Genomic DNA, 57,671 nt, shown 5'->3' with positions numbered 1-57,671 from the left:
CAAACCCGACGAGGAGGGCGGCGAGGCAGCCCGGGCCATTGAGGCGTTTGAGGAAGATGCCCATGAAGAAGACGGCGAAGATGGGCGGGGCGAGGTAGCCCTGCATGGCCTGGAGATAGAAGTAGAGGCCCTGGGAGCCCTTGATGACGGGGATCCAGAGGAGACCGACGGCGACCATGGCACCGACGGCGATGCGGCCCATGCGGACGAGTTCGTGCTGGGAGGCGGCGGGCCGGAATTTCTGGTAGAGATCGACGGTGAAGAGGGTGGAACTGGCGTTGAAGACGCCGGCGAGGGAACTCATGAGCGCGGCGAGAAGGCCGGCGACGACGATGCCCCGGAGGCCGACTGGCAGGACATGGGAGACCATGAGGGGGTAGGCGCCCTGGGCGGCACTGCGATTGGCGACGGTCTGGCCGCCTTCGACGGTGAGGAGGGAGTTGAGTTCGGGCACCTTGCCGGAGAGGGCGAGGGCGAAGCAGATCATGCCGGGGATGATGAAGATGAAGACCGGCAGGAGTTTGAGGTAGGCGGCGAAGATGGTGCCGCGGCGGGCGTCGCGTTCGCTTTTTGCGCCGAGGGCGCGCTGGACGATGTACTGGTCGGTGCACCAGTACCACATGCCGATGACGGGGGCGCAGACGAGCATGCCGAGCCAGGGGAAATTGCCGTTGAAGTACCAGGCCTGGCGGACGACCTCGCCGGCGGCGTTGGTTTCGAGGACGGGGGCCCAGGTGCCCTCGACGCCGGCGGGGACGAGGGGTTTCCAGAGGTTGAACATCTCGGAGGGCAGAACGGCGCGGAGTTCGCTCCAGCCACCGAGTTTGGCGAGGCCGAAGAGGGTCACAAAGATGGAGCCCAGGACGAGGACGACCGTTTGGAGGGCCTCGGTGTAGGCCACGGCGCGCATGCCGCCGAGGACCGTGTAGAGGCCGGTGGCGAAGAGGACGGCGATGGAACCGACCCAGAAGCTGTCGAGCCGGATGAAGCCGAGGTTGAGGGAGACCTCGGGGAGGAGGGCGCTGAACACGACGCCACCGGCGTAGATGCCGACGGCGACTTTGGTGAGGATGTAGGCGAGGAGGGAGATGATGGAGAGCACCCAGCGGGAGGCGGGGGAGAAGCGGCGTTCGAGGAACTCGGGCATCGTGTACACCCGGGAGCGCATATAGAACGGGACCAGGAGCCAGCCGAGGACGAGGAGGCACCAGGCATGGAGTTCGTAGTGGGCCATGGCGACACCGTCGGTGGCTCCCGAACCGGCGAGGCCGACGAGGTGTTCCGAGCCGATGTTGGAGGCGAAGATGGAGGCTCCGACGATCCACCAGCCGAGGTGACGTCCGGCGAGGAAGTAATCCTCGGCGGTGTCGCGCTTCCGGGAGACGGCCCAGGCGGTGATGCCGAGGAGGAGGCCGAAGTAGAGGAGGATGGTGAGCCAGTCGAAGGTTCCCAGACCGGCGCCGGCGGACTGGGCGAGGAGGGGGTGGGGGATCATGCGGGAGTTATTGGGTGGAGAACCGGTATTCGAGGGAGTGGAGATAGGTCTGGCCGGGGCGGAGGACCACGGAGGGGAACCCGGGGCGGTTGGGCGAGTCGGGGAAGTGCTGCGGTTCCATGCAGAACCCGTGGCGATGGCCGTACACCTGTCCGTCTTTGCCGACGATGGTGCCGTCGAGGAAGTTGCCGCCGTAGAACTGAAGGCCGGGCGCGGTGGACCAGACGTCGAGGATGCGGCCGGAGGCGGGTTCGGTCACCCGTGCCATGCGGGTCCACTGGCCGGGGCGTTTGTCGAAGACCCAGTTATGGTCGTAGCCGCCGCCGAAGCGGAGTTGTTCGTCGTCGAGGTGGACACGGGCGGCGATGGTGGTGGGGGTGCGGAAATCGAAGGGGGTTCCGGCCACGGGACGGAGTTCCCCGGTGGGGATGAGGGTGGAATCCACCGGGGTGAAGCGGGAGGCCGGCATGTGGACGACGTGACCGAGGACATCGCCGCGTCCGGCGAGGTTGAAGTAGGAATGCTGGGTGAGGTTGACGATGGTCGGGCGGTCGGTGCGGGCGATGAAGTCGAGGCGCAGGCCATTCTGGCGGGTGAGGGTGTACACCGCCTCGACGGTGAGGGTGCCCGGATAGCCCTCCTCGCCGTCGGGACTGACGTAGGTGAGGGAGAGGCGCGGGCCTTCGAGGGTGGCGCGGGCGCGGGCTTTCCAGACGCGCTTGTCGAAGCCGCGATCGCCGCCGTGGAGATGGTTGGGGCCGTTGTTGACGGCGAGGGTGTAGGGGACGCCGTCGAGGGTGAACCTTCCGGCGGCGATGCGGTTGCCGTAGCGCCCGATGAGACAGCCGAAGTAGGGCGAGGCGCGGAGGTAACCGTCGAGGGAGTCGTGGCCGAGGACGACATCGCCGAGGCGCCCGGCGCGGTCGGGGACGATGAGGGAGGTGACGATGCCGCCGTAGTTGCTGATGCGCGCCTCGACGCCGCCGGCCTGTCGGAGGATGTAGAGGTCCACCGGGGTGCCGTCGGGGAGGGTGCCCCATGATTGCCGTTCGATGGACGGGGTGCCGGACGGCGTGGCGCAGCCCGCCACGAGCAGGAGGGCGGCGGCGGTGCAGCCGCAGCCCAGGATTCGCCATGTTGCGCGTTTCATAGGTTTCCTTCCGAAGGGGAGGGGGCCTTCGCCCTGGGCCTGGCGGGGGAGGGGTTCGCGCCGTTCTGGCCATAGGAGGCGCCGGGGCCGTGTTTTCTGAGGAAATGGCGGTCGAGGAGGACCTTCGGGATGGCCGGCAGGCGGGGTTGAAGGCGGAGCGCTTCTCCGGCAAGGCGGGCCACGAACTCAAGCACGGCGGCGCCCGCCACAGCGTCCTCGACGGAACGGCCCCAGGTGAAGGGTCCGTGACTGGCGACGAGGGCGGCCGGGCATTCGAGGGGGTCGAGGCGGCGGAACGCCTCGGCGATGACGCGTCCGGTATTGGCCTCGTAATCGCCGCGGATTTCGGCGGGACGGAGGGGTCGGGTGCAGGGCACGGGACCGCGCCAGGCGTCGGCGTGGGTGGTGCCGAGGGGGGGGATGGAGCGGCGCGCCTGGGCCCAGGCGGTGGCATGGAGGGAGTGGGTGTGGGCCACGCCGCCGATGGCGGGGAAGGCCTGGTACAGCACGCGATGGGTGGCGGTGTCGGAACTGGGCTTCCAGCGTCCCTCGACGACCGCTCCGGTGGCGAGATCCACCACCACCATGTCGCGGGGTTGCATGGCCGCGTAGTCCACACCGGACGGCTTGATCACCACCAGGCCGCGCGGGCGATCGAGGGCGCTGGCGTTGCCCCAGGTCTCGAGGACGAGTCCGCGCCGGACCAGGTCCAGGTTGGCTTCGCACACGCGGCGTTTGAGGGCGTCGAGCATGGGGTCAGGCCGGGGCCGCTTCAGGGCCGGGCGGCGTCACGGATCGCCAGCAGGCGTTTCATGAGGTCGTGGAGATTGCCGTTCCACTCGCGGGTGCCGAAGGCGTCGTGGAGGGTGCGATAGAGGGCGAAGAGGTCGCGGTACACCGCATGGGCCTCGGGGTTTGGGGCGAACACCCGTGACTTGAGTCCGGTGATGGCCCGCTGGGCCGAGGGGTAGTCGGGATGGGCACCGGCGACGACGGCTCCGGCGATGGCGGCGCCGAGGGCGCAGGTCTGGGAGGAGCGGCTGATCCGCATGGGGCGCCCGAGGACATCGGCATAGATCTGCATGACCAGGGGATTGCGGTCGGCGATGCCGCCGCAGTTGACGACCTGGTCGATGCGGATGCCGTAGGCCTCGAAGCGCTCGACGATGGTGAGGGCGCCGAAGGCGGTGGCCTCGATGAGGGCGCGGTACACTTCTGCGGGGCGCGTGTAGAGGGTCTGGCCGACGAGCAGGCCGGTGAGGCGTTGATCGACGAGGACGGTGCGGTTGCCGTGGTTCCAGTCGAGGGCCAGGAGCCCGGATTCGCCTGGGCGGAGACGGGATGCGGCCCGGGAGAGGGCCTCGTGGGAACCGGCCTTGGGGCCGCCGGGTTGGAGGTAGTGGACGAACCAGTTGAAGATGTCGCCGACGGCCGACTGTCCCGCCTCGAGACCATGGCAGCCGGGGAGGACCGATCCTGGGACGATGCCGCAGAGGCCGGGGATGTCGGGGAGGGCGTTGGCCAGCGGGACCACGGCGATATCGCAGGTGCTGGTGCCGATGATCTTGACCAGCGTGCCGGGTTCGATTCCGGAACCGACGGCGCCGAGGTGGGCATCAAAGGCTCCGACCGCCACGGGGATGCCTGGGCGCAGGCCGGTTCGGCGCGCCCAATCGGCGGTGAGGCCGCCGGCGGCGCGGTCGATCGAGGCGGCTTCCGACGGGAGCCGGCTGCGCAGGGCGCCCAGTTCGGGGGCCAGTTCCGCGAGGAACTCCGCATCGGGGTAGCCGCCCCAGTCGGGGTGGAACATGGCTTTGTGACCGGCGGCACAGATACCGCGGGTGAGGCGGTCGGGCGCCTCGGTGCCGGTGAGCATGGCGGGGATCCAGTCGGCGCATTCGACCCAGGAATGGGCGGCCTCGAACACGTCGGGGGCGGAGCGGAGGCAGCGGAGGATTTTGCTGAAGAACCATTCGCTGGAGTAGGTGCCGCCGCATTTGGCGAGGTACTGGGGCCGGATGCGGCGGGCCAGGGCGGTGATTTCGCCGGCCTCCGCGACCGCGGTGTGGTCCTTCCAGAGCCAGGCCATGGCGTCGGGGTTGCGGCGGAAGCGACGGTCCAGGGCGAGCGGCCGGCCGTTGGCGTCCACGGGCAGGGGGGTGCTTCCGGTGGTGTCCACGCCGATCCCGACCACCTGGTCCGGGCGAAACGCGGGCCGGGACTTGCGGGCGTTGGCGAGTGCGGCGCGGATGGCGTGTTCGGCGCCCTCGACGTATTCGGAGGGATGTTGTCGGGCGAGGTTGGGGTCCTTGGAGAGGAAGATGCCCTGGGTTCCCAGCCGGTAGTTCCAGACCGCCGTGCCAACCTCGCGTCCCCGGGCGGTGTCCACGATCAGGGCGCGGACGGAGTTGGTGCCGTAATCGAGACCGAGCGTGTAGCGGGCGCTCATGGGGTTGCCGTGGGGGAGGTTGTCAATTTCGGGGTGAGTGCAAAAGCCAGAAGTGAGCGGGAAGGTTGGATGGCGGGACTGCGGTTTGGGGCTCGATGGGCATGGGGCGGATCGGTAGGGTATGGCCGGCGGGGCCAACCCCCTCCCTGCCGCTGCCGACCCAACCCGCCGAGACCATGGATCGAACTGACCTGAAGACCCGCATTGGACTGGGAGCGAATCCGCCGTTTCGTCCCGACGAACAGACCATCCAGTACATCAATTTCCGGCTGGCATCGCTGGGGCTGCCCACGGTGCCGATGCCGGCGTCGGCTGGCGACGACTGGAACGAGATGGTGAATGTGCTTTTGGCGCACCAGCGCGAGACCGACCGGTTGTTGGCGAATTACCTGCCGCCGGCCGACTGGCGGATCCAGAACTGGCTGGACGAGTATCTTTATGACGCGGCGATTCCGGTGCGGTTGCCCAACAACACCTTCGTGCTCTACCGCCATGGGATTGGCCGGGCGTTGTCGCTGCCGCCGCAGGCGGACGAATTCCATTCGCCGATCATCCACAGCTACCGGGCGAGGAACGGCATTCTGAACAACCCGGCCAAGGACCGGCGGACGACCGAGGGGGTGTTTCACGTGACGGAGGGGGGATTGCCGATCCCTGATGACAAGCGGGCGGTTCCGTTGCGGACCTTCGCACTGCTGTTGCGGGCGGCGCTGAATCCTCCACGGGAACTGATGCGCCTGCCATTCACGGCGGACCGACCGGACCCGGCGGAGTGTTTCGTGTCGCTGCTCCTGCGGCCGGTGGTGGTCCCGGCGGTGCCCGGGGTGCGGGAGGCGCAGTCGATGGAAGTGCGGTTTTTCGCGCCGGGCAACCTGGTGTGCAATCTGGACTTCGTGGAGAGCATTTTCGGGAATGCGGGTGATCCGTTCCTGCCGGAGAACGATGCCGGGCTCGACACCGACCATTGGACCGGCCACTCGGGGTGCGTGATCCTGGCGCCTCACCTGGTGGGGCTCCGCAAGGTCGATCTCGGCCTGCCTTCCTGGGACCGGGCCACCGAACGCCAGCGTCGCGACGGCATGTGCTGGAAGGAGGAGGAGGAGCTCTACAACGGAGGTTCGGCCTTCAAGGTGACGGCGCGGGACCAGGCCGGGGTGATCGTGACGCTGATCGCCGACAACTATTTCGGGTACTGCAAGAAGGAGGTGAAGACCCAGATCGGCTATGCGGCGAACCTGCTTGGCCAGGCCGAGGAGGAGCACGCCGGCGGCGCGCTGGTGTTCGCCAGCTACGACCTGGGCGAGGAGTTCGACGGCGGTCGGCACGTGCGCCCGACCGGGCACCGGTACGAGGAGATGATGGCGCAGTTCGGGGACGTCATGGAACCGCAGGCGCAGGGATACGCGGTGGACCGGAACCATCCTGACATCCTGTACGTCCCGGAGTCGGCCCGGTTCGACCTGGCGAAGCAGCGCGTCACCTGGACGGCCGGGGGTGTGACGACCTCGATCAAGCTGCTGCCCGGCCGCAGTTATGTCCGACCCTCGGGATACAAGGTCCACATGGAGAAGCCGTCGAACCGGCTCTGGCGACTGGTGGGAACCCGGGCGGACGCGACCCTCTGCCACAAGCCGTGCACCGTCTCCGGAGGCGGAAAGTCCGAGATCTCGAAGTCGATCCTGGATGCCATCCTGACGGGGCCCGTCTTTGTGGCGGACTATGAGGAGGACTTCACGCGGGTGGAGGCCCTATTGCGGCGCGACTACTCGACGCGATTCCTCGACCCCGCCCGGCGGGACGCGCGGCCCATCCTGGACCCGGACCGGTCGCTGGGGAGCGTCATCAAGCTGCTGACCCCCTCGGAGGATTACACGCCGGAGTTCAACGCATGGCTTGGCGAGATTCCGCAGTACCTCAAGGAACTCGTCTTCGTGGTGAAGCGGTTCTACCGGCCGGAGTGGGGCGAGGGCTGGCGGGCGCACTTCAGCGTGGACGCCATCAACGGGCAGCCGGGCAAGGAGCTGAAGCTGCACGACCGGAAGATGACCTCCGCCCAGGTGCGGGTGGGGTACCTGGCCGACGGATCGTGGCGCACCTTCGGGCTCCGCAAGGACTTCATGCCGGCGATCAAGGTCCAGTTCGAGGACGACATCACCGCCTCGGTGGTCGTGCCGGCCGGGCGGTTGGGCTGCACGCCGCCGGGTTTTGCCGCGCCCTCGATGAAGTTCGTCCACAACTGTGAGTACCGGCTGTTCCAGCGGCCCGACGACGCCATCCACCGGGGGTACGACAAGCAGACCGAAAGCGACTTTGCGGCGGGCGGAAATTTCTTCTCGAACTACGAACCCCTGACGCCCGAGGTGGCGCGGGACATGGTCGAGGACTCGATCGGGTTCGACCAGTTCACGCCGCCCATGCAGCGCTGCATCGGCGAGGTGGCGGAGCAGGGGACGCCGAAATACTTCGTGTGCACGGCCTCTCCCCGCGTGGTCGAGGGCAGACCTTCGAAGAATCCGCGCTATCTCCAGACCCGGCCGGACCTTGTGAATCCGCGGGCCACCTACCTCGCGGACATCAGCATGCGGCTTCTTCGCAAGGTGGGTCCGGACGAACCGCTCCCCATCCCGGTCACCGCCGTCCTGCCCGGACGCCGCAACAACCCGCCGGAACCCGGAGTCCGCCCGCTGGCGGTGTACAATCCGATCCACTATCTCGAACTGCCCGAGTTGTTCATCGAGTTTTTCTGTTCGATGACGGGCAAGTCGCCCTCGACGACGGGGGCCGGATCGGAGGGGGCGCTGACCAAGGGGCCGTTCAATGCCCTGCTGCCGATCGTCGATGTGAACAACGCCCTCGTGGCGTTCATCCTGTGCGGGCATTCCGCGTTCATCACCGCGGCGGGCCATGTGGGCCCGAAGTACCGCGTCGATCATGACATCAGCCTGCTGGTGCCCGAGATCTGGTGCCGGCTGGGTTTCGATGAGGCCACCCCGGAGCACATGCAGGCGCAGGGCTGCCTCGAACGATGCCGCGACTTCCAGCACGGCGGCCAGACCATCCTCGCCAGCCGCCTGGGCTGGCGGATCAACGAGCGGTTCGTGAACCGCTATTTCGGCCGGGTGTTCAACCATCCCCACCTGGTCTTCACCGAGGAGATGCTGCGCCCCGAGTTGCAGGATGCGGATGTCTTTGCCGACGGCATGGACAACATCGTTTCCACGCACCGGCGGGTGGCGGAGCACTACTTCGCGGACGGGGGTGTGGAACTGGCGTGTCCTCCTCTGCGGGCGCTGCTGCACATCATGCGGGACGGACAATGGCAGGGGCGTGGCCTGGACGATCCGGAGGTGCGGCGGCTGTTCACCCGTGAGGAGATGATGGGCAGCGACTGGTACGCGGCCCGGATCGGGGCGCAGCAGGAGCAGGACGAGGCCCTTGCGGCGCGCCATGTCGATGCGCTGCAGAAATTCCTCATGCGGACCCAGTATGCGGACGAGGCGGCGCGCCTGGGCATCCCGGGGCGCCTCGAACGGGCCCGGCAGCGGCTCGCCGCCGCGCGCGATCCCGGTTATGCGGCGGGACTGCGGGGAACGCTGGGCCGACAACCCACGTTCGAGGTGACGGCCCGGGCGACGCCGCCATCGCCTGCGTGACGGAGGGCGGGGGCGGGGACCGGGGCCGACCGGGGGAAAAGCCGGAGGCCCCGGTCAAATGGGCAGAAAACCCGTGCATATGCACGAAGTTTTGGGCGATTTGGGGGGCAGGGCGGGTGATTGCCGGGGGTGGGGAGATTGGGGTCCTGGGTGGCGTGGCGGGGATTGGTCCGGGGGCGGGTGGGTCTCGACAAAGCCGGGGTCGTTCGGGAGGCTGACGGTCCGTCACCGCGCCGTGAAACTGATCCGCATTCCCACCTTGAAGACGATCGCCGATTTCCGGGCGCATGTGGGCGCCCTGGCGATTGAGTTGCCGACCGACGACGCTCCCATCCCCGGCGCGGAATCCCCGCTGGCCCGACCGGTGGAGGGCCTGCTGCTGAACGGCATCGGGCCGCGGAACCGCTGGGTCGTTCACCCGATGGAAGGCTGGGATGGAACGACCGATGGCAAGCCCACGGACGATGTGCGGCGGCGGTGGCGCCGGTTCGGGGAAAGCGGGGCCTCGGTGATCTTCGGCGGCGAGGCGATGGCGGTGCGGCCGGACGGCAGGGCGAATCCGAACCAATTGATCCTCTCGGCGGAGAACCTTGGCGCGATCGCGTCGCTGCTCGGCGAGTTGCGGGCGGCCCATGCGGCGAAGTTCGGCGCTGATGCGAGGGTGGCGGTCGGGTTCCAACTGACCCACTCCGGGCGGTTTTGCCGTCCCAACGACAAGGCGCGTTTCGAACCGCGCGTCGCCTTCCGGCACCCGCTTCTGGACGAGCGGTTCGGGGTGACCCGCGACGACCAGGTGTTCAGCGACGGGGAGCTGGACGACCTGGGGGGCGATTTCGTCCGGGCGGCACGCCTGGCGTGGGACGCCGGGGCGGACTTCATCGACATCAAGCACTGCCACGGGTATCTGCTGCATGAGCTTCTCGGGGCGCACACGCGGCCGGGGAGGTACGGGGGCAGCTTCGAGAACCGGACCCGGATGTTGCGCGAGGTGGTGCGGGGGATTCGGGCGGACGGCAACCCGATCGATCTCGCGGTGCGGCTGAGTGCCTTCGACTTTGTTCCGTTCCGGCCGGATCCGGCCCTGTCCGAGCCCGGCCGGCCCGGACCCGGGGTGCCGGTCGAATACGGCCACTGCCTGCCGTACCGATATGGGTTTGGGGTGAATGCGGAGTGTCCGGTGGAGGCGGATCTGACCGAGACGTTGCGTCTGGCGGAACTGTGTGCCGGGCTGGGGGTGAAGCTGCTGAACCTCACCGCGGGGTCGCCCTATTACAATCCGCACATTCAACGGCCCGCGGCCTATCCTCCGAGCGACGGGTATCAGCCTCCGGAGGATCCGCTGGTTGGGGTGGCGCGGCAGATGAACGAGGTGCGGCGGGTGATGCGGCATCTGGCGGGGATGGCCAACCGCCCGGTGGTGATTGGGACCGGCTATTCCTATCTGCAGGAGTACCTGCCGCACGTGGCGCAGGCGGCGGTGCGGGGGGGATGGACGGACATGATTGGGCTGGGCCGGATGGTGTTGAGCTATCCGCATCTGCCGGCGGATACCTTCGAGACCGGCGTCCTGAACGGACGGCTGATCTGCCGGACGTTCAGCGACTGCACGACGGCGCCGCGCAACGGACTGCCGAGCGGCTGCTATCCGCTGGACGATGCCTACAAGGGCCGGCCCGAGGCGCGGCGCCTGCGCGAGATCAAGCGGGGCGGCGGTTCGTGAACGGGGGGCATGGCGACGGTGGATTCCGGAGTGACGGGTCTTCGTCGGGAAACGGTTTGACTGGGGTCGCAAGGGATCGATAGGGTCGCGCCCGTGAACCGCACGGCGGCGTTCCCATCGGTAATCGTACGTGAGATCCCGGTTGTCCGGGACTGACGGGCGGTTCGCGACTGGAACTCTGTCGAACTGATCGCCCGCGCTCCGCACCGGAGGCGGGTTTTTGCTTTCGGTCGGCGCCGGAACGAAGCGGATTCCGAAGGAATGCTATGCGACACACGATCTCGGTGCTGGTGGAAAACAAGTTCGGGGTGCTGACCCGCGTGGCGGGCCTGTTCAGCGGGCGGGGGTACAACATCGACTCGCTCAATGTGGCCCCGACCCACGATGCGACCCTGTCGCGGATGACGATTGTCACCCGTGGGGACGACGCGACGGTCGATCAGATCGTCAAGCAGTTGAACAAGCTTGTCGATGTGGTGAAGGTCATCGACTACGGGCAGGGCGACTACATTGACCGGGAACTGGTGCTGGTGAAGGTCAAGGCCGAGCCGGCGAACCGGGCGGAGATCTGCCAGATGGCGGAACTGTTCCGGGCCAAGGTGGTCGATGTGCAGCCCGACAGCCTGACCATCGAGATCACGGGCGGGGAGACCAAGCTCGCCAAGTTCATCGAACTGATGACCTGTTTCGGGATCTGCGACCTCACCCGGACCGGGCAGGTGGCGCTGCCTCGATCCTGAGGCTGGACCGCGAGACCCATTCCCGGCAGGATTCCCGCCTTTCACTCAGACTCAGACCATTCCATCCATGCCAGCCAAACTCTATTCGGACAAAGACGCGGATCTCGGAGTGCTGCAGGGCAAGACCCTTGCGGTGCTTGGTTTCGGATCCCAGGGGCACGCCCACGCGCTCAATCTCAAGGACTCGGGCCTGCGGGTGATCGTGGGACTCTACGAGGGGAGCAAGTCGATCGCCGTCGCGCAGGAGATGGGATTCGAAGTGGTTCCGACCGCCGAGGCGGTGCGGCTTGGCGACGTGATCATGGTCGCGCTGCCGGACACCAAGCAGCCGTCGGTGTACGAGAGCGACATCGCGCCGAACCTGAGCAAGGGCAAGACACTGCTGTTCAGTCACGGGTTTGCGGTGCATTTCAAGACCGTGGTGCCGCCCAAGGACGTGGATGTGATCCTGGTGGCGCCGAAGGGTCCCGGGCACATCGTCCGGCGGCAGTATGTGGAGGGGAAGGGCGTGCCGAGCCTGATCGCGGTGTACCAGAATCCGGGCAAGAAGGCGAAGAAGGTCGCCCTGGCGTGGGCCAAGGGAATTGGCGGAACGCGGGCGGGGGTCATCGAGACGACGTTCAAGGAAGAGACGGAGACCGACCTGTTCGGCGAGCAGACGGTGTTGTGCGGCGGTTGCAGCGCGCTGGTGCTGGCGGGCTTCGAGACGCTGGTGGAGGCGGGGTACTCGCCCGAGATGGCGTATCTCGAGTGTCTCCATGAGCTGAAGCTCATTGTGGATCTGATGAACGAATCGGGAATCAGCGGGATGCGGTTCTCGGTGTCGGAGACGGCGAAGTGGGGGGATGTGACGGTGGGGCCGAAGATCATCGACGCCTCGGTGAAGAAGCGCATGAAGGCGGCCCTGAAGGAGATCCAGTCCGGCAAGTTCGCCCGCGACTGGGTGAAGGAATACCAGGGCGGGTACCGCCGGTACAACGCGCTGCTGAAGGAGGGACAGAAGCATCCGATCGAGAAGGTGGGCGAGCGGCTTCGCGGCCTGATGCCGTGGATGAAGAAGCGGCGGATCGGCGGGGCGCAGGCCGCCTACTGAGGGTGGCTTTCGGCGAGCGGACCGGAACGGTCGTGTCGCCAGGTTGCCGTTGAACTGGCGGGGAAGGCGCGGCCGGCCGCGGTTTCCCGCCCGGGTTTCCCGGTCGCCATCCGGCGGGCCATCCGGCCGGCCATCGGGGGCACGTTTCCGAACCAGACCGCCATGGACTACAAAGAGACACTGAATCTCCCGAGGACCGGCTTCCCGATGAAGGCGGATCTGGTCACGCGGGAGCCGGAACGGCTGAAGACCTGGGAATCGGCCCGGCTTTACGAAGAGATCCAGGCCCGGCGGGCCGGGGCACCGTCGTTCATCCTGCACGACGGTCCGCCCTTCGCCAACGGGGACGTCCATGTCGGGACGGCGCTCAACAAGATCCTCAAGGACATTGTGATCCGGTACCGGAGTCTGAGGGGGTTCCGGGCGCCGTATGTGCCGGGATGGGACTGCCACGGACTGCCGATCGAGTTCAAGGTCGGGCAGGAGCTGAGGCAGACAGGGGCCTCTGAACTCACTCCGGCCGACCTTCGCAAGGCGTGTGACGCGTATGCGCGGCGGTATGTGGAGCTTCAGCGGGAGCAGTTCCGGCGTCTGGGGGTGCTGGGGGACTGGGAGCATCCGTATCTCACGTTGAACCGCGAGTACGAGGCGGAGGAGCTGCGGCTCTTTGCGCGGCTGATCGAGAGGGGCTTCGTCTATCGGGGGAAGAAGCCGGTGTACTGGAGCATTCCGTGCAGGACGGCGCTGGCGGAGGCGGAGGTCGAGTATCTCGACCACGTGAGCCAGAGCATCTACGTGAAGTTTCCGGTGGTGGGACGGCCGGGGACGTTTCTACTGATCTGGACGACGACGCCGTGGACGCTGCCGGCGAACCTGGCGGTGGCGTACCATTCGAAGTTCTCGTATTCGCAGGTGCTGGTGGGGGAGGAGACGTATCTGCTTTCGACCCTGCTGATACCCGATGTGGCGCGCCGGGCCGGGTGGGAGGATTACCAGATTGTGAGGAGCCTCGACGGGGGGCTGATCGGGGAACTGGAGTACGAGCACCCGTTTTGTGCGCGGACCGGACGGTTGCACGCGGGGGACGATTTTGTGACCAACGACGCCGGCACCGGCCTGGTGCATGTGGCGCCGGGGCACGGGGCGGAGGATTACCGGCTGGGACTGGAGCACGGCCTGCCGATCTATTCGCCGGTGGATGACGACGGGCGGCTGGCGCGGACGGCGGATCTGCCGGTGGAACGTCAGATGCCGGATGCGCTGGTGGGGCGTTCGATTCTGGAGAAGCACGGCAAGAGCGAGGCGAACGAGGCGGTGCTGCATGAGTTGCGGGTGCGTCAGCGGCTGCTGCACCAGGAGAACTACCACCACAGTTACCCGCACTGCTGGCGGTCGAAGACCCCGATCATCTTCCGGGCGATGGACCAGTGGTTCATCCGCATCGACCATCCCCACGAACCGGTCGATGCGCCGGGGGTGACATTCCGGCAGCGTGCCGTCGAGGAGATCGACCGGGTGCGGTGGATTCCGGAGTGGGGTGTCAACCGGATCAAAGGGGCGGTGCAATCGCGGCCGGACTGGTGCATTTCGCGCCAGCGGGCGTGGGGGGTTCCGATCCCGGCATTCTACACGGCCGACGGGGAGCCGGTCCTGGATGCGCGGGTGGTGCGGAACATGGCGGACCGGGTGGAACGGCACGGATCCGACCTGTGGTTCGAGTTGTCGGCGGAGGCCTTGTGGAAGCTGGTTCGACCGGAGGACTGGGCGGGGGCGGAACCGGTGACCAAGTCGATGGACACGCTGGATGTGTGGATCGACTCGGGTTCGTCGTCGGCGGCGGTGATTGCCCGCCGGGCGGAGTTGCGGGGGGATGGAGAGCAGCCGTTCCAGTGCGATCTGTATCTCGAGGGGAGCGACCAGCACCGCGGCTGGTTTCAATCGTCGCTGTTGCTTTCGCTGGCCGGGCAGGGAGCGGCGCCGTACCGGTCGGTGCTGACCCACGGGTTCATGGTGGATGCGGACCGGGAAAAGATCTCGAAGAGCAAGCAGGGGCAGGGCGGTTACCAGAAGCCGCAGACGGCGGCGCGATACGTTCGGGATTACGGGGCCGATGTATTGCGGCTCTGGGTGGCCTCGCAGGATTTCCGCCAGGACATCATTGTCAGCGAGGAGCGCCTGCAGAAGGTGGGCGAGACGTACCGGGTGATTCGGAACGCGCTGCGATTCCAGCTTTCGAACCTGTACGACTTCGAACCGGGACGGCACCGGGTTCCGGCGGTGGACCTGGATCCGCTGGACCGGTGGATTCTGGGGGTGCTGAACGAGGTGGAGGGTGCGGTGTTGCGGGCGTACGAAGCGTGCGAGTTCCACACGGTGTACCAGCGGGTCTCCCAGTTTGCCGCGGTGGAATTGAGCGCGATGTACCACGATGTGGTGAAGGACCGGCTTTACACGGATCCAGCCGGGTCGGCGCGGCGACGTTCCACCCAGACGGCTCTTCACGGGCTGGTCACGCGGCTTTCACGGATGTTGTCCCCGATCCTGGTTTTCACGGCGGACGAGGCGTGGGAGGCGATTCCCGGTCGGGATCAAGCGTCGGTGCATCTGACCGACTGGAGGGACGAAGCGCCGGGGAGCGGGGTTGCTGAGGGCGACGGGTTCCAGCGGCTTTGGGAGGTCCGGGAACGGGTCCTGCCTGTTCTCGAGCAATTGCGTCGGGAGAAGACGATCGGGAAGTCGCTGGACGCGGAGGTGACGCTGGTTGGGGATCCCGCGGGAGGACTGATCGAGGCCGCGTCACGGAATGTCGCCGGGCTGAAGGAGATTCTGAATGTGTCGGCGGTGAAGATCGACGCGGGCGGGAAGGCGGGACAGGAACTGTCTGTCACGGCGCGGCGGGCGGGCGGCGTGAAGTGCGAGCGTTGCTGGCACTGGGAGGGGGATATCGGGAACGATGCGCGGCATCCGACTTTGTGCGGGCGATGCGCGGGAGCGGTGGAAGCGATGGGGTGAGGGGGGAGGAAGGGACGAAAGAGACGTACGGGACCCGGTGAAGTTTGGGGGATCAGGGATCCGGCGGGCGATCCGGGCGTCGCCGATAGGGGGGGGCATCGCCACCGGCATGGGGGGGGCCGCGGTGGGGCTTGGAGCGTTTGAGGAGGGCGTCGTATTGGAGTCGCTGGGACTCGTCGAGTTCGGCTTCGATGAGTTGGCGGACGCGGTGCATTTCGTCGCGGACCTGGGGTTGGCAGGATTCCCAGAACTGGCGCATGCGCTGGTGGCCGTCCTTGAGGATGGCGTCGATGCGTTCGGCCTGAAGGGGGGAGAGGTTCAGTTCCTCCTGCATCTGGCGGAGGGCATCGAAACGCGCATCGGTGGGGGGGCGCGGGAGGGTGCGGGGAGGAGGGGTGGGAGCGCTGCGGAAGGCGAACGACCCGGTGATCACGCCCGACGCGAAGATGAGGGCGGCGGCGAGGAGGACCTTCCAGTGTTTCACGGCCAGTCTCCGCCATGATCGAGTCCGGCGAGGAGCACGGCATCGATGGTTTCTTCCAGGTCGAAGGCGGGTTCCGATCGCGGGTGGGTTCCGAGGCCCACGAGGATCATCACGGCGCAGCAGGGTGCGAGGGCGCGCCACAAGAGGCGGCCCCAGGTCGTCCAGGCATCCGGGGCGGGGGCATTGCGCAGGGCATGCATGATGCGCTTTTCGAAGGCGAACGGCACGGCATCGGAGGTGGGGACGCGGCGGGCGGCGGCAACCAGTTTGTGTTGAAGGCGCTCGGCGTTCATGAGGCGGACGGGTGATTCAGACGAACTGTTTTCACGGGGGGGTTACAGATACTTTCCGGGCTTGAGGCGGAGCAGGGCCTTGCGCATGGCGGCGCGGGCGCGAAAGGCGCGCACCTTGACCAGCGAAGCGGACCAGCCGGTGAGTTCCTGGATCTCCCGGACGGAACGTTCCTCGATTTCGAGGAGCTGGATGACCAGCCGGAACTGGGGGGGCAGGGATTCCATCAGGCGCTGGACCAGGGCGCGGGCGGCGGCGGCGCGGTCGTCGGCGGATTCGGGGTCTGATCGGAAACGTTCCAGCCAGTCGGTTTCCTCGGGGCTCAGGTCGGTGAAGCTGAATTCCCGGCAGCGCTGATGGACGCGCAGGAAATCGTAGCAGGTTCGGACGGTGACCCGCATGAGCCAATGGTCGAAGGGCGCCTCGAAGCGGAAGCCGGAGAGGCGTTCGAAGCCCTTCATGAACACTTCCTGAACGATGTCGGCGACTTCGCTTTCGCGGCGGGCGTAGCGGCGGGCGGTGGCGAACACGCGGGACTGGTGGCGGCGGATCAGCTCCTCGAAGTCGCCGGTCGCGCCGGCGAGGACGGAACGGACCAGGTCCTCGTCCGACCGGGGATCGCCTTCGAGTTGGGCGATCGATGCCGGCGGGGCGGCGGGATTCTCGATCGTGCACGTGGCAGGCATCGGGGCCGTCGGGGATGGGACCGGTTTCGGGCGGCTGGGAGCTGCTCTGGGGGGGAGGGTTGACCGAGGCCCGCTAGATCTCCAGTTGTTTTTCGAACCGGGTCAGGGTTCGAGGCGAGCTGCGGGTGACCAGGACGACGTCCTCGAGGCGGACGCCACCGACCTCCGGGTAATAGAGGCCGGGTTCCACGGCGATGACGTGTCCGGCGCGGAGGACATCGCGCGAATGGGCGCTGAGGCGCGGGGGTTCATGGACGGCGAGACCGAGTCCGTGGCCGGTGGGATGGAAGAACCCCTCGACGCGGCCGGTGCGGCGGAGGGTCTTGAATCCGGCGTCGCGAAGACGGGCTGCGGTGGCGCGGTGCACGTCCGCGGAGGGCGATCCGGCGCGTGCCAATCGGATGGCTTCGGTCTGGGCATCGGCGACGGCGGCGTACATGCGGCGGACGAAGTCGGAGGCGCGCCCGCGCACGACGGTGCGGGTGATGTCGGCGTAATAGCCGGTGCGCAGGGATCTGGGGACGAGATCGATGACGATGGGTTGATTGGCCTTGAGGGGTCCATGGCCGCGACGGTGGGGATCGCCCCCCTGTTGCCCGCCGGCGACGATGGTGTGACAGGGCTGGCCGCCGGCTTCGAGGATGGAGGTATCGATGATGGCGCGGAGGCGGTCGGCGGTCAGGGGCGACTGGCCGAGCATGAGGTGACCGGCCTTGCCGGGGCGGGAGCGGCGGAGGGCATGGAGGCCTTCGGCGAGACCGACCTCGGCCATCACGAGGGCGGCCGAGATCTTGTTCACCTCGTCGGAGGATTTCCAGGCGCGATCCGGGAAGAAGGGGCCGGGCCGGAGTTTGACCTTGATGCGGCGGGAGCGGAGGGCTTTGGCGAGGCCGAGGGGGAAGGTTTCGGCGACGGTGACCTTGCGGATGCGGTGTGCCTTGAGCACGGCCACCAGCACATCGCCCAGGCCCACGGGGTCACCGCCGTGGGTGCGCTGCAATGTTCGTTCGTAACGGGAGTAGGGGAGGACGCGGCAGTGGGGGGCTTCGGTCCGGAGACGGAGAAGTTCCGGATCGCCGACCACGACGGAAGGCGATCCCTTGTGGGTGAACCAGATGAACGGGTCATGGACGAAGGTCCTCACGGCATAGAGCATGTCGGCATCACGCTCGCTGTCCGCCACCATGAGGAGGTTCTCCCGGGACACATCGGCGACGCTAGGAAGCCGCCTGCGGCGAGGCAAGCGTGCGGGCGGGGGGAGGCTTGGGCATCCGGTGCATCCCGGAGGTGTGGGGAGAGGTGCGAAGTTTGCGGAGCGTCGCCTCGGAAGGAGGGGTTTCACGAGGCTGCAGCAGTGTGGAGCGCTTGGTTGAGGACTCGCGGAGTTCGTCCCTCCGAATCGCTGCGTCCGCTCCACAACTCCGGGATCTACCGGCTTGGGCGTCCTGAAAGGGGGAATCCGCTTCAAATGAGGCGTTCCATCTGGTAGTGGCGGGAGATTCCTTCGACGGAGCACGACCATGTCCAAGAGCCTTTCCCTCGATCGGCGCCAGTTTCTGGCGCGCACCTCTGCGGCCTCGGCGGCCCTGACCCTTTACGGCGCGCTTCCGGGAGCGCGCGGGGCGCAGGCGCCTTCGCGGCGGCTGACCGTCGGGGTCATCGGTCTGGCGCGGGGTCAGGATCATATCCGGGCGTTGCAGCAGATCGAGGGGGTGGACGTGGGATGGATCTGCGATGTGGATACGCGGCGGCTGGAGCAGGCGGCGCGGCAGATGGCAGGGCGCCAGGAGCGGACGCCGCGGACGACTCAGGATTTGCGGCGGATCCTGGACGACCGGGATGTGGACGCGATCACGCTGGCGACCCCGAATTACTGGCATGCGCCGGCGACCATCATGGCGTGCGCGGCGGGGAAGCACGTGTACGTCGAGAAGCCCGGGAGCCAGACGGCGGAGGAGTCGGAGTGGATTGTGCGGGCGGCACGGCGGTACGACCGGCGGGTGCAGATGGGCACGCAGCGGCGGAGCTGGCCGGGGGTGGTCGAGGCGATCGGGCGATTGCGGGACGGGGCGATCGGGAAGGTGCTGTTTGCGCGGACGTACTACAACAACGCGAGGCCCTCGATCGGGCGGGGGCAGCCGGTGCCGGTGCCGGATTACCTGGACTACGACCTGTGGCAGGGACCGGTTCCGGAGCGGCCGTATCTGAGCAATCTGGTGCATTACGACTGGCATTGGCGCTGGCATTGGGGCGGGGGCGAACTGGCGAACAACGGGGTCCATGCGCTCGACCTGGCGCGATGGGGACTTGGCGTGGATTATCCGTTGCGGGTGACCTACACCGGGGGGAGGTACCACCATCAGGACGATCAGGAGACTCCGGACACCGCGCTGGCGACCTACGATTTCGGCCCGTGCGGGGCGTCCTTCGATCACAGCAGTTGTCATCCGCGCGCTCATGAGCGGCGACCCTGGGTGACCTTTTATGGGGAGAGCGGGGCCCTGACCCAGGAGGGGGGCGGGTATCGGGTCTTCGATCTGAAGGGAACCGAGGTGGCGTCGGGCACCGGGCCGGGAGGGGATGTCGGCCATTTCCGGAACTTCGTGGATGCCATCCGGGATGGGGTGCCGCTGACGGCGGAGATTGAGGAGGGGCAGAAGAGCGCGTTGCTCTGTCACCTTGGCAACATCGCGTACCGGCTCCGGAGAGAGATCCGATTCGATCCCGAGCGGCGGCGCATCCTTGGGGATCCGGAGGCGGACGCCCTCTGGGGCCGGACGTACCGGCCGGGGTGGGCGCCGCGGATGGAGTGAGGGTGGCGGGGCGGGGGCCGGGTTTGAGGGGCGGCGCTGACGGGATCAGGCGTGGGCGAGGAGGGGGCGGATGACGTCGCCGTGGACGTCGGTGAGGCGGCGGTCGATGCCGTTGTGGCGGAAGGTGAGGCGGGTGTGATCGATGCCGAGGAGGTGGAGGATGGTGGCGTGGATGTCGTAGCACTCGGTGGGGTGTTCGACGGCCTTGTAGCTCCACTCGTCGCTGGTGCCATGGCTGATGCCGCCGCGGATGCCGCCGCCGGCGAGCCAGTTGGTGAAGGTGAACGGATTGTGGTCGCGGCCCTCGCTGCCCTGGCTGCACGGCATGCGGCCGAACTCGGTGGTCCAGAGGACGACGGTGTCCTCGAGGAGTCCGCGGGCCTTGAGGTCGCGGAGGAGCCCGGCGACGGGTTGGTCCATGCTGCGGCCCATGTCGCCGTGGTCCCGCGCGATGTTCTCGTGGTTGTCCCAGTTGCGGCGGGGGAAGCCGTTGTCGGCGCCGCTCCAGATCTGGATGAAGCGGACATCGCGTTCGAGGAGGCGGCGGGCGACGAGGCAGCGGCGGCCCATGTCCTCGGTGACGGGATCATGGACACCGTAGAGGCGGAGGGTGGCGGGGGATTCGCCGGTGAGGTCGAGAACCTCGGGGGCGGAGAGCTGGAGGCGGGCGGCCATTTCGTAGCTGGCGATACGGGCGTCGAGGCGGGAATCGCCGGGGCGGGCGGCGGCGTGTTCGCGGTTGAGGGCGCGGAGGAGATGGGCGCCGTCGCGTTCGCTGTCGGGGGTGAGGTAGGTGGCGGATTCGGGAGGGAAGAGGTCGAAGATGGGATTGGGATGGCCGACGCGGATCATGGTGCCCTGGTGCTGGGCGGGGAGGAAGGCGGAGCCCCAGTTGGCGGGGCCGTTGGGGGCGAAGCCGCGGGTGTCGGGGAGGACGACGAAGGTGGGGAGATTCTGGTTGAGGCTGCCGAGGCCGTAGCTGATCCAGGCGCCCATGCTGGGGAAGCCGGGGAGGACGAAGCCGTTCGACTGGAGGAAGGTGGCGGGGCCGTGGACGTTGGACTTCGAGATCATGGAGTGGACGAAGGCGAGGTCATCGGCGCAGGCGCCGATGTGGGGGACGAGGTCGCTGATCCACTTGCCGCACTGGCCGTAGGGTTTCCAGTCCCAGGGACTCTTCATGAAGGCGCCGGGCTCGCTCTGGAAGAGTTCGACTTTTTCGCCGACATCGAAGGGTTTGCCGGCATCGCGGAGGAGGCGGGGTTTGTAGTCGAAGGTGTCGCACTGACTGGCGGCGCCGGACATGAAGAGCTGGACGACGCGGCGGGCACGGGCGCGATGGTGGAGTCCGCCATGGAGGTCGGGGGAACCGGCGGACGCGGCCACCGGGCCGGAGCCGGGTGCGGTGTCGGCGAGGAGTCCTTGGCGGCCGAGGAGCCAGGCGAGGGCGATGCCGCCGAGTCCGCCGCCGTGGCGCCAGAGGAATTCGCGGCGATCGAAGGCGTGGGGAGGGGCGGGGGCGAAGGGGTGTTCCGTGGAGGAACAGACGTGGCGGGGTTGGGCGGGCATGGTCAGTCGAGGAAGGTGAATTCGTTGCTGTTGAGGAGGAGGCGGCAGGCGCTGGGCAGGCCGTGCTGGTCGGCGTAGGCACCGAGCCGGTCGATCTCGGAATCGGTGGCCGGGCGGAGGAAGGCGAGTTCGACGGCGCGCCGAATGCGGTCCGGGGTGGATGGTTGTCCGGCAGCGACGCGGTCGGCGAAGCGTTCGGCCTGGCGGAGGACGAACGGGTTGTTGAGGAGAGCGAGAGCCTGGAGCGGCGTCAGGGTTTCGGTGCGGCGATCGGTGAGGATGCTGGGATCGGGGCAGTCCATGGTGTCCATGAAGGGGTCGGGGACGCTGCGGACGATGAAGCGATAGATGCTGCGGCGGGCGGCGGCGGGGCTGTCCACTTCGAAGCGTGTGTAGTCGTACACGGGGGAGTGATCGTCCTGGAAGAGGAACTGTTGGGCGCTGGGACCGCCCATGGCGGGATCGAGTTCTCCGCTGACGGCGAGGAGGGCGTCGCGGAGGGATTCGGCGTCGAGGCGGAGGCGGTTCATGCGGGCGAGAAGGCGGTTGTCGGCATCGGCGCGTTCGGCCTCGGGGTGGGGTGAGGAAGCCTGGCGCCAGGTGGCACTGGTGAGAATGAGGCGGTGGAGGTCCTTGAAGGATTCGCCGGAGTTCTGGAACCGGTGGGTGAGCCAGTCGAGGAGTTCCGGGTGGGACGGGGTGCCGCCCATCCATCCGAAGTCGCCAGGGGTATCGACGAGGCCGCGCCCGAAGTGGTAGTGCCAGACGCGATTGACGATCGAGCGTCGGAGCTGGGTGTTGCGGGGATCGGTGAGCCAGCGGGCGAGGGCGGCGCGGCGCGGGGCCTCGGAGGACTCGGCGCCGGGTTCGAGAGGGAGTTCACTGGACAGCCACGGGAAGGTGGAAAGGGCGCCCGGGGTTGCCGGTTCCATCGGGGCCCGCACGTCGCCGCGGCGCAGGAAGTGGACGGTGCGGGGGCCGTCGGGCGGCCGGAACGAGCCCATGGGCGTGAAGTCGGACGTGGCGGCGTACACCCATTCGGGCGGAGGCAGAGCGGTGAGGTCGCGTTCGATTTCGGCGAGGCGTGCGACGATCTGCCGGTAGTCGGCTTGGGCGGCGGGTGGGAGGGCGGCGACGAGGGTTTCGAGGCGTTGTAGGCGGAGGGTTTCGATGGCGTTGCGGAGATCCTGGCGGCGGGCGGCGAGGGTCGCGGATTCGGGCGGGCTGCCCAGGCGCTGGCGGCTGTCGAAGCCGTCGACCAGGCGGGCGCGGCCCCAACGACCGCTTTCGATTGAGTCGAGTGCCTGGACGGGGGCCCAGAGGGCGAGGTTGTCGGAGCCGGAGAGGACCTGGAGTTCGGCGAGGGCGAAGGCGTAGTCGGCGGTGCGTTCCCAGAGGCGGGTGGCGGTGATGCGAATCACGCGGGCGCGGAGGGCCGGGGTGGGGAACACCACAGGTTCGTCGCCAGGATTGGTGAAGTCGGTGGTCGTGTGATCGGCCACCAGGCGTGGGTCGGGGAAGGCCGGGTCGTCATCGGCCTCGACGCGGAAGCGGACTGGGAACCCGAACCCGGGGGTGTCGGGGAAATCGGTGGGGCGGGCGGGGACCAGGCGGATTTCGGTGATGGGCCGGGGTTCGGCGAGATCCACCTGGACCCATTTGAGGACGTCGGGTCGGGGTTCGACGGCGCTGTGGTAGCCGTTGGAGGGACTTTCGGCGGCATCGGACAGCGCATTCAGGGCGGCCCGGCGTTCGGCGATGGTGGCATCGAGGGCGCGGACTTCCGGGCGTTCAAGCCGGGCGAACACGGCATCGAAGGCCTGGCGCTGGCGGGTCAGGTCCTTCGTCTCCCGGGACAGCGATTGTCGTTGGCGGTGGGTTTCGGGGTCGCGGTCGTAGGGTCGGTCCGCGCGGTCCACGCCGGCGAAGACCGCCTGGAGGGCGTAGTAATCGCGCTGGGGGATGGGATCGAACTTGTGGTCGTGGCAGCGGGCGCAGTGGACGGTGAGGCTGAGGAACGTGGACATGGCAGTCATCACCATGTCGTCGCGGTCGTTGTAGCGGGCGATGAGGCCGTCGGTCTTGGATTCGGGGAGTTCGACATGGCCGACGAAGTCCCACGGACCGGCCGCGAGGAACCCGAGGGCCACCACGCCGTCGGGGTCGTCGGGAAAGAGGACATCGCCGGCAAGCTGTTCCTCGACGAAGCGGGAGTAGGGTTTGTCGATGTTGAAGGCGCGGATGACGTAGTCGCGGTAAGGCCACGCGTTGGGGCGGGGCTTGTCCTTGTCGTAGCCGTGGGATTCGCCGTAGTGGACGATGTCGAGCCAGTGACGGGCCCAGCGTTCGCCGTACTGGGGGGAGGCCAGGAGACGGTCCACGAGTCGTTCGTAGGCGTGGGGGTCGGGATCCTGGACGAAGTCACGGACCTCGTCCGGGGTAGGCGGGAGGCCGCGCACGGAGAAGCTGAGGCGGCGGATCAGGGTGCGGCGATCCGCCTCGGGGGAGGGGGAGAGGCCTTCGGTTTCGAGCCGGGCGAGGATAAACCGGTCGATAGGAGTGCGGGGCCATGAGGCGTTGCGAACCTCGGGCGGGGTGGGATGGAGAACGGGTTTGAAGGCCCAGTGATCCGACTTGTCGTGGAGTTCTGCGGCATCGATGCCGTCCGGCCAGTGGGCTCCGGCGTCGATCCAGGCGCGGAGGAGTCCGATTTCAGCGTCGTTGAGGGGATCGCCGGAAGGCGGCATCTCCATGCCTTCGACGAGCCGGGCGACATAGTGGAGGAACGGGCTTTCGTCGCCGTTGCCGGGCAGGATGGAGGGTCCAAGATCCCCACCGCCGAGGGCCGCCGCGCGAACGTCGAGGCGGAGGCCGGAACGTTGGCGGTCGGGTCCGTGGCAGGAGTAGCAGCGCGTTTCGAAGATGGGGCGGATATCGGTGACAAAATCGACCGGATGACTGGCGGCCGGCGGAAGGCGGCCGGGATCGATGGCGGCGGTGACCAGGAAGGTGGCCATGGGCAGGATGACGGGGAGTGCGATCCGCCATCGGCCGGGTCGGAGTTCACCGGTGGAAGGGGCGTGGGGCATGGGAACAGGACGTGAGCGTGCGGGAGTTGGAAGACGCTTTCAATGCGGTTCGGAGGTCCTAGGCTGGCCCCGTGAACGATGCCGAGCAGCGCGGATTGCTGGGGTTGTGCCTGATGGCGGCCTTTGCGGACGGGACGAAGAGCGACGTGGAGCGGGACCGGGTGCGGGAGATCGTGGCAGGGTTCGAGAACCCGGGTTTGAAGGCGATGGAGTTATATCGGGATGTGCTGTTGAAGAAGGTGTCGATGGAAGAACTGGCCGGGGCCCTGCAAACGCCCGAATCCAGGCTGTTGGCCTACGAGATGGCGCTCGGGGTGTGCGAGGCGGATGACCGATTGAACGACGAGGAGCGCCGGTTCCTGGATGGGTTGCAGCGGCGGTTGGGTCTTGGAGACGGACGGGTGGCCCCGCTGCGGCGGGAGGCGGACGAAATTGTGGCGGCGGCGGTTCCGCCGGTGCTGGCGTCGCCTGCGCCGGTCGCCTTGGCCGCGGTCGTCTCGGAGGAGGACCTCGACGGGATGATCCGGAATCAGGCGATTTTGGCGGGGGCCTTGGAACTCTTGCCGGGTTCGCTGGCGACCATGGCGATCATACCGTTGCAGATGCGGTTGGTGTATCGGATCGGCCAGCGGTACGGGCACAGTCTGGACCGGGGTCACATCGGTGAATTCCTCGCCGCCGCGGGCATCGGGGTGTCGGCGCAGGTGATCGAAGGGTACGCGACGAAGCTGATGAAGGGGATTCTGGGGAAAGTGGCGGGTGGATTGGGGCGGGGACTGGCTGGGGCGTTCACCGGATCGGCGATGGCGTTTGCCAGCACTTGGGCGTTGGGTCAGATGGCGCGGCGGTACTATGCGGGAGGCCGTTCTCTCAATGGGATGCAGATGCGGGAGACATTTCAGTCGCTATTGGGCGAAGCCAGGGGGATGCAGGCCCGGTACCTTCCTGAGATCCAACGCCAGAGCAGGCAACTGAATGTGACCGAGGTCATGCGAATGGCGCGAGGCGGGTGAGCGGACGACCGCCGTTGACCGATCGGACTATTACTTGCGGGAGTTGCCCTGATGGTGACGGTCCTCCCACGCGTCCGCTCCGTCCACATCGCGTCCGCGATCCAATACCCGCTGAGCTCATGATAACGAGCCAGACAATATAAAGTTGACACCGTCGTCAACAAATTCAAAGATCAAATATATAGTCAGGCAAGTAGCATTTGACCTTAGTCAATAATAACAAAATAATAAGTCCGGCACATTGCAGTTGACGTCCAAGTTAAAAAGTCAGGCACTTGAATCAGATTTCACGATAATAAATTGCCAGGCGCTTTAAGTTTTATTTTTATTGTTGACGCTGGGTCTGGGCTTTCGGCTGCTCGCGGATGCCCGGAATGGTGGGGTGGGTGCTGAACGCGCTGGTCATCGCCGGATGGCGAAGGCAGGCTCGGCACACCATGAAACGCATCCCTTCCAGTCCACGGATTTCACGTCGCCGGTTCTTGGCCGCTGCCGGAGCGGGGATTGCGCTGCCGACTTTTGTGCCGGCGACGGTGTTTGGGGCGGCCGGCCGGCCGGCGCCCTCGAACCGGATCACCATGGGGGTGGTGGGCTGGGGGATGCAGGGGCCGGGCAACACGGGGAATTTCATGAGGCAGCCGGACTGCCAGGTGGTGGCCAGCGCGAACATCGACCGCAACCATCTTCAAGCGTCGCTGCGATCCATCAACCGGCACTACGACAACCGGGACTGCCGGGCCTACGAGGACTACCGGGAAATGCTGGCCCGGAAGGATATCGACACGGTAATGCTGGCGGTTCCGGATCAGTGGCATGGGGTGATGTCGGTCGAGGCGGCCCGCAGTGGGAAGGATATCTTCGGCGAGAAGCCGCTGGCCCGGACCATTGCCGAGCAGCAGGCGATCGTGAGGGCGGTGCAATCGAACCAGCGGATCTGGCAGACGGGTTCATGGCAGCGGTCGGAGCGCAATTTCCACTACGCGGCGGAGATTGTGCGCAACGGGCTGATCGGTCGGGTGACGCGTGTCGAGGTGGGATTGCCCAGTGGACACCACGATTTTGCGGGGACGGGCAAGCCTTTGATCGAGGCGCTGAGCCGGTTGCCTGACCCGGTGACGAACTTGTCCCGTCTGATGCCGGGTACGCCGGCGTGGAAGGTGGCGATGACGGCCCCGCCGTCCGAGCTCCAGTACGACCGCTGGATTGGGCCGGCGAGAATGGAGCCTTATGTGCAGGCGCGAGTGCACATGAACTGGCGCTGGAACTACAATACCGGTGGCGGGCAATTGCTGGACTGGATCGGGCATCATGGAGACATCGCCCACTGGGGTTTGGGTAACGATGACCGGATTGGGCCAAGCGAGGTGTCGGGCACCGGCGAATTTCCCGCGGCCGAGGCGTTGTGGAACACCTGCACGCGGTACCGGATCACCTGCCGATACCCGAATGACATCGAATTGGTGATCGCCGGCGGCCACAACGACATCCGGGGCGGAACCAAATGGGTTGGGACCGACGGCTGGGTCTGGGTGAACCGCGGTAATGGATTCGAGGCGTCGAACAAGGCTTGGGAGGAGAACCGCCGGCTTCCAGAGGAACTGCGCAAGGTGAAGCTGCCCTTCGCGGAAGGTGGCCACTACCGGAACTTCCTCGACAGCGTGAAGTCGCGTCAACCGACGGTGACGCCGGTCGAGGTGGCGCACTGCTCGGCGGTGCCCGGTCACCTGGGGCTGATCGCAATGCTGACCGGACGGAAGATCCGCTGGGACGCCGAGCGGGAGCAGATCCTCAACGATCCGGGCGCGAGTGAACTGCTGTCGCGTCCGACGCGGGCGCCTTGGTCATTGGGCTAGTGGGCCGGCGGGCTGGTGGGGGGGGAGTGTCGCTTTGTTTTACACCCCTGCCAGGAACTGCTCCATGGGTTATATCCCGCTTGGGAGTAGGAGCTTGTAACAAAGCGGTTCGGTCCGTGAAAGGATAAGGCGTCGGGAGGTCTTACACCGATGGTCCATACCCCAATCGGGGTAAGGCTGGGACGAGCCAAGGGGAGCGTCTTTTTGGGGGGTGGAACGGGCCAAAAGGGAGGGTTTCTTGGGTGGTGCCCCGGGAAGTTCACGCTTTTGTCACGTGTGGAATGCATTCTGCTATTTGAAGGCTCTGCGGTTTGGGATGGATCCGGGCCCTTCGCTCGGGCCCTCCGCCCGGGCGCCCGGGCGCCCGGGCTCTCGCACGGGCCCTTCGCACGGGCCCTTCGCACGGGCGGGTTTGGCGAAGGGTTGGCGCGGGCGCGGGGGTCCGAGAGGTGGGATGGGGTCTGCGGGCGTGGAGCGTCCTGTGCCATGGGATGCGCGGCGGACACAACGGAAATCGATGCATGATGAACGTCCGATCGGCGGCTTGGTATTGTGTGAGCACGGCGCGGAGGCAGGAGTTGGTGGCCTTCACGCATCTCAGTCAGGTGAGGGGCGTGGACGTCTTCCTGCCGCGATTGCGGTCGAGGCGACCGCTGGGGGTGCGGACGGTGCGTTTGGGAGTTGAGCCGCTGTTTCCGCAGCATCTGTTTGCGCGGTTTGCGCTGGAGGCGGGTTTGGAGCGGGTGGGCCGGGTGGAAGGGGTGAAGGCCGTGGTGCGGTTTGGAGATCAATGGCCGACCATCCCGGACGCCCTGATGCAGGAGCTGATTCTTGAGTTTGGTCCATCGCAGATCATGGACCGGCCGATACCGCGGCTCGAGCCGGGGGCCAATCCCGACACTTGGGCAGGGCCGCTGAAGGGGTTTCGGGCGGTGACCCACTACGACATCCCGGCCGCGCAACGCGTCCAGATCCTGCTGGAGATATTGCGCCGTGATGCCATCCGACCGGTGTTGCGTCCCCCCTCCACGCCTGCGCCCCGGCCGTGGGGCGACGTCCGATCGGGAATCCCTCGAAGCGCTCCGTAGCCTCGCGCGTGTACGGATTCAACTTCGCGAATCGAGGCGGAAGGGGCACGCTGCGGTCCTTATGATCGGCAGGCCCTCGGACGTCCGCGTGACGGGTGCGGAGTTGTACTTGTTGCCGGTGCCCACGCGGGTTCCGTTGAAGTTCGGAACGGAGACGTTGACGCGGGTGACCTGTGCCCGGGTCCGGGTGCGGGTCATCGATCGGAAGGGCCGACGGAGCGAGGGGTGGGGGGAGACGCCTTTGAGCGTCCAGTGGGGATGGCCGTCAGCGCTGCCTTACGAAGTGCGGTTGCGGGCGATGATCGATCTGGCCGGGAGGGTGGCACGGTTGTGGTCGGAGCACGGGGCTTTCGGACATGCGCTCGAATTGGGCTGGGACTTCGTGGAAGGGAGGCTGCCTGGGTTATGGCGGGCGTTGAACGAGGAGCGGGGGGGCGAACCGATGCCCTGGCTGGCGGCCTTGATTGTGGCCTCAGCGTTCGATGTGGCGATCCACGATGCGTTCGGCAACAGCGTGGGCCTTCCCGTGTACGAGACGTATGGGCCGGAACACCTCAATCGCGACCTGGCGGTGTTTCTCGAACCGGCCGAGCCGGGGATGAGCTTTGCGGGCCGGTATCCGTCGGACTACCTGGTGCCGCGGCGCGACCGGCTTCGCGCCTGGCATCTGGTGGGGGGATTGGACCCGATCGCCGCGTCGGAGTTGCGCGGGGACGAGCCGGAGGATGGCGTGCCGGTGCTGTTGGCGGACTGGATCCGGCGGGACGGTTTGAAGTGCCTCAAGGTGAAGCTGCGCGGCAACGACGCGGCTTGGGATTATGAACGATTGGTGGCGGTGGGGAAGGTGGCGGTGGCGGGCGGAGTGGATTGGTTGACGGCCGACTTCAACTGCACCGTCCGCGAGCCCGCCTACGTGAACGTCATCCTCGACCGGCTTCGGAACTCGCATCCGCGCCTGTACGGCATGCTGTTGTACGTGGAGCAGCCTTTTCCCTACGACCTCGAGGCGAACCCGATTCCGGCGCACAGCGTCTCGGCCCGCAAGCCGCTGTTTCTCGACGAAAGCGCGCATGACTGGCGCCTGGTGCGGCATGGACGGCAGTTGGGATGGAGCGGTGTGGCGTTGAAGACGTGCAAGACCCAGAGCGGTGCGCTGCTGAGCCTCGCCTGGGCGCGGGCGCACGGGATGGAACTGATGGTGCAGGATCTGACCAATCCGATGCTGGCTCAACTGCCGCATCTCCTCCTGGCGGCCCATGCGGGCACCATCATGGGGGTGGAGACCAACGCGATGCAGTTCTACCCGGCGGTGTCGGCGCCGGAGGCGGCGGTACATCCCGGGTGTCATGCGCGCCGGAACGGGGAGGTGGATCTGTCCACCCTGCGGGGATCGGGTTTCGGATACCGGCTGGAAGCGATTCGGCGGGACCTGCCGGCGGCCGAGTGGGTGTACGGCGAGTAGTTTGGAGTCAGGGTTGAAAGAAAGAGGCCCGGGGTTGCCCCCGGGCCTGTCGTATTCGTTGCTCAATGCGGCGCTGCGCCGCGTTATTCGGTCAGGCTGACCCACTCGCGGCTGGCTTCGCGCAGTTCGGCCTGCCGGGTGGCATAGAACCGGGCCGCGCGGGCCTTTTCCTCAAGCAGCGTCGGCAGCACCAGCAGCGGAACCGAAGTGAGCCACGCGAGTGACTCTGCTTCCGCCGCAGCACGCCTCAAGCTGGCGTGCAGCACCGGATTTTCCGTTTCCGCCAGCAATCGGCGGAGGATGGTTCCGGTGAGGTGCGTTAGCGCCTGATCGTTCGGGCGCGCGTGTCCGCGACGTCCGAACGGCTGAGGGCGACTCACCCGGCGCAGCGCCGTGGATTGCGTCGTCTTCATGCGGCCTTTCGAATACCACATCGGCGCCAGGACGCAATGTCTTGAGCGGAATCGATGGGGCCTCTTTCGGGGAATGGACCCTCAGCCCTGGATCAGCGTATGCGGCTCCGGCGGTCGGCGAGGGCCTGGCGCAGGGCGGGCAGGGGACGGGTGTTGATCACGTCGTCGCGGGTCAGCCAGCCCTTGCGGGCGATGCCGGCGCCGAGCCGCAGCTGGCCGGCGTGTTCGGGGCGATGGGCATCGCAGTTGATGGCGCAGCGGACGCCGAGCCGGACGGCGTCGTGCCAGTGGCGCCAGTCGAGGTCGAAGCGGAAGGGGCTGGCGTTGAGTTCGATCCAGGTGCCGGTTTCGGCGCAGGCCTCGATGATGGCACGCAGGTTGACGGGGTATGGAGGGCGTTCGAGCAGGAGACGACCGCTGGGATGTCCGAGCATGTGGACCCACGGATTCCGTGCGGCACGGATGAGGCGCCGGGTGTTTTCGGCCTCGTCGCGGGCGGGGACGTGCAGGCTGGCCACCACGACATCCAGTTCGGACAGCACTTCGTCGGGGAAATCGAGTCCGTCCTTGAGGATGTCCACCTCGGTGCCGGTCAGCAGTCGGAAATCGCTGCCATCGTCCTCCAGGCGCCGGTTGATGTCGCGGATGGCGCGGATCTGCTCGCGAAGGCGGCGGGCGTCGAGGCCATTTGCCTGGAAGGAGGCTTTGGAATGGTCGGTCACCGCCCAGTAGGCGCAACCGAGGTCCTGGGCATGCGCGGCGATCTCCTCGAGGGACTGGCGTCCGTCGCTCCAGGTCGAGTGGTTGTGGAGGGAGCCCTTGAGCTGGGTCCACTCGATGAGTTCGGGGAGTTCCCCCCGTTCTGCGGCGAGGAATTCGCCCTGATCCTCGCGCAGTTCCGGGGGGATGTAGGACAGGCCCAGGGCGCGGTAGATTTCCTCCTCGGTGCGGCACGGATCCGGCGCAGTGGCGCGGCCGGCAGGGGCATCGTCGGATGGGGACAGGCCGTATTCGTTCAGGCGCAGACCGCGGGCGATGGCGCGCTGGCGCATGACGATATTGTGTTCCTTGCTGCCGGTGAAGTAGGCGAGGGCGAAGGGGAACTCGGCATCGCGCACCACGCGGAGATCAGCCTGCAAGCCGTTGTCGAGCACGACGCTGGCCTTGGTTTCGCCCTGGGCGGTGGCCTTGAGGACGCCGGGCTGATGGAGGAAGGATTCGATCACCGCCGCCGGCCGCGATGACGAGACCACGAAATCGAGGTCGCCAATGACCTCTTTCCAGCGGCGCAGGCTTCCGGCGGCCGAACAGCGGATGACATCGGGATGGGAGCGGAGCCGTTCGAGAATCGGTTCCGCCGTGGCGAGGGCGTCGCCGAGCCGGTGCTGGGAGGCGAACTGGCGGCGCAGGGCGATCCCTTCGAGGATGCGTTGCTGGGACAAGTCGCCAAATCCATCGAGGGCGGCGACGCGACCGTCCTTGCAGGCGGCTTCGAGGTCCTCGACCGAGGCGATCTGGAGGGCGTCGTGGAGTTTGCGGGCCTTTTTGGGGCCGACGCCGGGGAGGTTGAGGAGGTCGAGCAACCCTGGGGGGAAGGACGCCTTGAGTTCGTCGTAGTAGGGAAGGCACCCGGTGGTGACGAGGGTGGCGACCTTGGTCTGGAGGGCTTCGCCGAACCCTTTGAGTTCACCCAGCCGGTTCTCGGCGACGAGACGTTCCAGGGGTTCGGTGAGGGCTTCGAGGGTGCGGGCGGCGTTGTGGTAGGCGCGGGTCTTGAACGGGTTTTCCCCCTTCAGTTCCAGCAGGACCCCGATCTCTTCGAGGATTGCCGCCACGTTGTCCTTGGTCATGAGTCGGAGGCTATCCGAGGCGTTGCGGGGGGAGAAGCACGGCCCGGGAGGATTTGGAACGAGCGGGCTTTCCCGGGCGGGAACCATCCGGCACCGTGCGGGCATCCACACGATGAGAGTGATTCTGGGTTGTCTCGGGGTGTTGGTCCTTGCTGGCCTGCCCGGAGGGGCGGCGGACTCCGGGCCGGGAGCGGTGCGGCCGAATGTCCTGTTCGTCGCCATTGACGATTTGCGGAACGATCTCGGGGTGTTCGGAGTGGCCCACGCACGGACGCCGCATCTGGACAGGCTTGCTGCGACGGGCCGGTTGTTTCGGAGGCATTACGTGCAGGTTCCCACCTGCGGGGCGTCGCGGGGCGTACTGTGGCGGGGGCGGTATCCGACGGAGCCGGCGCATTTGGGCAACCACGCCATACGTGACACACACGGTGCGTGGGCCGGGGATTCGCTTCCGGCGCGGTTTCGGGGGGCGGGGTATCGGACCCTGGCCTTGGGGAAGCTGACGCATTTTCCTGGGGGACGGACTGGTGCGGATTGGGCGGTCGGGCCCGAAGAACTGCCGGGGGCGTGGGACCGGGCGTGGGTGCCCGAGGGGCCATGGCAGACGCCCCTGGCCATGATGCACGGGTATGCCAACGGGGCGGCGCGGCGAGCGGGCGTGTCGCCGGCCTGGGAGGCGCACGAGGGTCCCGATGAGGCCTATCCGGACGCCTGGGTGGCGACGGAAGCGGTGGCGACGCTGGAGCGGCTGGCAGCGGAGAAGGGGCCCTGGTTTTTCGCCGTGGGATTCTTCAAGCCGCATCTGCCGTTCGCCGTTCCGAAGGCATGGCACGATCTGCACGCGGGTGGGGTGGCAGAGCTTTCACCCGAGGCGGCGGCCCGGCCCGCATGGCCGTCGGGGTGGCATCGGAGCGGGGAGTTTCGGGGGAACTATGGGCACCCGCCGGGAAGGGATCCGGAGACGGATGGGGACTATGCCCGGGCGACGCGGCGGGCCTATGCGGCGAGCGTGAGTTATGTGGATGCGCAGGTGGGGCGGGTGCTGGAAGCCCTGCGACGACTGGATCTCGAGGCGTCCACGGTGGTGGTGGTCTGGAGCGACCATGGGTTCCTGCTCGGAGAACACGCCATTTGGGGAAAGCACTGCCTGTACGAACACGCCTTGCGCGCCCCTCTGATCCTTCGCACTCCGGGACTATCCCGGCCGGGCCTGCCCAGCGACGCGATCGTCGAGACCGTGGATCTGTATCCGACGCTCGCCGGGTTGTGCGGAATTCCGGTGCCGGACGGACTCGATGGGCACAGTCTGGTGGCTCAGTTGAACGATCCCGAGGCGCCATCGGCGAAGCCCGCGCGTGGGTATTGGACCGGCGGCCAGCGAACGATACGGACGGACCGCTGGCGGCTCATTGCGCATGGGGCCGATGGGGGGCGGGCCCGTCATTACGAGCTGTTCGACTATCAGGACGATCCGGAGGAGACCCGAAACCATGTGGAAGAGCGGCCGGACGTGGTGCGGTCCCTGGCAGCGCGGTTGGGCTTGCGATCGGACGAGGAGGCGGCAGCGGCATCGGGGTCGGATCTTTGATTCTGACAATGACACCTTTGCCCGGGGGCGTGGTTGATGGGTCAAATTCAAAGATCCGACCCTTGGCCGTAGCCACGGCCTAGAGAGGAGGCTGGGTTCCACCCGATGCCACGGGCGTCGTGAAAGGTTTTCCGGGGAGACCGGTTTCCATGGGGGTATGAACCTGATTCGGAACTGGCCCTGGACGTTCTTCATGGTGCTCGGGGTGCTCGCCATTCAGGGCGGGTGGACTGCCTCGGCGGCCGATTCCATGGCCCCGGGACTTTCAACCCCCGTGAAATCCCCCCCGGAGATCCTCGTGGAGGGCATCGTCGTGCTGTCGGAGGCGCCAATGGCCGACGGACGGATCCGCATGGAGGCCCGGGCCGGGGTTCGGATTGTCGGGGAATCCACCTGGGAGAACGTGACGGTATCGGTCCGCGACGAGATCGCCGGGGTGCGGGTCGAGGTCCTGACCCAGGAACTCCGATTCAACGGGATGCTGGGTCCGGGCGCCTCGGCCAGCCCGGCTGATTCCGATCCCGTTGTCATCGCCGTGCCGTCGGAGCAGGCGGGCGCCGTCCGGGCCGCCATGCTTGCAGGCGAGGCCTTCCGCACGACCGGCAGCGAGATGTGGATCTATGTGCATCCACCCAGGGGCATCGATGCCGACACGGAACGAGCCTGGCGATACCCCGCGGAATGGGCCGACGCGGAACGGACGGAGATCAGGCTCGTGTTCACCAACACCACGCCCTTCCTGCTTTCCCTGCAACCGGGCGACCTTCTGGTGGAGAACCTGTCGGTCCATCCCCTCGCCCGGACCAACATCGTTTCGGGGACAGCCCCCGACGACACCCTGACCACCCTGGCCGACTATGTGCCGTTCCGGGTCGGAAGCGTGACCGTGGAGGACGACCAGATCCGGGTCGTGGGCCGGCGGATGCTGCTCCTGGAGGTGATCCGCAGCGCGACCCTGGTGGGCACGCCCCTGGATGCGTACGTCCACCCGTTGCGCGATCCGTACAAGCCGGACCCCGAAAAGACCCACACCCGCAGGGAACAATCCGAGCGCCATGCAGAAGCGAGGCTCATCGCCACCGAGGAGAACCCGCGCGACGGACGGCTTGCCGACCTGAACGGGATGTTCGCCCGTCCGTGGCATTTCAACGAGGTGCCCATCGGCGGGCGCGTCACGCTGAGCGGCGAATGGCTCTTTCGCCAGTCGGGGCTTCGCCTTGAGCTCAAGATCCGGGACTTTCGCGTCGAGCGCGTGCTGGCTCAGGTCGATGCCGGCGTGGTTTTTAACCTGCTCATCGAGTGTGGCGAACCCGGGGACGACTCGGAGGAAGCCTCCGACGGCTCCTCGATAACGCTGTTCGAGATCGATGACATCCCGGCCGTGACCTTCAACCTCGGGGGCGTGCCGGTGTCGGTGAAACCCGTGCTCCGCCTGACCGCCGGGGTCGAGGCAAACGTCCCGTCCCGCCTCGTCCTCCCGTTGCAGAGCGCCTTCACGGTCGGCATGGAAATGGGCTACGACCGCAGTCTCGTCACCGACACGACAGAGGGTTTCTTCTACCGCCCGATCACGGAGTTCGTTCCGGTCCGTGTGTCCGACCCGACCGTGTTCGACGAACTGGCGGCCACGGTGGGTTTCTGGACGCAGCTCGATGTGGGTCTCGAGATCGCCGCCGGGTCGGGCATCGCCATTCAGGCGGGGCCGTCCCTCGGCATCCGGCTTGAAAATGACTACCGCCTGGCGCCGATCGAGGACCCATGGTGGGCCGTGGACCTCGGGCTGGAACTGGTCGGGAACTTCGCCATCGATCTGGAACTGCTCGAGTTCGCCGAAATCCGGTTGGTGGATTCGACCGCCTCGATCCATCGGTTCGACCTGTTTCACCGCGACGCAGGCGGCCCCTTGACGGGTGGGGCGCGCCTCGCCGCCCCGGTTTCGACCCGCCCCTTCGGACCCCGGACCGGCGAGGGTGTCCGGTGGGGACGATTGTTCCAGTCGCGCCCGAACTTCCAGGGGTTCCGCAACGCCTTCGTGTTCGCCGTGCCGGACGGCGGCGGGGACATCATCGCCGGCGGCTACAATGCCTACTCGATGCTGGCCCGTTTCTCGCCCACGGGCGACTTGCGTTGGATCCTCGACACCCACCCGGTCCCCACCATCCACAAGGCCACCCCGCTCCCCGATGGCTCGTTCTTCACCGCCGGGACGGAGGGATTGAACATCGTGTTCGCCCGCTACGACGGCCACGGCAACCGGCTCTGGGCCACCGCCTACAGCCAGGTTCCCCGCTTCACCATCGAAGCCGTGACGGTGGGAGCCGACGACTCCGGTCAACCGGAGTACTACGTGGCCGGCAGCGTGACCCATACGACCGTCACCACGAGTGACCCCGCGTTGATCAAACTCGACGCCGAAGGCCAGCCGGTCTGGGCTCGTTACTACTCCAACCCGCACGACGACGAAGCGCTCGGCATGACCCTGGCCGCGGATGGGCACATCCTGCTGTGCGGCTTCGGCAGGGGCGATGTCCCGCCGCCCACCACCGGCTCCCCGGAACCCGGCAATATCCTGAAGCTGGCGCTCGCCGGGGGGATGGTCATGAAGGTGGATTCGCAAACCGGCGCGGTTCGATGGGCCACTGTCTGCCCGGCCCGCTGGGGCATGCGGTTCAACGCCATCGTCGAAGCCCCTGACGGAACGATCTACGCCGCCGGAGCCTCTTCCCGCCCCGTCACTCTGGATCGCCCTTCCAACGTCTTCGCCCGATTCTCCCCCCAGGGTGCCCTGCTCGACCATGTGAGCGTCGGGGACGACCCCGACTGGCCGGACCTGCTCCCCTACGCGGGTCGATCCCCCTACGATGCGGTGCATGGACTGAGGTGGACTCCCGACGGCCTGATCGCCTGTGGCGCGTCCGGCCTCGGAGCGGACGTCACCGGATGGGTCATGGGCCTCACCGGGAATCTCGGAGTGCGGTTCTACTCGGTCGTGGATGCTCCAGGTTCCAATCCGTTCCTCGACCTTGCCGACGCGGGCGACGGCTTCGCGGTGGTGGGTCACACGCATTCCCCCTTCGCCCTGGCGGGGCAGACCGGCCAGACCATCCCGATCCTGCTCAAGCTGCCCTGGGAAGGCCTGATGCGCTTCGCGCCCAACACCGGATTCCGGAGTCTCTTCCTCCAGCCCTGGGTCTATCACGCCTCCGCCACCCACGAATACCAGGTACTCTCCTCGTTCAACCTCCCTCCGTCCCCCGTGTTTCCCGACGGACGGAAGGTCTATGTCGGCAACCACCACGGTCCCCTCGCCTACACGCCGCAGGAACTGGCGCTCACTTCCCAACCCGCCGGCACCGCCCCGAACGCCGGACCGAATCCCACCCGTTTCCCGGTCGAGTTTGTCCCGCTGCCCGAGATCCATGCCTACGAAACCTGGGCGGCCTACCATCACCTGCCCGAGGGCAGTTCCCCCGAAGGCGACTCGGACGGCGACGGTCTGAGCGACCGATTCGAGGCGTACTTCGGAAGAGACCCCAAGATCCCTGAAAGCACGCCCATCTTCGCAGTCACGCTCGCGGAGTCGGAGGGTTCCATCGCCGCGATCATCTCCTTTACCCGTGCCCCTTACGCGAGGTCCTGGGGCGTCGAGATCCAGGCCAGCGACGATCTGCTAACCTGGGCTCCTGTCTCCGGTCTCGGCGAGACGGTCGTGGCGCTCGATCCGGCAACCGAACGCGTCGAGATCCGCGTGCCTGCCGACGTCCTCGCGCATCGATTCTTCCGGGCGGCGGCACGCTGATGCCCCCGGTGACGACGGGGTCTCATGGCGCCAGGGGCGCGTGGCGGCGGCTCCGATTCCAGTCCGTCACCGTCGCGCCCACCCGATCGAGCCAGGCCGGGTACGCCGCGTCCTTGCGAAACCGCTCGAAGGATGACCCCTCCCCGATCCAGGTGGCATCCCAGGCCTGCATGACCTCCGCCGCAACCCAGGCGCCGTCGAGGTCCAGATCGACGGCCTGAAGGCGACGGCTCGACCGATGCAGGACGGAGTCGAACACGCCCCGATCCGTGACCCGGTGGCCGCCCTGAGGGACGCTCGGGAGCCGGTGCCAGGGCTCCTCCGCCCCGGCCTCGCCTCGCCGCCGTTCGCTCGCAAAGTGTCCCACGCCTGCGTACACCATGTTCGTCTCCCGCCAGTTCAATCGTTCCAGCGCCGGATGCCCCTGGGCCCGATTCCAGCGCAACAGCATCCCTCCGGTCCGGTCCACCAGGGAATCCCTCCACAGGACCGAGAACTCCCCATGCCGGGGTGCATGCCACAGGTCCAGAAGCGTCGCCGTCACAAAGACGCTGCCCCGGGATTCAATCCGCGCTCCCCCGTCAGCGTCCGGTCGAACCGCCAGGGCGCGATGGATCACAAGGATCGAATTCTCGATCTCGACCCGAAGGGTCCCTTGCCCCGCACCCAGGCCGATCCCCGTCGCGTGAACCCCCAGCAGCAGGCAGTTCTTCAGGTGTGCCATGCTCCCCGAGGTCAACAGGACCAGGGGACGGTAGGTTCGCGTATTGTCCTCGGGCGGCACCCTTCTCCCCCCACGTACAAGGACATCCTCCGCATCGCCGGGGGTCCGCATCAACCGGCAGTTCAGCAGGTGCAGGGACGCATGCTCCACCAGGATGAGCGGCCCCGGATCCATCCGGTCGGCGCGCGCCGCCAGGGTCAATCCCTCCAGGGTCAAAGGGCCATCGGCGAGGATCAGCGGCTCGTATCGGTTCGTCGCGACCAGCACCGGCACAAAGCCCCGCGCGGCACGCAGGGTCACCGACCGGTCCCCAACCCGGAACCCATCCGTGTGCCGCTCTCCATCGAAACGCACCTCCACCACCCCGCCATCCCGGCAGGCCCCGACAGCGTCCGCCAGTCGGGCATGGCTTCCGAACTGCCCGCGCACGTGATACCCGTCGCCTCGAAGGTGGCAGAGCCACGCGTTCACGACCGCCGTGCGGCCGAGGGCGTCGAGCCAGAGCACGGCAGCGGCGGCAAGCAGCAGCAGCCCCGCGGCCCAGCCAAGGCCGGGCAGGACCCTTCGCCCCTCGCGGGCCGTCCGCTCGAATCGTTCCAGCGCCACCACCACGGCGTCGGCGCTGACGAACCGATCCTCGGGGCGAAAGGCCACCAGCCGGTCCACGATGCTCGCGAAGGCCGGCGGAAGCTTCGGGTTCGACGCGCGCACGGGTGGAATCGGGTCCGACGCGGCGGCCCGGAGCACCTCCCCGATCGTGTCGCCGCGCCGGGGCCATTTCCCGGCGGCCAGCAGGTAGAGCAGCGCCCCAAGTCCGAAGAGATCGCTGCGCACGTCATAGGCCCCTCCCGCCGCCGTTTCCGGAGCCACGAACTGCGGCGTGCCGACAACCCGCCCCCACGTTCCCGGCACCTCCCTGCCCCCCGTCTGCGCCAGTCCGAAGTCCGCCAGACGCACATGGTGAATGCCGCCATCGAGGAGCACATTCGACGGCTTCAGGTCCCGGTGCAGCACGCCGCGTGCGTGGGTCGCCGCCAGCGCCCGGGCCAGTTGCTTCCCGATGCGCGCCGTGTCGGGAACCGGCAGGGAGGGCGAACGCCCGATCCAACCCTCCAACGAACCCTCCGCATAGAAGGGCATGACCAGATGGAGCAACCCGTGCTCCCGGCCCGCGGTGTGGAGTTCCGCCACATGATCATGCCGGATCGCCGCCACCGCCCGGGCCTCGTCCAGGAACGCCTCCGACGCCCTCCCCTGGCCCGCCTCCTCCAGCGGAACCGTCACCTTCAAGGCAACCCACCGGTTCAGCGTGGGATCGCGCGCCTTGAAGACCATCCCCATGCCCCCGCGTCCCGACACCTCGATCACCTCATACCCGGCCCACCGCCCCAGCATCCCGGGACCCGAAGGCCGATCCAGCGCGGACATCACGAGGGCCTCCACATCCACCGGGCTGTCCCATGCCCCCAACTGCGCGCATCGAATCAATGCGGCGACCGTTCCGCCCGGGTCGGCAACCCCGGCTTCGAACGCCAGGCATCGCACGTCCATCCCCTCCCACCCGGATCGGGCCACGGACTCCAGAACCCCTGCGCAGGCCTCGCAAGTCTCCACGTGCGCGGTCAGTGCGGCCTCCTCCCCCTCCGACAAAAGGTCCCCGGCCAGCGCCTCGATCCGGGATCGCGCCGGACACTCATCCCCCATGGTCCCACTCCCCTGTTCCATCCAGGACATCCCCCAGCGTATCGATCGTCCGCTTCAGGCGACGGATCACCCGCGAACGCGCGATATAGACCGCGTTCAGACTCAACGACAGATCGCCCGCCACCCGCTCCGCCGGCTCGCCAACCACCGCCGTCCGCCAAAAGGCGTCCCAGGTCACGGCCTTGAACTCCGGGCGGATCCGGGCGGCCGCCCAGCGCACCAACTGCTCCCGATGCTCCCGCTGCCAGTCCTCCTCCGAACCCTCCTCCGGTGGACGTCCTTCCAGCCGGGCCAGCGTCGTCTCACCGGCCAGCCGCGGCCGCCGCGCCTGGGCCGAGAGGAAGTTGTTCAGCTTGCTGCGAACCACCGTGTACAGCCACTGCCGGAACCGGCTTCGTTCCGGATCGTACTCGAACCGCGGCAACGCCCCCGCCAGCGCCCGCAACACGTCCTGCGTCACATCCGCCGCGTCCGCCTCCCGAAGCCCTCGACGCCGGCAGAATCCATAGATCGCGGGCGTGTAGATCTCCACAAACCCGGCCCAAGCCTCCTGGTCCTTCCCGTCCCGGAGGCGCAACAGCAACGAACGCCGGGTCGGCACATCTCTGACCATGAGCGCTGGCATAAATCAACCGCCCGGCGATGGCAAGTTCCAGACGTACCCGTACCCGCCCCGGCGGTGCATCCCGGTGTTGTGAGTGAGGAGTCAGCGAATCGGAGGGACGAGCTCTGCGAGTCCTCAACCCAACGCTCCACACCGTTGCAGCCCCGTGGAACCCGGCCCTCCGAGGCGACGCTTCGCGCGCTTCGGATCGAAGGGGCGGGTACCGATGGGGGCCGGGCGGGGTGTTCGTGCGCCCGGCCCGCGGGTGAAATGTCAAATTCAGAGATCTGACCCCGAGGATTCACGGGCGGCGGCGAAGTGGCGATCGGCGAGGCGTTGCCATTCGGCCGCCATGGCCTCGACACGGTCGGGGTGGCGGGTTGCGAGATTGCGGGTCTCGGATCGGTCGGCGCGGAGGTCGTAGAGTTCCCACGGTTCGTCGCGGGCGGCGACGATCTTCCAGTCGCCGACCCGGAGCGCGCGGTGGCCCTCATGCAGCCACCACAGCGGGTCGCGGGCCAGTATGACATCGCGGCGGAAGGCCGGAACGAGGCTTTGGCCCGGGGGCAGGAGCCCCGCCTCAGCAGCACGTTCGGATGGCCAGGTTCCCCCCGCCAGTTCCATGAGGGTGGGCGGGATGTCGATGACATGGCCTGGGCTGCGACGGAACCGATTGCGGGCACGGATGCCGTCGGGCCAGTGGACGATCAGGGGCGTGGCAATGCCGCCTTCGTGGGCCCAGATCTTGTGCCGACGGAACGGGGTGTTGGCGGCGCTGGACCATCCGGGGCCGAGACATAGGTACGACGCGGCCGAACCGGGCGCGGCCGCAGGATCGTGTCCGTCCCCTCGGACCATGATCTCGGCGCTGGCGCCGTTGTCCGAGAGGAAGAGGATCAGGGTGTTGTTCCAGGCGCCCATGGTGCGGAGTTGATCGAGGACGCGGCCGATTTCGCGATCCATGCGATCGATCATGGCGGCATGAATGGCCATCTTGGTCGCCTGGAAGGAGCGCTGGACGGCGTCGAGATCGATCCAGGGAACGGGGCGGTTGACCTCGCCGGCACCGAGCTGGATCAGGGCATCGGGAAAGTGGTAGGGCGGGCCGACGTTCGGTTCGAGTGACGAGAGGGGATGGCGACCCAGTCCGAGGCTGCGGCCGCGACGCCATCGTTCCTCGCGGATGACATCCCAACCCACCTGGTACCGGTGGATATAGGGCGCGATGTCTTCGGCCGGGGCGTGGAGAGGAAAGTGCGGGGAGGTGAAGCACAGGTACTGAAAGAAGGGGCGGTCCGGATGTTCGCGGGCGTGTTCCTGAAGATGGCGGACGGCGTGGTCCGCAATGGCGGTGGTCACCAGGAATCCGGTGTCCGGTTCGATGGGCGGCAGGCGCTGATCGTCGGCGAAGTGGTGGCGGGGATGGAAGAAGCGGTCGTGGTCCTCGACGCTGTAGGACCGGTCGAACCCGCCTTGGAGTCGCGGCCCGTCAATGTGCCATTTGCCCGAGTGATAGGAACGGTAGCCGAGGGGACGCAGCAACTGGGGAAGGAGTGGAGCCCAGTCCGGGCGACGTCCCTGACCGCCCCCTGGGATGCCGGGGACGGCGTCGCGACGGATCTGCTGCGGATAATAGCCGGTCAGGAGGGCGGCGCGGGTCGGCCAGCAGCGTCCGGAATTGTAGAACTGGGTGAAGCGGAGTCCGTGCCGGGCCAGTCCGTCGAGGTGGGGCGTGGCGATCTCGCCACCGTAGCAACCGAGATCGCTCCAGCCCAGGTCGTCAGCGAGTATGACGACGACGTTGGGCGGCGGGGCGCCAGGTATTGGTGCTCCGGTGGCCGTGGCTCCCACGAGGAGGAACAACATCAGCACGGCCATCGGCAGGCGACGAGACGCCCTGAGACGGCAAGGCGGGGGAGCGTGAGGGGGTACGATCATCTTCGGGCGCGATGATTGTGATAGGGCCCAACAATTTCCGAGAGGCGGGTCTGGGGCCCATGACGACGTGGTAGGGCGCTCATGGTTCTGCCGATGTTTCGGGTGAACCCTCGATGGGCCTGCTCCCGGGATGCAAGCCGCGAGGCCGTTGCGACGAAGCCGATACGCCGATCCAGGGCCATGACCATGATATAAAAAGGCAGGCCTATTGCTGTTGACGCCACTTGCTTCAGTCCCCCATCTGGCGCTCCCAAGAGCCCCAGCCGACCGCGGCGGATGGCCGGGTTGGCTGGGTTGGCTGGGTTGCCGACCCGTCAAGAGTAACCAGCCAGGCTATTTAATTACCTTACCGGTGGTGATCTGGTTGCGGATCGTCAACAAGATATGCCAGGCCTGTTATATGCGATTTGGTCAATTGCATTATGCCTGTCTTATTGTCGAGACCGCTTGACTCGATGGGGTCGCGCGCTTCGCGGCACCCTCTCCGTGCTGGCGGCACGACCCGTCCCGAACCCTCCTGTCCCAGGGGCCATCAACCCTTCTCACGCCGGAACACGCGCCAAGGATTCGGGGATTCGGCTTGGACTGGCGGGGGGGGGTCCGTACCCTGCGTCCCCTCGCGGGCCGGGTTCTCCGAGGCGGGGGACGATCGCCGGCGGACTGAGGGCCGGCCCGGAGGATCCGTCCACGTATGGCTGAACGCATTCTGGTACTGGGAAGCAACTCCTTTTCAGGGGCGAGTTTTGTGGCGCACGCGCTGGGGGCGGGGGCGGCGGTTGTGGGGGTGAGCCGTTCGCCGGAGCCGCACCCGGCGTTTTTGCCGTACCGTTGGGGGAAGGAAGGGGGGGCGGTGGAGCGGTTCGAGTTCGAAGCGCTGGATCTGAATCGGGACACGGACCGGATCGTGGAACGGATCGAGGGGTTCCGGCCGGACTACGTGGTCAACTTCGCGGCGCAGAGCATGGTGGCGGAGAGCTGGCTGCAACCGGAGGACTGGTACCGGACAAACATCCTGGCAAACGTGCGGTTGCACGAACGGATCCGGAGGTTCGGGTTCATCCGGCGCTATGTGCACGTCTCGACGCCGGAGGTGTACGGGAGTTGCGCGGGGAACGTGACGGAGGACGCTCCGATGAATCCGAGCACGCCGTACGCGGCTTCGCGGGCGGGGTGCGATCTGCATTTGATGACGTTCTTCCGGAATTACGGGTTCCCGGTGGTGTTCACGCGGGCGGCGAACGTGTTCGGGCCGGGCCAGCAATTGTACCGGATTGTGCCACGGACGATCCTCTATATCCGCCTGGGGCGCCGGTTGCAGTTGCATGGAGGCGGGCATTCGGTGCGGTCGTTCATTCATATCCGGGATGTATCGGAAGGGACGTTGCGGGTGGCGCGGGAGGGGCGGCCAGGGGAGGTGTACCATTTGTCCACACGGGTGACGCATTCGATCCGGCAGGTGGTCGAGACGGTGTGCCGGAAGATGGGGGTGGCGTTCGACGAGGTGGTGGACGTGGTGGGGGATCGTCCGGGGAAGGATGCGGCGTACCTGCTGGACAGCGGCAAGGCGCGGACGACGCTGGGTTGGGAGGACACGATTTCCTTCGAGACCGGGGTGGACGAGACGATCGCCTGGGTGGACCGGCACCTGGACGCCCTGCGAGGGCAACCGCTGGAGTACCAGCACAAGCCGTAGGCCCCTTTTCATGATGGCAAAGCACGTATTGGTCACCGGCGGATTCGGGTATGTCGGGAGCCGACTGACGCCGCATCTGCTTCAACTGGGATACCGGGTGCGGGTCCTGGACCTGATGCTGTACACAAGGGCCGGGCTGGAGGCGCTCGAACGGGATGGGTCCTACCCGGAATGGCGCGAGCGGTTCGAACTTGTCGAGGGGGATCTGCGGGATCCGGACGCGGTCGATCGGGCGCTGGCGGGGGTGGATGCGGTGATCCACCTGGGGGCGATCTCGAACGACCCGACGGGGGATGTGGACGAGGTGCTGACGCGGCAGGTGAACTTCGACGCGGTGGGGATGCTGCTGGCGCGGGCGCGGGCGGCGGGGGTGCAGCGGTTCATCAATGGGTCTTCGAGCAGCGTGTTCGGGATCAAGGATGTGCCCGATGTGACCGAGGAACTCGAGCCGGAGCCGCTGACTTTCTATTCCAGGTACAAGATGCTCTCGGAGTGGCTGGTGGTGGCGGCGTCCTCGCCGGACTTCTGCGCCGTGAACGTCCGGCCGGCGACGATCTGCGGGTATTCACCGCGGCAACGGTTCGACCTGACGGTGAACAAGCTGACGGCGGACGCCGTGCGCAAGCGGGTGATCACGGTCCATGGGGGGGAGCAGCGACGTCCGAACGTGGGCATGACCGACGCGATCCGGCTCTATGGCGAGCTGTTGGAGATCGAGGCGGCGCGGATCAACGGGCGGACGTTCAATTTCGGGTTCGAGAACCTGAAAGTGATCGAGATTGCGCGAACGATTCAGGCGGAGCTGGCGGACCTCCATGTCGAGATCCGGGTGACCGACACGCTGGACAAGCGGGACTACCACATCTCGTCGGCGAAGATCCGGGACGTGCTGGGGTACCGGCCGGTGAGTTCGATCCGGGAGGAGGTCGGGCAACTGAGGCGGGTGCTCGAGGGAGGGGCTTTTCCGGACGTGGACGCGCCGGAACACTACAACATGAAGTTCATGAAGATGACCCGGAGTGCCGCCGCGTACCGGTATTTTGCCCGGTAGGGACGGGGCGCGGAAGGTTGCGACGATATGGATGCGGACGCGGTGGCACCGGGCAAGTGGATCCCGTTCGAGGCGGTTCCGGAGCGGATGGCGGCGCTGCGGGCGGCGGGGCGGCGGGTGGTGCAGTCGCACGGAATCTTCGACCTGATCCATCCCGGGCATGTGACGCATCTGGAGGGGGCGCGGGCGATGGGCGATGTGCTGGTGGTAAGCGTCACGGCGGACGCCCATGTGCAGAAGGGGCCGGGGAGGCCGTATTTCGACGAGCGCCTGCGGTTGGGGAGCCTGGCGGCGCTGTCGTGTGTCGATCACGTGGTGCTGTCGCCGTTTCCGAGCGCGGTGCCGGCGATCGAGGCGATCCGGCCGGACATCTACTGCAAGGGGAAGGAATACGAGGATGCGGAGCACGACGATTCCGGGGCGTTGCAGGAGGAGATGCGGGCGGTGGAGCGGTGCGGGGGCGAGGTGCGCTTCACGGGTGGGATCAAGGCGGGCTCGACGCGGCTGCTGAACCATTATTTCGAGCATCTGGGGGCCCCGGTGCGGGCGTTCTGCCGGGGGCTGGCAACGCGGTACACGCGCAAGACGCTGGGGGAGGCGGTCGAGAGCCTGGCCGGCCTGCGGGTGCTGGTGGTGGGCGAGACCATTTTTGACCGGTACGCGCAAGTGCGGGTGCAGGGATTGACCTCGAAGAGCCGGGTGATGTCGGGGCGATTTCTGGGGAGCGAGACGCACGGCGGGGGGGCGCTGGCGGCGTTCCGGCACGTCCGGCAGTTCACCTCGAAGGTCCGGTTTCTGAGCGTGGTGGGGACGGAGCCGTGGGTGGAGGGCGCGTTGCGAGGTCTGGTGGGGACGGGCGAGGACCTGGTGGTGCGGGATCCCGGGTACACGACGATTGTGAAGGAGCGGTTCGTGGAACCCCGGGGTGAGGGGGAGGAGGTGAGCAAGCTGTTTGCGGTGAACTACCTTGATCCCGAGCCGCCGGCCGAGGCGGTGCTGGAACGGTTTGAAGCGGGGTTTCGCGAGGCGTGCGGGAATTGCGACGCGGTCCTGCTGCTTGATTTCGGGCACGGTCTGATGACGGAGCGGTTGCGCCGGATGGTGGAGGAGCGGGCGCCGCTGCTGGTGTTGAACTGCCAGACCAACAGCAGCAATCACGGGTTCAATGTGCTGCCGCGACAGTACCGGCGGGCGGATGTCTTTGCGCTGGACGAGCAGGAGTTGCTGCTGGCGGCGGGGCAACGGCGGGTGGATTTCCAGCAGGAACTCCGGGGTTTGAAGGAGCGGTTGGGTGCCCGGTATGCGTGGCTGACGCGCGGGCCGGTGGAGACGCTGGGGTTGCGCGACGGGGAGGAGGGTTGTGTGTGTCCGCCGCTGGAGACGGATGTGGTGGATCCGGTGGGGGCGGGGGATGCGTTCTTCTCGGTGGCGGGACTGGCGGCGGCGCGTGGGCTGCCGCTGGATCTGGCGACCTTTCTCGGTCAGCTCGCGGGGGCGCAGGCGGTGCGGATTCCGGGGAATGCCCATCCGATTTCGAAACCGGTGCTGGTCCGGGGAGGCATGTCGTTGTTGGATTGCTGAACGCGGACCGCGCAACGCATGAAGACCGTCGCCGCCATTCTTGTGGAGCAACGCCAGCCTCTCGTGGTGGATGAGGTGGAGGTGCCGGCGCCTGGCTTCGGGCAGGTGCTGGTGGACATCCAGGTCAGCCGGATTTGCGGTTCCCAACTGGGGGAGATCGACGGGGTGAAGGGGCCGGACCGGTATTTGCCTCATCTCCTGGGGCATGAGGGGGGCGGCGTGGTGCTGGAGACGGGGCCGGAGGTGCGTCAGGTGCGGGCGGGCGACCGGGTGGTGTTGCACTGGCGCCCGGGGCGGGGCATCGAGGCGCGGGGGTCGGTTTATGGGTGGCGGGGCAAGGCGGTGAACGCGGGGCCGATCACGACGTTTCAGCGGCTGGCGGTGGTGTCGGAGAACCGGCTGACGGGGGTGCCGCCGGACACGGATTTCGAGGTGTGCGCCCTGTTGGCGGACACGTTGACCACGGGATTCGGGGTGATTCACAACGACGCCCGGGTGCGCCTGGGGGAATCGGTGGTGGTGGTGGGGTGCGGCGGCATCGGGCTGGGTATCGTGCTCGGGGCCGGACTGGCCGGCGCCCATCCGGTGATTGCGGTGGATCTGCACGATCCCAAGCTGGAGATGGCGCGTCGGTACGGGGCAACGCACACGGTGCATGCCGGGCGGGAGGACCTGGGGGCGGCGGTGCGGGGGATTCTGGACGGCGCGGCGGCGGATGTGGTGGTGGACGGGACGGGGCAGCCGTCGGTGCTGGAGCAGGCCATGGGATTGCTGGGCCCGCGGGGGCGCTGTGTGGGGGTGGGGGTGATGGCGCATGACCGGCGGATGACATTGAACACCCTGCCGCTGCATTTCGGCCAGCGGCTGACGGGCTCGCACGGGGGGGACAGCCAGCCGGCGGAGGACATCCCGCGGTACCTGAGGATGATGCGCGGTGGACGGTTTGATCCGCGTGCCATGGTCACGGATCGGGGGCCGATCGGGGAGGTCAATGAGTTGATCGGCCGGATGCGGGCGGGCGAGGTGGTGCATGGCCTGATCGATTTTCGAACCTCATGACGGACCTGCAACGCGAGGAGGCGGCGCCGGTGGCGGCCGCGATGACGATGGAGGAACTGGCGCGGCTGGCGCGCGAGGTGCGGGGTGACGTGGTGGCCATGTCGCACCGGGCGGGGACGCCGCATCTGGGTTCGGCGTTGTCGTGTGTGGACATCCTGGTGGGGTTGTACGGGAGGGTGCTGCGGATCGATCCGGCGCGTCCCACCGATCCGGCGCGGGACCGGTTCATTTTGAGCAAGGGGCATGCGGCGATGGCGCTGTATGCGGTGCTGGCGCGGCGGGGTTTCTTTCCGACCGGATGGCTGGAGACCTTTGCGGGGGAGGGGGCGCCGCTGGCGGAGCAACCGGCGCCGGGATGCGCGCCCGGGGTGGAACTGGCGACGGGTTCGCTGGGGCACGGGTTGCCGGTGGGGCTGGGGATGGCGCTGGCCAACCGGCTGAGCGGCCGGCCGGGGCGGGTGTTCGTGTGCCTGAGCGACGGGGAGTGCAACGAGGGGACGGTGTGGGAGGCGGCGCTGTTCGCGCCGGCGCAGGGACTGGACCGGCTGGCGGTGGTGATTGATTACAACAAGTGGCAGGCGACCGGCCGGAGCAATGAAGTGATGGCGCTGGCGGATTTGCGGGCCAAGTGGGAGGCGTTCGGCTGGAGGGCCCGGGATGTGGACGGCCACGATCTGAAGGCGCTGGTCGGGGCGTTGGGGGAGGTGCCGGATGGGAGCGGACGTCCGGTGGCGGTGGTGGCGCACACGGTCAAGGGCAAGGGCGTGTCGTTCATGGAGGACGACAACAACTGGCACTACCGGATTCCGAAGTCCGGGGAGGTGGCGGAGGCGCGGCGGCAGTTGGGATTGGCGGATTGAAAGGAACGGGAATGCGCAACGCCTTTGCCCAGGAGATCACGCGGCTGGCGCTCGAGGATGAGCGGGTGGTGCTGTTGAGCGGCGACATCGGGAACCGGCTGTTCGACGAGATGAAGGCGCGGTGTCCGGGCCGGTTTTTCAATTGCGGTGTGGCCGAGGCCAACATGATCGGGATGGCGGCCGGGATGGCGTTGAGCGGATTGCGCCCTGTCTGCTACACCATTGCGCCGTTTCTCACCTACCGGTGCCTCGAACAGATCCGGGTGGACCTCTGCTACCACCATGCGCCGGTGGTGCTTGTCGGAACAGGGTCGGGGTTGTCGTATGCGTCGCTGGGGGCGACCCATCATTCCTGCGAGGAGATGGGGATGCTGCGGTTGCTGCCGGAACTCGCGGTGGTGGCGCCGGGGGATCCGTGGGAGGTGCGGGCGGGATTGGAGGCGGCGTTGCGTCACCCCGGTCCCGTGTATCTGCGCATCGGGAAGAAGGGGGAACCGGCGGTCCATGCGGCACGGCCGGGGTTCGAGATCGGGCGGGCGATCCGGTTGCGCGAAGGGGCGGAGGTCATGGTGCTGGCGGCGGGGACGATTCTGCCGTTGGCGGTGGAGGTGACCGGGCGTCTGGCGGAAGAGGGAGTGGACGCCGGCGTGGCGAGTTTCCACACGGTGAAGCCCCTGGATGAGGATCTGCTGAGGGAGGTGTTTGGGCGGGTGCGGGTGGTGGCGACCATCGAAGAGCACAGTGTGCTGGGCGGCTTGGGAGGAGCGGTGTCGGAGTGGCTGGCGGACCGCGGCGGGGTCGGGATCCGGGCACGCCTGTTGCGGTTTGGGACAGCGGATGCGTTTCTGCACCGGACCTGTGAGCAGGAGGGGGCGCGGGAGCATTTTGGGCTGACGATCCCGGCGATCACGACGGCCATCCGGGCCGCGCTGGAAGGGGTAACGCGATGAGACTGGAGTGCGGGGCGATGCGGGGGTTGCGGCAAATCGACGGATTCGGCGTGCCTATGCACGAAGTTGAGGGCGTTTTTGGGCTGGGTGGGTTTCCGGCGGCGGGGGCGGGCGGCAGGTGCATCCCCAAGTTGTCGGTAACGAGCCAGCGAATCGGAGGGACGAGCTCCGCGAGTCCTCAACCCAACGCTCCACACCGTTGCGGCCTCGTGGAACTCGGCCCTCCGAAGCGCCGCTTGGCGGAGTTCGCACCTCTACCCACAATTCCGGGAAGCACGGGCGGGCGGAGGCGGGCAGGATTTCGCGTGTAGCCCATGGGGGTTGGTCGATAGGCTGGGACTTCCATGGATTCGGAACGCTGGGATGAACGGCTGGAGCGGTGGATCGCGGTGTTGGTGGGGGCGGCGATCGGATTGGCCGTCCTCGCGTTTGGCGGGGTGCGGATCGGGGAGTTCCTTTGGATCGAGGGGTTGATGGCGCTGGCCCTGTTGTTGTGGGGCGTGCGGATCTGGACGGTGCGCGACCATCGTCTGCTTTGGCCTCCGGTGTGCTGGGGGGTGTTGGGATTCGGGCTGTGGGCGGTGTGGCGGACGGCGGTGGCGGATGTGGCATACGTGGCATGGGGAGAGGGCATGCGCATTGCGACCTACACGGCCCTCTACTTCGTGGCGGTGAACAATTTGAACCGGCAGAGTGTCGCGCAGGGTCTGGCGTGGTTCCTGGCGGGGTTGGCGACGCTGCTTTGCTTTTACGGGGCGTGGCAGTTCGCGACCGGGGCCAACGCGGTGTGGGGATTCGAACGCAGTGCGGACTACGTCCGGAGGGCCAGCGGGACATACATGAACCCGAATCATTTCGCCGGGTTACTTGCCCTTCTGCTGCCGGTGGCGATCGGGACGGTGATTGCGGGGCGGATGAAGCCGGTGGGGCGGGTTTTGCTGGGGTACGCGGCGCTGGCGATGATGGCGGGGCTGGCGCTGAGCCTTTCGAGGGGCGGATGGGCGGCGGCGTCGGTCGGGGTGGGGCTGGTGTTGTTGGCGCTGTCACGGCATCGGGATTACCGGCGGGCCGCCGTGGTGAGCGTTGCGGTGATCGTGGTGGGAATTGGAGCGGTGGCGATGCGCAGCCACTGGATTCAGGGGCGGGTGGCGCAGTCTCAGGATCTGGAACCGACGGCACGGAACTCCCGTCCGCACATCTGGCGGGCAGCCGTGGGGATGTGGCAGGACCATCCCTGGTTTGGGGTGGGGCCGGCGCATTTCTCGGAGCGATTCAAGGCGTACCGGACGCGATGGGTGCATGGGGAGCCGGAGCGGGCGCACAACGATTACCTGGATGCCTTGGCGGACTGGGGGGTGCTTGGGGTGACGGTCTTGGCGGTGCCGCTGGTATTGCTGGGATACGGAGTGGTGCGGACCCTGCGGCAGGTGCGGCGGGATCCCGGGGATCTCGAGGTGAAGCGCAGCGGGCGGTACGCGTTTGTCCTGGGCGCGAGCGGCGGTTTGGCAGCCCTGGCCGCGCACAGTCTGGCCGACTTCAACTGGCATATCCCCGCCAACGCGATGGTGGCGGTGCTATGGATGGGGTTGTTGACGGGGTACTTCCGGTACGCGACAGACGACTGGTGGGTCTCGTCGCGGTGGCCGTGGCGATGGGCGGTGTCCCTGGGGCTGATTTTGCCGCTGACCGGGTTGCTGGGTTGGGATCTGGTGCAACGGGGGCGGGAGACGCGGCATTTGGAGAGGGCCCAGCGGGCGATTCCGGCATCGGATGGGCAGGTGGCCGACTTGGAGGCGGCCTGGCGGATCGACTCCAGGAATGCGTGGACCGCGTATCGATTGGCGGAGGCGTACCGATTGCGGAGCTTTACGGGGGAAGGGGAGTTCCGGCAGTGGGGGCAGCGGGCGCTGGAGTGGTTCGAAGTGGCGGCGCGGTTGAATCCGTTCGAGCCGGTCTTTCGGCACCGGGCCGGGATGTGCCTGGACTGGCTGGGAGAGCCGGACCGTGCTGCGGGGTATTACCAGGCGGCCCGGGAGCTGGATCCGGAAGGGAGGATCACGAGCTTCTACATGGGCTGGCACGAGATGCAGAAGGGCAATCTGGCGGAGGCCAGGCGGTGGTTCACCCTTTCGACGGAACAGGGATGGCCACCGTACGAGCCGGCGATGGACTACCTTCGTGTGCTGGACGAGCGGGAGGCGGTCCTCATGCGACGGGGGATGGAGCCGGGCGCAGGCCGGTGACGAAGTTTCGGATCAGCGAGATTTCCTCTTCGCCGGCGATGGTGTGTTCCTTGGGGAACTCATGCCAGGCCACGCGAATGCCCGCTTCCTGGAGTTGTCGCATCTGACGCCGGACGGGTTCGATGGGCAGGAGGGGGTCGGCGGTTCCATGGGTGAGGAGGAAGCGTTGGGATGGAGCGGCGGGGGAGCGGCGTTGGAGGAGACGTTCGGGTTCGTGGACATAGCCGCTGATGCCGACGGCCCCGGCGAGGGTCCTTGGGTAGCGGAGGGCCACCTCGATGGTCATGAGGCAGCCTTGGGAGAACCCGAAGAGGATGGTTTGGTCCGGTGGGAAGCCCTGCCGCTCGGAGTCTTCAAGAAGTTCGAAGAGGAGCCGGGCGCTACGTTCGACTCCCGGACCGGGATCGCCGGCGAAGTCGTACCACGAGTAGCCGCCGAAATAGTGGTCTGGGGCGTTGACCAGTCGGTAATGGAGCCAAGGGAGGGCCAAGGCATCGGGCAGCCATCGATAGCCGGCTAGGCTGTCTCCGAGGCCATGGAGCACGATCATGAGCCAGCGGGAATCCTTGTCCGTGGCTGGGATCGGGAGCGAATCGAGCATGGGAAGAGAGTGGCAAAGGGGTGTACGGGACGGCAACCCTGCGGGGGACAGGGGGAAAACCCCTGCGCGAGCGAGAGCCCGGATGGTGCCGACGGAGGGGATCGAACCCACACACCCTTGCGGGTACCAGATTTTGAGTCTAGCGCGTCTGCCAATTCCGCCACGTCGGCAATCTCCACCCGGGGCCGCGGAAGAGGTGAAAGGGTGCACGAAGGAATGGGATGCCGGCAAGAAAAAGCCCGTCTCCGCAGGGGAGACGGGCTTTGAGGGATTCGGAAGGATCTTAGTTCCCGGCGGCGCCGTACCGATCGGGGTCGAAGCCAGGACGGCCGGGACCGACGGCCTTGGGCGGGAGGGTGACCTTGCTTCCGGCAATGGTCTGACCGATGGAGCCGGGGGGAATCAACCCGCTGATGACCGTACCGCCCCGAGCCACGACGGCATCGGAGGTGATTTCGAGCGCGGCGGCGTCCTGGGCGAGAGTGGTCGCGGAGAACACGCTGGGATGAGCAAAGGCCACTTCCTGAGCGAGCGAGGAAGACGAGGTGGTCGTCAACCGGGAGCAGACCGCGAGGATTTCGGCGGCCCGTTCGGGGGCGGCGCTGCAGGCGGAGGCGGCGATCAAGCTGACGTTTTCAGGATTCGCCCGGGCAGCCGCGGCGGCGGCCGTGGTGGCGAGGCTGGGTTCCGCCTTGGCGATGGCAGCAACGACATGGTGGATGGCCGCAGGGTGGGTCCGGGCAACCTTGCGCATGACGATGCCGACGACAGCAGCGCGGGACTGCTGGGGAGCGGTTGAGACAATTTTGACGGCGGTGGCCGGCAATTCTGCCGCCGAGACACCGTTGAGGGCATCCACCGTCACGCGGGGGGCCGGCATTTCCTTGGCGCTGACGGTCGTCGCGCCGAGCGAGAGGGCCGCAAATACAAGAATCAAAGCGAGGTTTTTCATGTTCCGAGTTCTACACGCAGTTTTGGTTCACCACCCAGTCCGCGAGCGTAGTAATGCTCGCCGCGGAAGCTGTCAACCGGTTTTCTCGGAATGAGTTGGGATCTGAGGAATCGCATGGTGACCTCCGGGACCCCCGGAAACCCTCATGAATCCGCCGATCCGGCTTTCCTTGAAGCCGGTCCGCTTGCGCTTTCGGGGGAAGAGGCTGGCACAGGGCGCGGGGAGCGGGCAACCGTTCATGCTGAGGAAATTTCCCGGGCCGTCGGCTCGGGGGAGAGGGTGGATGCGGGTTCGGCGATGCGCTTGTGCCAGACATAGCGGAACAGCAGGGCCCGGAGCACGGCGGTGGCGGGGATGGCCAGGAGACCTCCGAGGAGGCCACCCATGAGGGTGGTGCCGACAAGAAGGGCGATGATGATGGTCACCGGGTGCAGGCCGACGCGGTCGCCGATGATCTTGGGCTGGACGATCCAGCCCTCGATGGTCTGGACGATGCAGAAGACCACGAGGACGAGGAGGGGATGCTGCCAGTCACCGAATTGCACAAAGGCGATGATGAGGGCGGAGACGCAGGTCACGATGGCGCCGAGGAAGGGCACGATGGTGAGGACGGTGGCGACGAGGCCAAGGAGGAGGGCGTAGGGGAGGCCGATGATGAGAAAGCCGATGGTGTACATGACGCCGTCGCAAATGGCGACGAGCACCTGGCCTCGGAAGAATACGATGAGGGCGTCGTTGATGTTGCGGAGGAGCCAGACGATCTCGTCTTTGAACTGCGAATCCGCGAGGGGAACGTACCGGGTCCACTGCCGTTCGATGCTGCTTTTTTCGAGGAGGAAGAAGAACGTGTAGATGGGGATGAGGGCGAGGCCAACGAGAACGCCGATCCAGGAGGCGACCTTTCCGAGCTGGCCGATGAGCCAGCGTCCGACATCGGGGAGGATGGTGGCGAGCCAGCCGCCGGCGGTGCGGAGGGCGTTGGGGTCGAGGGCCTTGATCCACCAAGGGGGATCGGTGGCCGACGGGGCGGCGTTGTCAGAGGGAGTGCCGCCAAGGCCCAGGAGTGAAAGGAGGGGGGGGTCGTCGTTCTCGGCGGCATCCTCGGAGGGTGGGGAGTCCGGGTGGGCGGATTCGTTGGTGGAGGTGAGGGAGGCGGGGGTTGCGTTGGTGGGATCGTCGCGCCAGGGGAGGGGGAGGAGACGGAGGAGCGGGGTGGGAGGTTTGTTGATCCACTTCTCCATTTTCGCCTGGGCTCGGCCGACATAGCCGGGGATTTGGCGGGCGAGGTCGCGCGCTTCGACGACGACGCGGGGGACGATGCTGGCGGCGACGCCAAGGAAGGCGATGACGGCGACGCTGAAGACGAGGAGAATGGCGCGGAGGCGGGGGATCCCCTTGCGGATGAACCATTCGACGACGGGATCGAGGATGAAGGCGACAATGCCGGCGACGGCGATGGGCCAGAGGACGGGAGAAAGGACAACGAGGGCGCGTCCGAGGCCCCAGAGCACGGCACCGACGATGGCGACGGTGAGGGTCACCGCCAGCATGGTGATGGCGAACCAGATGAGCTGGCCCTGACGGGGGGTGGGGGCGGGGAAGTTCACGGCTGGTCCCGCTGGCCCAGGCGGCGGGATTTGTCGGCTGCGGCGCGGACGGCGTTGATGAGGCCGGCACGGAGCCCGGCACGTTCAAGTTCGTGGAGGCCTTCGATGGTGGTGCCGCCAGGGCTGGCCACCTGATCCTTGAGGGCACCCGGATGGAGGCCGGTTTCGAGGACCATCCGGGCGGCGCCGAGGAGGGTTTGGGCGGCAAGGCGGGTGGCGACGTCCCGGGGGAGGCCGGCGGCGACGCCGCCGTCGCTGAGGGCCTCGATCATGAGGTAGCCATAGGCCGGGCCGCTGCCGCTGAGGCCGGTGACGGCATCGAGAAGGGGTTCGGGGAGGGGAAATGCGATTCCGACGGCGTCGAAGAGACGCTGGATCCAGTGGGCATCCTCGGGGGAGCATTGGGCGCCCAGCGAGTAGGCGGTGGCGGAGGCGCCCAGGAGGGCCGGGGTATTGGGCATGACGCGGGCGACCCGGACGCCGGGGGGGACGGAGGCTTCGAGTTGGGCGAGGGGGATGCCGGCAGCGATGGAGACGACGAGGTGGCTTGGGGAAAGGGAGGGCCGGAGTTCACGGAGGAGTTGGGCGACCTGGGTGGGTTTGACGGCGACGAGGAGTGTGGAGGCCCGGGCGATTTCGAAGTTGTCGGCGGTGGTGGTGGCGCCTGTGGTGCGAGCGAACTGGTCGCGGGCGGCAGGTTCGAGATCGCTGGCGTGGAGGTTTTCGACGCGGACGAGCTGGGCACGGAGGAAGCCCAGGGCGAGGGCGGTGGCCATGCGGCCGGCGCCGAGGAAGCCGATGGATGGGGATTCGGCCATGATGCGGGGTTGGTGTAGCAACGGGCGTGGTGGGGCGGAAGCGCAAAGGCGTGGTGGGGCAACGGGGCGATGGGGATCAGAGTGGTTTGAGTTTGCGGCCCTTGGGGGTGTCCTCGATGGTCCAACCACGGGAGCGGAGTTCCTCGCGAAGGGCATCGGCCCGGGCGAAGTCGCGAGCGCGCCGGGCAGTTTCGCGGGCGTCGGCCAGGGCTTGGATTTCCTGGGGGGCATCGGCTTCGGGCGGGGGTTGGAGGCCGAAGGTATTCGCGACATGGCGCCACGCGGCGAGGGCAGCGGCGGCGGACTTGGGGGGCAGCTGCCGAGCGGCCATCAACCGGTTGACGTGGCGGATCCAGTCGAAGACAGCGGCCCAGGCCGCGGAAACATTGAGGTCGTCGTCGAGGGCGGATCGGAAGGGTTCGAGGAGGTCGGGATCGGGCGGGGCGGTGTGGCTGGCGGCTCGTTCGGTAAGTTTGGCGAGGCATTCGTCGATCCGGCCGAGGGCGGCCCGGGCACCGGTGAGGCCATCGAGGGTAAAGTTGAAGGATTCGCGGTAATGGGCGGTGAGGAGGAGATAGCGGACTTCGCGGCCGGAAAAGCCCCGGGCAAGGAGGTCGCGAAGGGTGAAGTAGTTGCCGAGGGATTTGCTCATCTTCCTGCCCTCCACAAGGAGGAAGGCGCCGTGGACCCAGTGTTTCACGAAGCATTCCCCGGAATTGTGCCAGGCGGCCCCCTCGCTTTGGGCGATCTCGTCCTCGTGGTGGGGGAAGACCAGGTCCTCGCCACCGAGGTGGAGATCGAAGCTGGGGCCGAGGAGTTTCATGCTCATGGCGCTGCACTCGATGTGCCATCCGGGACGTCCTTCGCCCCAGGGACTGGGCCAGTAGACCTGCCCATCGTCGGGAACGCGGGCCTTCCAGAGGGCGAAGTCGGAGACCGATTCCTTGGCGTATTCGTCGGAGCGGACGCGATCGCCGGGGCGAAGTTGGTCGAGGTTGAGGGGGAGGAGTTGGCCGTAGCGATGGCCGCAGGAGGTGTAGTGGGCGATGCTGAAATAGACGGAGCCGTCGGGGGCGCGGTAGGCGAGGCCTCGTTCCATGAGGCGGGAGATGAGGGCGATGATGTCGGGGATGTGTTCGGTGGCGCGTGGGGAGTGGTGTGGGGGGAGGCAGTTGAGGGCGTGGTGGTCCTCGAAGAAGGCCCTCTCCAGAGGACGGGTGAAGTCGGCGAGGGGAAGGCCTGATTCGCGGACGCGACGGATGATCTTGTCCTCCACGTCGGTGACGTTCATGACGTGGTTGACCTGCCAGTCGGAGGCTTCGAGGTGGCGTCGCAGGAGGTCGGCGAGGACGAAGGTGCGGAAATTGCCGATGTGGGCGTAATCGTGGACGGTTGGTCCGCAGCAGTACATCCGGACGCGGCGTTGGGAGGGGTCCCAAGGGGCGAAGGGTTCGATGCGTCTGGAGAGGGTATTGAAGAGTTGAAGGGCCATGGCGGCGTGAGTTGGAGGCTGCCGCAATGGCGGGAGGGAGGGCAACGCGGGAGGCTCGAATCCTTGGCGAGCATCAAAGACACGCACTTACGGATGACTATCTTGTTGATGTATCATCAGCCCATGTATGCTGTTTGGCTCACGCCCGCGGATCGCCAGCATGAGCCTGCGACGCCTTCGCTCACGGAGATCGGGTTGGCAGACTTTGTGGATGGATCCTGCTCAAGAACGGCCTCTGCCGGCGCTTCGACTGCTGGCGGAAACTCGATTGGATCCAGGTATTGGCTCCGCGCACCCGCAACGCCTTCAGCCTTGTGCCTCAGGCGCAGTCCATCCGATAGAGCATCTCCTGCGACTTGCGGATATTATCGGTGAATGAGCTTCACGTGCGGCACCTTACCCCACCGCATCCACTCGAAGATCCCGCAGCACGCTAAGTCCCGGGATGGGGGCGCCTCGAATGATCCGCGCGCCGCTCTTGCGT

General features: G+C 67.2%; 39 protein-coding genes and 1 tRNA gene (1 of these 40 running past the window's edge). 19 read left to right on the top strand and 21 right to left on the bottom strand.

Annotated elements, in window-relative coordinates; genetic code table 11:
- The 4 genes in view from KF833_13675 to KF833_13660 are tightly spaced (at most 20 nt apart) and all read right to left on the bottom strand, a layout consistent with a single transcriptional unit that may run on beyond the window.
- Nucleotides 1–1,495, bottom strand: partial view of a sodium:solute symporter gene (locus tag KF833_13675; GenBank protein MBX3746350.1) — the 5' portion only. Its footprint begins 338 nt before the window's first position; 1,495 of the gene's 1,833 nt are visible here — the first part of the coding sequence; it begins with the start codon at nucleotides 1,493–1,495; its stop codon lies off the left edge, out of view.
- A gap of 7 nt (nucleotides 1,496–1,502) precedes the next feature.
- Complete coding sequence (locus KF833_13670) at nucleotides 1,503–2,645, bottom strand: galactose mutarotase (GenBank protein ID MBX3746349.1); 1,143 nt, start codon at nucleotides 2,643–2,645, stop codon at nucleotides 1,503–1,505.
- The gene (gene araD, locus KF833_13665) at nucleotides 2,642–3,397 is read right to left on the bottom strand and encodes an L-ribulose-5-phosphate 4-epimerase AraD (GenBank protein ID MBX3746348.1); all 756 of its coding nucleotides are present in this window, start codon (nucleotides 3,395–3,397) and stop codon (nucleotides 2,642–2,644) included. The genes KF833_13670 and araD overlap by 4 nt, the downstream gene beginning before the upstream one ends.
- A 20-nt stretch (nucleotides 3,398–3,417) precedes the next feature.
- Complete coding sequence (locus KF833_13660; protein MBX3746347.1) at nucleotides 3,418–5,094, bottom strand: ribulokinase; 1,677 nt, start codon at nucleotides 5,092–5,094, stop codon at nucleotides 3,418–3,420.
- A 209-nt stretch (nucleotides 5,095–5,303) separates the two neighbouring features.
- Here KF833_13660 and KF833_13655 point away from each other — a divergent pair, with 209 nt between their 5' ends.
- From KF833_13655 to ileS, 5 genes are all read left to right on the top strand, one after another.
- Nucleotides 5,304–8,747: a hypothetical protein gene (locus KF833_13655; GenBank protein ID MBX3746346.1), complete on the top strand. Its 3,444-nt coding sequence runs from the start codon at nucleotides 5,304–5,306 to the stop codon at nucleotides 8,745–8,747.
- Nucleotides 8,748–8,982: 235 nt separating this feature from the next.
- Entirely contained in the window at nucleotides 8,983–10,467 is a 1,485-nt protein-coding gene (locus KF833_13650) for an NADH:flavin oxidoreductase (GenBank protein ID MBX3746345.1), read from the top strand.
- 266 nt (nucleotides 10,468–10,733) lie between these two features.
- Nucleotides 10,734–11,207 carry an acetolactate synthase small subunit gene (gene ilvN, locus KF833_13645; GenBank protein MBX3746344.1) on the top strand — a complete coding sequence of 158 codons (474 nt, stop codon included), beginning with the start codon at nucleotides 10,734–10,736 and terminating at the stop codon, nucleotides 11,205–11,207.
- 67 nt (nucleotides 11,208–11,274) lie between these two features.
- Nucleotides 11,275–12,300 (top strand): ketol-acid reductoisomerase, encoded by a 1,026-nt coding sequence (gene ilvC / locus KF833_13640; protein ID MBX3746343.1) that lies wholly within the window; start codon nucleotides 11,275–11,277, stop codon nucleotides 12,298–12,300.
- 162 nt (nucleotides 12,301–12,462) lie between these two features.
- Nucleotides 12,463–15,312, top strand: a complete 2,850-nt coding sequence (ileS, locus tag KF833_13635) for an isoleucine--tRNA ligase (protein ID MBX3746342.1) — start codon at nucleotides 12,463–12,465, stop codon at nucleotides 15,310–15,312.
- 52 nt (nucleotides 15,313–15,364) lie between these two features.
- On the opposite strand, the gene KF833_13630 is transcribed toward ileS, so the two are convergent.
- The 4 genes from KF833_13630 to KF833_13615 all read right to left on the bottom strand — a co-directional run bounded on the left by KF833_13630 (nucleotide 15,365) and on the right by KF833_13615 (nucleotide 17,980).
- The gene (locus KF833_13630) at nucleotides 15,365–15,796 is read right to left on the bottom strand and encodes a hypothetical protein (protein MBX3746341.1); all 432 of its coding nucleotides are present in this window, start codon (nucleotides 15,794–15,796) and stop codon (nucleotides 15,365–15,367) included.
- Entirely contained in the window at nucleotides 15,793–16,089 is a 297-nt protein-coding gene (locus KF833_13625) for a hypothetical protein (protein ID MBX3746340.1), read from the bottom strand. Before KF833_13625 ends, KF833_13630 begins: the two co-directional genes overlap by 4 nt.
- A 42-nt stretch (nucleotides 16,090–16,131) precedes the next feature.
- A complete protein-coding gene (locus KF833_13620; GenBank protein ID MBX3746339.1) occupies nucleotides 16,132–16,773 on the bottom strand; it encodes an RNA polymerase sigma factor in 642 nt (213 codons plus the stop codon).
- Between the two features lie 73 nt (nucleotides 16,774–16,846).
- On the bottom strand, nucleotides 16,847–17,980 hold the full coding sequence (locus KF833_13615; protein MBX3746338.1) for an aminopeptidase P family protein: 1,134 nt from the start codon (nucleotides 17,978–17,980) through the stop codon (nucleotides 16,847–16,849).
- A gap of 313 nt (nucleotides 17,981–18,293) precedes the next feature.
- Here KF833_13615 and KF833_13610 point away from each other — a divergent pair, with 313 nt between their 5' ends.
- Nucleotides 18,294–19,586, top strand: coding sequence for a Gfo/Idh/MocA family oxidoreductase (locus KF833_13610; GenBank protein ID MBX3746337.1), 1,293 nt, complete (start codon nucleotides 18,294–18,296; stop codon nucleotides 19,584–19,586).
- A gap of 45 nt (nucleotides 19,587–19,631) precedes the next feature.
- Here the strand turns inward: KF833_13610 and KF833_13605 are convergent, their stop codons facing one another.
- Together KF833_13605 and KF833_13600 are read right to left on the bottom strand one after the other, a co-directional pair.
- A complete protein-coding gene (locus tag KF833_13605) occupies nucleotides 19,632–21,155 on the bottom strand; it encodes a DUF1501 domain-containing protein (GenBank protein MBX3746336.1) in 1,524 nt (507 codons plus the stop codon).
- 2 nt (nucleotides 21,156–21,157) lie between these two features.
- A complete protein-coding gene (locus tag KF833_13600; protein ID MBX3746335.1) occupies nucleotides 21,158–24,172 on the bottom strand; it encodes a DUF1549 domain-containing protein in 3,015 nt (1,004 codons plus the stop codon).
- 143 nt (nucleotides 24,173–24,315) lie between these two features.
- Here KF833_13600 and KF833_13595 point away from each other — a divergent pair, with 143 nt between their 5' ends.
- The 4 genes from KF833_13595 (at nucleotide 24,316) to KF833_13580 (ending at nucleotide 29,660) form a co-directional block, all read left to right on the top strand.
- A complete protein-coding gene (locus KF833_13595; GenBank protein MBX3746334.1) occupies nucleotides 24,316–25,257 on the top strand; it encodes a DUF533 domain-containing protein in 942 nt (313 codons plus the stop codon).
- Between the two features lie 437 nt (nucleotides 25,258–25,694).
- Nucleotides 25,695–27,110, top strand: coding sequence for a Gfo/Idh/MocA family oxidoreductase (locus tag KF833_13590; protein MBX3746333.1), 1,416 nt, complete (start codon nucleotides 25,695–25,697; stop codon nucleotides 27,108–27,110).
- Between the two features lie 524 nt (nucleotides 27,111–27,634).
- Nucleotides 27,635–28,198: a hypothetical protein gene (locus KF833_13585; protein MBX3746332.1), complete on the top strand. Its 564-nt coding sequence runs from the start codon at nucleotides 27,635–27,637 to the stop codon at nucleotides 28,196–28,198.
- A gap of 61 nt (nucleotides 28,199–28,259) precedes the next feature.
- Entirely contained in the window at nucleotides 28,260–29,660 is a 1,401-nt protein-coding gene (locus tag KF833_13580; GenBank protein ID MBX3746331.1) for a mandelate racemase/muconate lactonizing enzyme family protein, read from the top strand.
- An 83-nt stretch (nucleotides 29,661–29,743) separates the two neighbouring features.
- Here the strand turns inward: KF833_13580 and KF833_13575 are convergent, their stop codons facing one another.
- Nucleotides 29,744–30,073, bottom strand: a complete 330-nt coding sequence (locus KF833_13575) for a hypothetical protein (protein ID MBX3746330.1) — start codon at nucleotides 30,071–30,073, stop codon at nucleotides 29,744–29,746.
- A gap of 92 nt (nucleotides 30,074–30,165) precedes the next feature.
- The gene (polX, locus tag KF833_13570) at nucleotides 30,166–31,923 is read right to left on the bottom strand and encodes a DNA polymerase/3'-5' exonuclease PolX (protein ID MBX3746329.1); all 1,758 of its coding nucleotides are present in this window, start codon (nucleotides 31,921–31,923) and stop codon (nucleotides 30,166–30,168) included.
- Nucleotides 31,924–32,035: 112 nt separating this feature from the next.
- Here polX and KF833_13565 point away from each other — a divergent pair, with 112 nt between their 5' ends.
- Both KF833_13565 and KF833_13560 read left to right on the top strand, forming a co-directional pair.
- The gene (locus KF833_13565) at nucleotides 32,036–33,511 is read left to right on the top strand and encodes a sulfatase (GenBank protein MBX3746328.1); all 1,476 of its coding nucleotides are present in this window, start codon (nucleotides 32,036–32,038) and stop codon (nucleotides 33,509–33,511) included.
- Between the two features lie 157 nt (nucleotides 33,512–33,668).
- Nucleotides 33,669–37,310, top strand: coding sequence for a hypothetical protein (locus KF833_13560; protein ID MBX3746327.1), 3,642 nt, complete (start codon nucleotides 33,669–33,671; stop codon nucleotides 37,308–37,310).
- A 22-nt stretch (nucleotides 37,311–37,332) separates the two neighbouring features.
- On the opposite strand, the gene KF833_13555 is transcribed toward KF833_13560, so the two are convergent.
- The 3 genes from KF833_13555 to KF833_13545 form a co-directional block, all read right to left on the bottom strand.
- Nucleotides 37,333–39,738 (bottom strand): serine/threonine protein kinase, encoded by a 2,406-nt coding sequence (locus KF833_13555; GenBank protein ID MBX3746326.1) that lies wholly within the window; start codon nucleotides 39,736–39,738, stop codon nucleotides 37,333–37,335.
- Nucleotides 39,728–40,351: a sigma-70 family RNA polymerase sigma factor gene (locus KF833_13550; protein MBX3746325.1), complete on the bottom strand. Its 624-nt coding sequence runs from the start codon at nucleotides 40,349–40,351 to the stop codon at nucleotides 39,728–39,730. The genes KF833_13555 and KF833_13550 overlap by 11 nt, the downstream gene beginning before the upstream one ends.
- A 270-nt stretch (nucleotides 40,352–40,621) precedes the next feature.
- Nucleotides 40,622–42,220 carry an arylsulfatase gene (locus KF833_13545; protein ID MBX3746324.1) on the bottom strand — a complete coding sequence of 533 codons (1,599 nt, stop codon included), beginning with the start codon at nucleotides 42,218–42,220 and terminating at the stop codon, nucleotides 40,622–40,624.
- A 751-nt stretch (nucleotides 42,221–42,971) separates the two neighbouring features.
- Between KF833_13545 and KF833_13540 the strand changes: the two genes are divergently transcribed.
- The 7 genes from KF833_13540 to KF833_13510 all read left to right on the top strand — a co-directional run bounded on the left by KF833_13540 (nucleotide 42,972) and on the right by KF833_13510 (nucleotide 51,717).
- The gene (locus KF833_13540) at nucleotides 42,972–43,973 is read left to right on the top strand and encodes a GDP-mannose 4,6-dehydratase (GenBank protein ID MBX3746323.1); all 1,002 of its coding nucleotides are present in this window, start codon (nucleotides 42,972–42,974) and stop codon (nucleotides 43,971–43,973) included.
- A 10-nt stretch (nucleotides 43,974–43,983) separates the two neighbouring features.
- Complete coding sequence (locus KF833_13535) at nucleotides 43,984–45,024, top strand: NAD-dependent epimerase/dehydratase (protein MBX3746322.1); 1,041 nt, start codon at nucleotides 43,984–43,986, stop codon at nucleotides 45,022–45,024.
- Between the two features lie 27 nt (nucleotides 45,025–45,051).
- Nucleotides 45,052–46,605, top strand: a complete 1,554-nt coding sequence (locus KF833_13530; GenBank protein ID MBX3746321.1) for an adenylyltransferase/cytidyltransferase family protein — start codon at nucleotides 45,052–45,054, stop codon at nucleotides 46,603–46,605.
- A gap of 18 nt (nucleotides 46,606–46,623) precedes the next feature.
- Complete coding sequence (locus tag KF833_13525; GenBank protein MBX3746320.1) at nucleotides 46,624–47,664, top strand: zinc-binding dehydrogenase; 1,041 nt, start codon at nucleotides 46,624–46,626, stop codon at nucleotides 47,662–47,664.
- 41 nt (nucleotides 47,665–47,705) lie between these two features.
- Entirely contained in the window at nucleotides 47,706–48,524 is an 819-nt protein-coding gene (locus KF833_13520) for a transketolase (protein ID MBX3746319.1), read from the top strand.
- A gap of 11 nt (nucleotides 48,525–48,535) precedes the next feature.
- Nucleotides 48,536–49,474: a transketolase gene (locus tag KF833_13515; GenBank protein MBX3746318.1), complete on the top strand. Its 939-nt coding sequence runs from the start codon at nucleotides 48,536–48,538 to the stop codon at nucleotides 49,472–49,474.
- 344 nt (nucleotides 49,475–49,818) lie between these two features.
- Entirely contained in the window at nucleotides 49,819–51,717 is a 1,899-nt protein-coding gene (locus tag KF833_13510; GenBank protein MBX3746317.1) for an O-antigen ligase family protein, read from the top strand.
- Here KF833_13510 and KF833_13505 read toward each other — a convergent pair.
- From KF833_13505 to cysS, 6 genes are all read right to left on the bottom strand, one after another.
- Nucleotides 51,680–52,318 carry a serine esterase gene (locus KF833_13505; GenBank protein MBX3746316.1) on the bottom strand — a complete coding sequence of 213 codons (639 nt, stop codon included), beginning with the start codon at nucleotides 52,316–52,318 and terminating at the stop codon, nucleotides 51,680–51,682. The two genes, KF833_13510 and KF833_13505, sit on opposite strands and share 38 nt — an antisense overlap.
- 83 nt (nucleotides 52,319–52,401) lie before the next feature.
- Nucleotides 52,402–52,488: transfer RNA gene (locus KF833_13500), tRNA-Leu, on the bottom strand.
- Nucleotides 52,489–52,601: 113 nt separating this feature from the next.
- Nucleotides 52,602–53,270 (bottom strand): hypothetical protein, encoded by a 669-nt coding sequence (locus KF833_13495; GenBank protein ID MBX3746315.1) that lies wholly within the window; start codon nucleotides 53,268–53,270, stop codon nucleotides 52,602–52,604.
- A gap of 236 nt (nucleotides 53,271–53,506) precedes the next feature.
- Nucleotides 53,507–54,877: an AI-2E family transporter gene (locus KF833_13490; protein MBX3746314.1), complete on the bottom strand. Its 1,371-nt coding sequence runs from the start codon at nucleotides 54,875–54,877 to the stop codon at nucleotides 53,507–53,509.
- Nucleotides 54,874–55,695, bottom strand: a complete 822-nt coding sequence (gene proC, locus KF833_13485) for a pyrroline-5-carboxylate reductase (protein ID MBX3746313.1) — start codon at nucleotides 55,693–55,695, stop codon at nucleotides 54,874–54,876. Before proC ends, KF833_13490 begins: the two co-directional genes overlap by 4 nt.
- 76 nt (nucleotides 55,696–55,771) lie before the next feature.
- A complete protein-coding gene (cysS, locus tag KF833_13480; protein MBX3746312.1) occupies nucleotides 55,772–57,187 on the bottom strand; it encodes a cysteine--tRNA ligase in 1,416 nt (471 codons plus the stop codon).
- Nucleotides 57,188–57,671: the final 484 nt, after the last annotated feature.

The organism is Verrucomicrobiia bacterium, from assembly GCA_019634625.1.
Taxonomy (GTDB): Bacteria; Verrucomicrobiota; Verrucomicrobiia; order Limisphaerales; family CAIMTB01; genus CAIMTB01.
This window is presented reverse-complemented; position numbering and strand designations above follow the sequence as displayed.

Coding starts and splice junctions, on each gene's coding strand:
- KF833_13670 (MBX3746349.1), bottom strand. CDS start 2,645: ATGAAACGCGCAACATGGCGAATCCTGGGCTGCGGCTGCACCGCCGCC.
- araD (MBX3746348.1), bottom strand. CDS start 3,397: ATGCTCGACGCCCTCAAACGCCGCGTGTGCGAAGCCAACCTGGACCTG.
- KF833_13660 (MBX3746347.1), bottom strand. CDS start 5,094: ATGAGCGCCCGCTACACGCTCGGTCTCGATTACGGCACCAACTCCGTC.
- ilvN (MBX3746344.1), top strand. CDS start 10,734: ATGCGACACACGATCTCGGTGCTGGTGGAAAACAAGTTCGGGGTGCTG.
- ilvC (MBX3746343.1), top strand. CDS start 11,275: ATGCCAGCCAAACTCTATTCGGACAAAGACGCGGATCTCGGAGTGCTG.
- ileS (MBX3746342.1), top strand. CDS start 12,463: ATGGACTACAAAGAGACACTGAATCTCCCGAGGACCGGCTTCCCGATG.
- KF833_13625 (MBX3746340.1), bottom strand. CDS start 16,089: ATGAACGCCGAGCGCCTTCAACACAAACTGGTTGCCGCCGCCCGCCGC.
- KF833_13620 (MBX3746339.1), bottom strand. CDS start 16,773: ATGCCTGCCACGTGCACGATCGAGAATCCCGCCGCCCCGCCGGCATCG.
- KF833_13610 (MBX3746337.1), top strand. CDS start 18,294: ATGTCCAAGAGCCTTTCCCTCGATCGGCGCCAGTTTCTGGCGCGCACC.
- KF833_13605 (MBX3746336.1), bottom strand. CDS start 21,155: ATGCCCGCCCAACCCCGCCACGTCTGTTCCTCCACGGAACACCCCTTC.
- KF833_13600 (MBX3746335.1), bottom strand. CDS start 24,172: ATGGCCACCTTCCTGGTCACCGCCGCCATCGATCCCGGCCGCCTTCCG.
- KF833_13590 (MBX3746333.1), top strand. CDS start 25,695: ATGAAACGCATCCCTTCCAGTCCACGGATTTCACGTCGCCGGTTCTTG.
- KF833_13585 (MBX3746332.1), top strand. CDS start 27,635: ATGAACGTCCGATCGGCGGCTTGGTATTGTGTGAGCACGGCGCGGAGG.
- KF833_13580 (MBX3746331.1), top strand. CDS start 28,260: ATGATCGGCAGGCCCTCGGACGTCCGCGTGACGGGTGCGGAGTTGTAC.
- KF833_13575 (MBX3746330.1), bottom strand. CDS start 30,073: ATGAAGACGACGCAATCCACGGCGCTGCGCCGGGTGAGTCGCCCTCAG.
- polX (MBX3746329.1), bottom strand. CDS start 31,923: ATGACCAAGGACAACGTGGCGGCAATCCTCGAAGAGATCGGGGTCCTG.
- KF833_13565 (MBX3746328.1), top strand. CDS start 32,036: ATGAGAGTGATTCTGGGTTGTCTCGGGGTGTTGGTCCTTGCTGGCCTG.
- KF833_13560 (MBX3746327.1), top strand. CDS start 33,669: ATGAACCTGATTCGGAACTGGCCCTGGACGTTCTTCATGGTGCTCGGG.
- KF833_13555 (MBX3746326.1), bottom strand. CDS start 39,738: ATGGGGGATGAGTGTCCGGCGCGATCCCGGATCGAGGCGCTGGCCGGG.
- KF833_13550 (MBX3746325.1), bottom strand. CDS start 40,351: ATGGTCAGAGATGTGCCGACCCGGCGTTCGTTGCTGTTGCGCCTCCGG.
- KF833_13545 (MBX3746324.1), bottom strand. CDS start 42,220: ATGGCCGTGCTGATGTTGTTCCTCCTCGTGGGAGCCACGGCCACCGGA.
- KF833_13540 (MBX3746323.1), top strand. CDS start 42,972: ATGGCTGAACGCATTCTGGTACTGGGAAGCAACTCCTTTTCAGGGGCG.
- KF833_13535 (MBX3746322.1), top strand. CDS start 43,984: ATGATGGCAAAGCACGTATTGGTCACCGGCGGATTCGGGTATGTCGGG.
- KF833_13530 (MBX3746321.1), top strand. CDS start 45,052: ATGGATGCGGACGCGGTGGCACCGGGCAAGTGGATCCCGTTCGAGGCG.
- KF833_13525 (MBX3746320.1), top strand. CDS start 46,624: ATGAAGACCGTCGCCGCCATTCTTGTGGAGCAACGCCAGCCTCTCGTG.
- KF833_13520 (MBX3746319.1), top strand. CDS start 47,706: ATGACGATGGAGGAACTGGCGCGGCTGGCGCGCGAGGTGCGGGGTGAC.
- KF833_13515 (MBX3746318.1), top strand. CDS start 48,536: ATGCGCAACGCCTTTGCCCAGGAGATCACGCGGCTGGCGCTCGAGGAT.
- KF833_13510 (MBX3746317.1), top strand. CDS start 49,819: ATGGATTCGGAACGCTGGGATGAACGGCTGGAGCGGTGGATCGCGGTG.
- KF833_13505 (MBX3746316.1), bottom strand. CDS start 52,318: ATGCTCGATTCGCTCCCGATCCCAGCCACGGACAAGGATTCCCGCTGG.
- KF833_13495 (MBX3746315.1), bottom strand. CDS start 53,270: ATGAAAAACCTCGCTTTGATTCTTGTATTTGCGGCCCTCTCGCTCGGC.
- proC (MBX3746313.1), bottom strand. CDS start 55,695: ATGGCCGAATCCCCATCCATCGGCTTCCTCGGCGCCGGCCGCATGGCC.
- cysS (MBX3746312.1), bottom strand. CDS start 57,187: ATGGCCCTTCAACTCTTCAATACCCTCTCCAGACGCATCGAACCCTTC.